The organism is Sphingobacterium sp. (assembly GCF_039596235.1).
GTDB lineage: Bacteria > Bacteroidota > Bacteroidia > Sphingobacteriales > Sphingobacteriaceae > Sphingobacterium.
On the sequence record NZ_JBCNKE010000006.1, the window covers coordinates 173,014 to 230,684 of the forward strand.

At 39.9% G+C, this 57,671-nt stretch carries 49 protein-coding genes and 1 other RNA gene (2 of these 50 only partly in view); 25 read left to right on the forward strand and 25 right to left on the reverse strand.

Features of this window, described 5'->3' with window-relative positions; all coding sequences use genetic code 11:
* Window positions 1-91 carry the start of a monofunctional biosynthetic peptidoglycan transglycosylase gene (gene mtgA, locus ABDW32_RS14095; protein ID WP_343563435.1) on the reverse strand. Its footprint begins 674 nt before the window's first position, so 91 of the gene's 765 nt are visible here — the first part of the coding sequence; it begins with the start codon at window positions 89-91; its stop codon lies beyond the left edge, outside the window.
* A 136-nt stretch (window positions 92-227) separates the two neighbouring features.
* Between mtgA and mutS the strand changes: the two genes are divergently transcribed.
* The 3 genes from mutS (at window position 228) to ABDW32_RS14110 (ending at window position 4,337) form a co-directional block, all read left to right on the forward strand.
* Window positions 228-2,834, forward strand: a complete 2,607-nt coding sequence (gene mutS / locus ABDW32_RS14100) for a DNA mismatch repair protein MutS (protein WP_343563437.1) — start codon at window positions 228-230, stop codon at window positions 2,832-2,834.
* A gap of 297 nt (window positions 2,835-3,131) precedes the next feature.
* Window positions 3,132-3,839, forward strand: a complete 708-nt coding sequence (locus tag ABDW32_RS14105) for a methyltransferase (protein WP_343563439.1) — start codon at window positions 3,132-3,134, stop codon at window positions 3,837-3,839.
* A 3-nt stretch (window positions 3,840-3,842) separates the two neighbouring features.
* Entirely contained in the window at window positions 3,843-4,337 is a 495-nt protein-coding gene (locus tag ABDW32_RS14110; protein ID WP_343563442.1) for a metallophosphoesterase family protein, read from the forward strand.
* Between the two features lie 42 nt (window positions 4,338-4,379).
* On the opposite strand, the gene ABDW32_RS14115 is transcribed toward ABDW32_RS14110, so the two are convergent.
* Window positions 4,380-4,739 (reverse strand): DUF488 family protein, encoded by a 360-nt coding sequence (locus ABDW32_RS14115; protein WP_343563444.1) that lies wholly within the window; start codon window positions 4,737-4,739, stop codon window positions 4,380-4,382.
* Between the two features lie 144 nt (window positions 4,740-4,883).
* Complete coding sequence (locus tag ABDW32_RS14120; RefSeq protein ID WP_077437903.1) at window positions 4,884-5,219, reverse strand: MerR family transcriptional regulator; 336 nt, start codon at window positions 5,217-5,219, stop codon at window positions 4,884-4,886.
* A gap of 292 nt (window positions 5,220-5,511) precedes the next feature.
* Between ABDW32_RS14120 and ABDW32_RS14125 the strand changes: the two genes are divergently transcribed.
* A complete protein-coding gene (locus ABDW32_RS14125) occupies window positions 5,512-5,847 on the forward strand; it encodes a hypothetical protein (protein ID WP_343563449.1) in 336 nt (111 codons plus the stop codon).
* A gap of 82 nt (window positions 5,848-5,929) precedes the next feature.
* Here ABDW32_RS14125 and accD read toward each other — a convergent pair whose 3' ends face one another.
* From accD to dprA, 5 genes are all read right to left on the reverse strand, one after another.
* Window positions 5,930-6,772 carry an acetyl-CoA carboxylase, carboxyltransferase subunit beta gene (accD, locus tag ABDW32_RS14130; RefSeq protein WP_120261504.1) on the reverse strand — a complete coding sequence of 281 codons (843 nt, stop codon included), beginning with the start codon at window positions 6,770-6,772 and terminating at the stop codon, window positions 5,930-5,932.
* 226 nt (window positions 6,773-6,998) lie between these two features.
* Window positions 6,999-7,096, reverse strand: an RNA gene (gene ffs, locus ABDW32_RS14135) — signal recognition particle sRNA small type.
* Between the two features lie 149 nt (window positions 7,097-7,245).
* Window positions 7,246-7,473, reverse strand: coding sequence for a DUF6814 family protein (locus ABDW32_RS14140; RefSeq protein ID WP_343563452.1), 228 nt, complete (start codon window positions 7,471-7,473; stop codon window positions 7,246-7,248).
* Window positions 7,466-8,968, reverse strand: a complete 1,503-nt coding sequence (locus ABDW32_RS14145) for an MFS transporter (protein ID WP_343563454.1) — start codon at window positions 8,966-8,968, stop codon at window positions 7,466-7,468. The genes ABDW32_RS14140 and ABDW32_RS14145 overlap by 8 nt, the downstream gene beginning before the upstream one ends.
* A 150-nt stretch (window positions 8,969-9,118) precedes the next feature.
* Window positions 9,119-10,240: a DNA-processing protein DprA gene (gene dprA, locus ABDW32_RS14150; RefSeq protein ID WP_343563456.1), complete on the reverse strand. Its 1,122-nt coding sequence runs from the start codon at window positions 10,238-10,240 to the stop codon at window positions 9,119-9,121.
* Between the two features lie 319 nt (window positions 10,241-10,559).
* Here dprA and ABDW32_RS14155 point away from each other — a divergent pair, with 319 nt between their 5' ends.
* On the forward strand, window positions 10,560-10,793 hold the full coding sequence (locus tag ABDW32_RS14155; protein ID WP_343563458.1) for a hypothetical protein: 234 nt from the start codon (window positions 10,560-10,562) through the stop codon (window positions 10,791-10,793).
* 265 nt (window positions 10,794-11,058) lie between these two features.
* Here the strand turns inward: ABDW32_RS14155 and rsmG are convergent, their stop codons facing one another.
* Both rsmG and ABDW32_RS14165 read right to left on the reverse strand, forming a co-directional pair.
* Window positions 11,059-11,694, reverse strand: coding sequence for a 16S rRNA (guanine(527)-N(7))-methyltransferase RsmG (gene rsmG / locus ABDW32_RS14160; protein WP_343563460.1), 636 nt, complete (start codon window positions 11,692-11,694; stop codon window positions 11,059-11,061).
* A gap of 22 nt (window positions 11,695-11,716) precedes the next feature.
* A complete protein-coding gene (locus ABDW32_RS14165) occupies window positions 11,717-12,880 on the reverse strand; it encodes a glycosyltransferase (RefSeq protein WP_343563462.1) in 1,164 nt (387 codons plus the stop codon).
* Between the two features lie 223 nt (window positions 12,881-13,103).
* On the opposite strand from ABDW32_RS14165, the gene tgt reads away from it, so the two are divergent.
* The 3 genes from tgt to ABDW32_RS14180 all read left to right on the forward strand — a co-directional run bounded on the left by tgt (window position 13,104) and on the right by ABDW32_RS14180 (window position 16,425).
* Window positions 13,104-14,234 carry a tRNA guanosine(34) transglycosylase Tgt gene (tgt, locus tag ABDW32_RS14170; RefSeq protein WP_343563464.1) on the forward strand — a complete coding sequence of 377 codons (1,131 nt, stop codon included), beginning with the start codon at window positions 13,104-13,106 and terminating at the stop codon, window positions 14,232-14,234.
* 90 nt (window positions 14,235-14,324) lie between these two features.
* Complete coding sequence (locus ABDW32_RS14175) at window positions 14,325-15,404, forward strand: LptF/LptG family permease (protein WP_343563466.1); 1,080 nt, start codon at window positions 14,325-14,327, stop codon at window positions 15,402-15,404.
* Window positions 15,405-15,513: 109 nt separating this feature from the next.
* On the forward strand, window positions 15,514-16,425 hold the full coding sequence (locus tag ABDW32_RS14180) for an EamA family transporter (protein ID WP_343563468.1): 912 nt from the start codon (window positions 15,514-15,516) through the stop codon (window positions 16,423-16,425).
* A gap of 140 nt (window positions 16,426-16,565) precedes the next feature.
* Here ABDW32_RS14180 and ABDW32_RS14185 read toward each other — a convergent pair whose 3' ends face one another.
* Complete coding sequence (locus ABDW32_RS14185) at window positions 16,566-19,613, reverse strand: VIT domain-containing protein (RefSeq protein WP_343563470.1); 3,048 nt, start codon at window positions 19,611-19,613, stop codon at window positions 16,566-16,568.
* A 214-nt stretch (window positions 19,614-19,827) separates the two neighbouring features.
* On the opposite strand from ABDW32_RS14185, the gene ABDW32_RS14190 reads away from it, so the two are divergent.
* Window positions 19,828-21,120, forward strand: coding sequence for an esterase-like activity of phytase family protein (locus tag ABDW32_RS14190; protein ID WP_343563472.1), 1,293 nt, complete (start codon window positions 19,828-19,830; stop codon window positions 21,118-21,120).
* A 134-nt stretch (window positions 21,121-21,254) separates the two neighbouring features.
* Here ABDW32_RS14190 and ABDW32_RS14195 read toward each other — a convergent pair whose 3' ends face one another.
* Window positions 21,255-22,715 (reverse strand): glutamate synthase subunit beta, encoded by a 1,461-nt coding sequence (locus ABDW32_RS14195; RefSeq protein WP_343563473.1) that lies wholly within the window; start codon window positions 22,713-22,715, stop codon window positions 21,255-21,257.
* Between the two features lie 17 nt (window positions 22,716-22,732).
* A complete protein-coding gene (gene gltB, locus ABDW32_RS14200) occupies window positions 22,733-27,247 on the reverse strand; it encodes a glutamate synthase large subunit (protein ID WP_343563475.1) in 4,515 nt (1,504 codons plus the stop codon).
* Between the two features lie 305 nt (window positions 27,248-27,552).
* On the opposite strand from gltB, the gene ABDW32_RS14205 reads away from it, so the two are divergent.
* The 4 genes from ABDW32_RS14205 (at window position 27,553) to ABDW32_RS14220 (ending at window position 31,307) form a co-directional block, all read left to right on the forward strand.
* The gene (locus tag ABDW32_RS14205; RefSeq protein ID WP_343563477.1) at window positions 27,553-28,650 is read left to right on the forward strand and encodes a dipeptide epimerase; all 1,098 of its coding nucleotides are present in this window, start codon (window positions 27,553-27,555) and stop codon (window positions 28,648-28,650) included.
* Between the two features lie 255 nt (window positions 28,651-28,905).
* On the forward strand, window positions 28,906-29,886 hold the full coding sequence (locus ABDW32_RS14210) for a deoxyhypusine synthase family protein (RefSeq protein WP_343563479.1): 981 nt from the start codon (window positions 28,906-28,908) through the stop codon (window positions 29,884-29,886).
* A gap of 128 nt (window positions 29,887-30,014) precedes the next feature.
* Window positions 30,015-30,647 carry a hypothetical protein gene (locus ABDW32_RS14215; protein ID WP_343563481.1) on the forward strand — a complete coding sequence of 211 codons (633 nt, stop codon included), beginning with the start codon at window positions 30,015-30,017 and terminating at the stop codon, window positions 30,645-30,647.
* An 84-nt stretch (window positions 30,648-30,731) separates the two neighbouring features.
* On the forward strand, window positions 30,732-31,307 hold the full coding sequence (locus ABDW32_RS14220) for a non-canonical purine NTP diphosphatase (protein WP_343563483.1): 576 nt from the start codon (window positions 30,732-30,734) through the stop codon (window positions 31,305-31,307).
* A 187-nt stretch (window positions 31,308-31,494) separates the two neighbouring features.
* On the opposite strand, the gene ABDW32_RS14225 is transcribed toward ABDW32_RS14220, so the two are convergent.
* The gene (locus ABDW32_RS14225; RefSeq protein WP_343563485.1) at window positions 31,495-33,981 is read right to left on the reverse strand and encodes an OstA-like protein; all 2,487 of its coding nucleotides are present in this window, start codon (window positions 33,979-33,981) and stop codon (window positions 31,495-31,497) included.
* 99 nt (window positions 33,982-34,080) lie between these two features.
* Here ABDW32_RS14225 and tilS point away from each other — a divergent pair, with 99 nt between their 5' ends.
* From tilS to ABDW32_RS14260, 7 genes are all read left to right on the forward strand, one after another.
* Window positions 34,081-35,412, forward strand: coding sequence for a tRNA lysidine(34) synthetase TilS (tilS, locus tag ABDW32_RS14230; protein WP_343563487.1), 1,332 nt, complete (start codon window positions 34,081-34,083; stop codon window positions 35,410-35,412).
* A gap of 34 nt (window positions 35,413-35,446) precedes the next feature.
* Window positions 35,447-35,941: a hypothetical protein gene (locus ABDW32_RS14235; RefSeq protein ID WP_343563489.1), complete on the forward strand. Its 495-nt coding sequence runs from the start codon at window positions 35,447-35,449 to the stop codon at window positions 35,939-35,941.
* 88 nt (window positions 35,942-36,029) lie between these two features.
* Window positions 36,030-36,350: a DUF4834 family protein gene (locus tag ABDW32_RS14240; protein WP_343563490.1), complete on the forward strand. Its 321-nt coding sequence runs from the start codon at window positions 36,030-36,032 to the stop codon at window positions 36,348-36,350.
* A 33-nt stretch (window positions 36,351-36,383) separates the two neighbouring features.
* Window positions 36,384-37,487, forward strand: coding sequence for a DNA replication and repair protein RecF (gene recF / locus ABDW32_RS14245; RefSeq protein ID WP_343563492.1), 1,104 nt, complete (start codon window positions 36,384-36,386; stop codon window positions 37,485-37,487).
* Complete coding sequence (locus ABDW32_RS14250) at window positions 37,480-37,809, forward strand: DUF721 domain-containing protein (protein ID WP_077437878.1); 330 nt, start codon at window positions 37,480-37,482, stop codon at window positions 37,807-37,809. The genes recF and ABDW32_RS14250 overlap by 8 nt, the downstream gene beginning before the upstream one ends.
* A 15-nt stretch (window positions 37,810-37,824) precedes the next feature.
* Window positions 37,825-38,388, forward strand: coding sequence for a Crp/Fnr family transcriptional regulator (locus ABDW32_RS14255; RefSeq protein ID WP_343563496.1), 564 nt, complete (start codon window positions 37,825-37,827; stop codon window positions 38,386-38,388).
* A 193-nt stretch (window positions 38,389-38,581) separates the two neighbouring features.
* On the forward strand, window positions 38,582-39,016 hold the full coding sequence (locus ABDW32_RS14260) for an SRPBCC domain-containing protein (RefSeq protein ID WP_343563498.1): 435 nt from the start codon (window positions 38,582-38,584) through the stop codon (window positions 39,014-39,016).
* Window positions 39,017-39,415: 399 nt separating this feature from the next.
* Here ABDW32_RS14260 and ABDW32_RS14265 read toward each other — a convergent pair whose 3' ends face one another.
* The 3 genes from ABDW32_RS14265 to sucC all read right to left on the reverse strand — a co-directional run bounded on the left by ABDW32_RS14265 (window position 39,416) and on the right by sucC (window position 43,091).
* Window positions 39,416-40,036 carry an L-threonylcarbamoyladenylate synthase gene (locus ABDW32_RS14265; RefSeq protein ID WP_343563500.1) on the reverse strand — a complete coding sequence of 207 codons (621 nt, stop codon included), beginning with the start codon at window positions 40,034-40,036 and terminating at the stop codon, window positions 39,416-39,418.
* A gap of 166 nt (window positions 40,037-40,202) precedes the next feature.
* The gene (gene asnS, locus ABDW32_RS14270) at window positions 40,203-41,648 is read right to left on the reverse strand and encodes an asparagine--tRNA ligase (RefSeq protein WP_343563502.1); all 1,446 of its coding nucleotides are present in this window, start codon (window positions 41,646-41,648) and stop codon (window positions 40,203-40,205) included.
* A gap of 249 nt (window positions 41,649-41,897) precedes the next feature.
* Window positions 41,898-43,091: an ADP-forming succinate--CoA ligase subunit beta gene (gene sucC, locus ABDW32_RS14275; RefSeq protein WP_077437873.1), complete on the reverse strand. Its 1,194-nt coding sequence runs from the start codon at window positions 43,089-43,091 to the stop codon at window positions 41,898-41,900.
* A gap of 172 nt (window positions 43,092-43,263) precedes the next feature.
* Here sucC and ABDW32_RS14280 point away from each other — a divergent pair, with 172 nt between their 5' ends.
* From ABDW32_RS14280 to ABDW32_RS14295, 4 genes are all read left to right on the forward strand, one after another.
* Window positions 43,264-43,914 (forward strand): ABC transporter ATP-binding protein, encoded by a 651-nt coding sequence (locus tag ABDW32_RS14280; RefSeq protein ID WP_343563712.1) that lies wholly within the window; start codon window positions 43,264-43,266, stop codon window positions 43,912-43,914.
* 87 nt (window positions 43,915-44,001) lie between these two features.
* Complete coding sequence (locus tag ABDW32_RS14285; RefSeq protein WP_343563505.1) at window positions 44,002-44,481, forward strand: hypothetical protein; 480 nt, start codon at window positions 44,002-44,004, stop codon at window positions 44,479-44,481.
* Window positions 44,482-44,551: 70 nt separating this feature from the next.
* Entirely contained in the window at window positions 44,552-45,082 is a 531-nt protein-coding gene (locus ABDW32_RS14290) for an HAD family hydrolase (protein WP_343563507.1), read from the forward strand.
* Window positions 45,083-45,206: 124 nt separating this feature from the next.
* Complete coding sequence (locus ABDW32_RS14295) at window positions 45,207-46,211, forward strand: LacI family DNA-binding transcriptional regulator (RefSeq protein WP_343563509.1); 1,005 nt, start codon at window positions 45,207-45,209, stop codon at window positions 46,209-46,211.
* A 72-nt stretch (window positions 46,212-46,283) separates the two neighbouring features.
* Here the strand turns inward: ABDW32_RS14295 and lpdA (ABDW32_RS14300) are convergent, their stop codons facing one another.
* Window positions 46,284-47,672, reverse strand: coding sequence for a dihydrolipoyl dehydrogenase (lpdA, locus tag ABDW32_RS14300; RefSeq protein ID WP_343563511.1), 1,389 nt, complete (start codon window positions 47,670-47,672; stop codon window positions 46,284-46,286).
* Between the two features lie 244 nt (window positions 47,673-47,916).
* Here lpdA (ABDW32_RS14300) and ABDW32_RS14305 point away from each other — a divergent pair, with 244 nt between their 5' ends.
* Window positions 47,917-48,216 carry a DUF3817 domain-containing protein gene (locus ABDW32_RS14305; protein ID WP_077437870.1) on the forward strand — a complete coding sequence of 100 codons (300 nt, stop codon included), beginning with the start codon at window positions 47,917-47,919 and terminating at the stop codon, window positions 48,214-48,216.
* 179 nt (window positions 48,217-48,395) lie between these two features.
* Here the strand turns inward: ABDW32_RS14305 and ABDW32_RS14310 are convergent, their stop codons facing one another.
* The 7 genes from ABDW32_RS14310 to ABDW32_RS14340 form a co-directional block, all read right to left on the reverse strand.
* Window positions 48,396-48,800: a hotdog domain-containing protein gene (locus ABDW32_RS14310; protein WP_343563513.1), complete on the reverse strand. Its 405-nt coding sequence runs from the start codon at window positions 48,798-48,800 to the stop codon at window positions 48,396-48,398.
* Between the two features lie 67 nt (window positions 48,801-48,867).
* Window positions 48,868-50,274, reverse strand: coding sequence for a dihydrolipoyl dehydrogenase (lpdA, locus tag ABDW32_RS14315; RefSeq protein ID WP_343563515.1), 1,407 nt, complete (start codon window positions 50,272-50,274; stop codon window positions 48,868-48,870).
* A 365-nt stretch (window positions 50,275-50,639) separates the two neighbouring features.
* Window positions 50,640-51,173 carry a plastocyanin/azurin family copper-binding protein gene (locus tag ABDW32_RS14320; RefSeq protein WP_343563517.1) on the reverse strand — a complete coding sequence of 178 codons (534 nt, stop codon included), beginning with the start codon at window positions 51,171-51,173 and terminating at the stop codon, window positions 50,640-50,642.
* 55 nt (window positions 51,174-51,228) lie between these two features.
* Window positions 51,229-52,830: a response regulator gene (locus ABDW32_RS14325; RefSeq protein WP_343563519.1), complete on the reverse strand. Its 1,602-nt coding sequence runs from the start codon at window positions 52,828-52,830 to the stop codon at window positions 51,229-51,231.
* Window positions 52,831-52,852: 22 nt separating this feature from the next.
* The gene (locus tag ABDW32_RS14330) at window positions 52,853-53,413 is read right to left on the reverse strand and encodes a chemotaxis protein CheB (RefSeq protein ID WP_077437865.1); all 561 of its coding nucleotides are present in this window, start codon (window positions 53,411-53,413) and stop codon (window positions 52,853-52,855) included.
* A 5-nt stretch (window positions 53,414-53,418) separates the two neighbouring features.
* Window positions 53,419-54,228 (reverse strand): protein-glutamate O-methyltransferase CheR, encoded by an 810-nt coding sequence (locus ABDW32_RS14335; RefSeq protein WP_343563521.1) that lies wholly within the window; start codon window positions 54,226-54,228, stop codon window positions 53,419-53,421.
* Window positions 54,229-54,245: 17 nt separating this feature from the next.
* Window positions 54,246-57,671, reverse strand: the 3' portion of a protein-coding gene (locus ABDW32_RS14340; protein WP_343563523.1) for a response regulator. The gene runs 6 nt beyond the window's last position; the window shows 3,426 of its 3,432 coding nt (coding positions 7-3,432); the start codon falls outside the window, past its right edge; it ends in the stop codon at window positions 54,246-54,248.

The following is a 57,671-nucleotide window of genomic DNA, read 5'->3' on the forward strand; positions in this document are numbered from 1 at the left end:
TGATAGACTTCAATGGATTGAAGGAAGCTTTTTTAAAGGTATTTTTTTGTTTACTGGCTGTATTTTGTTTACCAGATCTCTTGATGGCCATGACTAAATTTTTTCGGATACAAACTTAGCGTATATTCTTGTTTAATGGAAATGATTTTATCGAGAAGTTTAGGGGATTGTTTGTCAAAGCGACGATATTATCCTATTTTTACGCTTCACAAATTTGATTTTAGAAGTTGGCAAAAGAAAAGAAAGTAACACCGTTAATGCAGCAGTATAATGCGATCAAGATCAAGTATCCTGGAGCGTTATTGTTGTTTCGTGTTGGCGATTTTTACGAGACATTTGGTGAGGATGCAATCAAGGCGGCTCAGATTTTGGGTATTGTTTTGACAAAGCGCGGGAATGGCTCAGAATCAGAAACAGCTTTAGCGGGGTTCCCGCATCACTCTCTGGAGACTTATCTCCCTAAATTGGTGCGTGCAGGTCAACGGGTAGCAATCTGTGATCAGCTGGAGGATCCCAAAACAACCAAGACGATCGTCAAACGTGGCGTTACGGAGTTGGTTACACCGGGAGTTTCTTACAATGATAACATTGTTCAACAGAAATCGAATAACTATCTTGCTTCTATTTTTACCGACAAGGATAAGGTCGGTATTGCCTTTTTGGACATTTCGACAGGTGAATTTCTGGTCGCCCAGGGTACTACATCTTATATTGATAAATTGCTTCAGGGATTTAAGCCTACAGAGATTATTTTACCAAAGAAACAGAGCAAGGATTTTATCGAGCAATTCGGTGCACATTATTACACTTATTTTTTGGATGAGTGGCCTTATACGGGTGATTATGCGACCGAAGCTTTATTGAAGCATTTTGAAGTCGCTTCGCTGAAGGGCTTTGGTGTGGATCGCATGTCTGTGGGAATCGTTGCTGCAGGGGTTGCTTTACATTATCTCAATGAGACGGAACACCGAAACCTGCAGCATATCTCCACGCTTTCGCGGATCGAAGAGGACCGATTTATGTGGCTCGATCGATTTACAATCCGTAATCTGGAACTGATCGGTTCCATGAATGAAAATGCTGTTACTTTATCCGATGTCCTCGATCATACCGCTAGTCCAATGGGTGCGCGACTTTTGAAGCGATGGATTGTCATGCCTTTGAAAGATAAGAAGGGTATTCAGGAACGTTTAGACGTCGTGGATTTCTTTTTTAATAACCGCGAACTGCGGGATGAGTTGATTGCTCAAATTAAGCAAGTCGGTGACTTGGAACGATTGATTTCGAAGATCGGACTCCAAAAGGCAAACCCGCGAGAGATCGTTCAATTGAAACGCGCTTTGTATGCCATTGAAAAACTCAAGGAACTAACGAATCATAAGGATGCGCAATCCTTAAAAGTTATATCCGATCAGTTGGATGCTTGTGTGGCTATCAGAGAACGAATTGAACAACAGGTGCAAGCGGAACCGCCAGTCGCAATCAATAAAGGTAGCGTAATTGCTGAAGGCGTTGACGCCGAATTGGATCGTCTACGTAAGATTGCTTTTGGAGGGAAAGACTACCTATTGGAAATTCAAAAAAGAGAATCTGAACTGACAGGTATCCCCTCTTTAAAAATCGCTTTCAACAATGTATTTGGGTATTATCTTGAAGTAACAAATACGCATAAAGATAAAGTTCCAACCGAGTGGATCCGCAAGCAGACCTTGGTGAATGCGGAACGCTACATCACAGCGGAACTGAAAGAATATGAGGAGCAGATTCTTGGAGCGGAGGAAAAGATCCAGGCCTTGGAAAATCGACTGTATGCTGAGCTATTGGTTGCAATAGCAGCATATATCAAACCGATTCAGCTGGATGCTCAACTTATTGCCAAGTTGGATGTTTTACTCAACTTTGCCATCGTGGCAGAGAAAAACTACTATGTTAAACCTGAAATTAACGATAGTAAGATTTTGGATATCAAAGGGGGGCGTCACCCTGTTATCGAAAAGAATCTGCCCATAGGGGAGGACTATATTACCAACGATACGTATCTCGATCCTACAGCGCAACAGATTATTATTATCACGGGTCCAAATATGGCCGGTAAGTCTGCGCTGCTCCGCCAAACTGGCTTGATCGTATTGATGGCGCAGATCGGTTGTTTTGTGCCAGCCAAGGAAGCTAAAATAGGCCTAGTGGATAAGATATTTACCCGTGTAGGGGCCTCAGACAACCTTTCTTCGGGTGAATCTACCTTTATGGTCGAGATGAACGAAACGGCCAGTATCATGAACAATCTGTCCGATCGGAGTTTGATCCTTTTGGACGAAATTGGACGTGGAACAAGTACCTATGATGGAATTTCAATCGCTTGGGCCATAGCGGAATACTTGCATAATCATCCTGCTGCTAAAGCGAAGACTCTCTTTGCGACACACTACCATGAATTGAATGAACTGTCAACTTCGCTTGACCGTATCAAAAATTATAATGTAACCGTAAAGGAGGTCAATAATAAAGTGATCTTTTTGCGTAAACTGGTGCCAGGTGGATCCGAGCATAGTTTTGGTATCCATGTGGCCAAGCTGGCGGGGATGCCACCAAAGTTATTGAACCGTGCCAATCAGATTTTAAAACGATTGGAACAGGAGCGTACAGGTGGGGAGCAGATCAAAGATAGCATGCGTAAAATTCAGAAACAGGCTTACCAATTGCAGATGTTCTCCATTGATGATCCTGTTTTAAATAAAATTCGGGACATGTTGAATAACCTGGATGTTAACTCACTGACTCCTGTGGAAGCCTTGATGAAATTGGATGAGATCCAGCGTTTGTTAAAAAATTAACGAGCGATATAGCCGCTTGAGGAAATACCATTCATTTTGCATAAAACGATGTTGTTGCTAAATGAATGGTGTTTTTTTTCTGAATTGTCTGTTTTTTTATTGATCCATATTTTTCCTTAAGGTATGCAATGCACCATTATGCTCGGTTTATTGACAAGAAAGAACTTTCAGTCAATTTAGAATGCTGTTGGTCTCGTGACAGCACGAACGCTTTATCTTATTTATTCCTATTATTCCTTTTGGAATCAGAATACATTTTTCAGTGTACAAACATTCCAAAAGTTTTATCTTTGGCTCATGGCGTCAATATTTCGATTTAAACAGTTTGAAGTTGATCAATCCAATTGTGCGATGAAGATCAATACAGATGGTGTATTGTTGGCTTCATTGATCGAAGTGAGCGATGCAAAACGTGTTTTGGATGTCGGTACAGGTACGGGGGTGATTGCACTTATGTTGGCTCAACGGTTGTCAGATAGCGCCGTAGAGGCTGTGGAGATAGACCAATTGGCTGCGGAGATGGCCAGTAAAAATTTCAGCAATTCGATTTTTCGGCACCGTTTGGTATTGCATGCGAAAGCATTTCAACAATTGCAGATCGACAAGCCCTATGACCTGATCGTATCAAATCCTCCCTTTTATACGGATTCGTTGCATAATCCTGATGCGCGGAAGAAATTGGCCCGGCATACGGATCTGGATTTTTTTCAGGAACTACTGCAATTTGCATCTTCGCATTTAACTCCTGGGGGAAGACTGGTTTTGATTCTCCCTAACCAGCTCGCGGAAACCCTAATCGCATTGGCGATTGATCATGGCTTGCATTGTACTGCTGAAATTCAGATCATGTCATTCGAAGGGGAAGCTGTTATTCGGAAGATTGTGACCTTTGAACGTATACCGGCAACAATGCTTAAACAGCGTGAATTTGTGATTTATAAATCTAAAGGTATTTATTCAGATTCTTACAAGGATGCTTTAGCTCCTTATTTTTTAGCTTTTTAGATTATGACGAAAATTGGACTCCTTTCGGATACACACTCTTATTTAGATGAATCTGTATTCAAATACTTTGCGAATTGTGATGAAATTTGGCACGCGGGGGATTTTGGCGAGGCTGATGTAGCGGACCAATTGGAAGCTTTTAAACCTTTGCGTGGGGTGTACGGAAATATAGATGGAAGGGATCTACGCTTGCGTTTTCCCGAAGATCTGCGATTTACCTGTGAGGAAGTGGAGGTTTTTATGACCCACATAGGCGGTTATCCAGGGAAATATGTAGCAAGGATAAAGGCTGAGTTAATGGCAAACCCACCTAAATTATTTATCACAGGACATTCCCATATTCTCAAAGTTGTGTTTGATCCCAAAATCAATTGTCTTCATCTCAACCCCGGAGCTGCAGGAAAACATGGCTGGCACAAAGTAAGAACACTTATGCGCTTTGAGATCAATAAAGATAAGATTGAAAATCTCGAAGTTATCGAGCTCAATGAAAGGTAGCGCACTGCCGCTTGCCTAATGCAGGCCTCGGTAAGCATACGATTACAGCGTCAATTGAAGGTCTTGTAAATATTGCTGCAGGACTGTGGCATGTGTATGTATTTTGTTGCTCGCTGCATAGAGTAATGTAACGACGGATTCTTGCCTGTGTGCTTCGAGCCAACTTGTTCCGAAGTTCTGCTGCTCGAGTTCAGTTCTATATTTTTTTGCGAAATCATCCCATAGATCTGGGTTTTTGTGAAACCAGCTACGGAGCGCTGAGGAGGGGGATAGGTTTTTATTCCACTCGGATAAACTGGCTTTTTCTTTGGTCATTCCACGTGGCCAAAGCCTGTCGATAAGCATACGATAACCATCATCGGGTGAGGGTAGCTCATAAATTCTTTTTACAACGATCTTCATGGGTTTACTTTTTACAGATTATACTTACATTACTATAAATAGATAATTTAAGTGAAAAGCGGAAGTCGTTTTATATCGCGTTCTTTATTGATAGTAATCAATCTTGGGGATACAGTGGTCGCAGGACAGTGTATCTTTGATTGCTTATAGGGAATCGCGTACTTCAAGGAGAAAGCTTTTTAGGCGTTCTAAGGAATCTACCACACGTTGATTTTCTTTCGCTTCGGACTTATTGTCACGGAGGTAGTCTCTTGCTCCTTGTAAGGTATACCCTTTTTCTTTGACGAGATTGAAGATAATCTTGAGGTTCGCAATATCTTCCTGTGTAAAGAGACGGTTTCCTTTTTTATTTTTCTTGGGTTGAAGGATATCAAATTCACGCTCATAAAAACGTATCTGGGATGCATTAACATCGAACATTTCTGTCACTTCTCCCATTGTATAATACAATTTATTTATTTCACGCTCTTTGTACGGCATATCTTCGCAATTAATCTATAGCAAACTTAATAAAAATTCCAGTTCAAAAAGAAATTTTGCGATCTCTTATTTTAATTCGCGAGGAATTAGAGCAATGAAAATGAGTCGATAATAAGAAATGGTGTTTTTTATTCCGGGAGATTTTTAAAGGTGATGAACTGCTGATTTGTCCAAGTCGTGTTCTTAGACTTGAATCTATTAGGAGGTTACTGCTGTACCATTGGTAGCATTGCAAATAAGGTTGAAATTGGCTAAGTTTGGTTGGGTTTGAAACTTGATGTTGATCGATCGCATGATTATAGTTAGCAAATTTTGGACAAATTTATTCTCTTTTGGTAAGGCTAATGCGATTACTATCTTTCCTGTTATTTTTTTAAAATATGGTTATTTTAAAAATAACAAAGCATTAATCCGCCACGAACGCATTCATCTGCGTCAGGCATTGGAGTTGGGGATCGTATTTTTTTACCTTTGGTATCTGCTTGAATTTGTCATCCGTTTTGTTCCGCTACGGGATTTTGACAAGGCTTATCTCCGTATTTCTTTTGAGCGGGAAGCTTATCGCCATGAAGAAGATTCTGACTATTTGTCAAAAAGGAGGACCTGGGCATTTTGGTCCTATTTATAAGTATGGATCTGTAATTTAATGCTAAAAAAAGCTCTTAAAATATTTTAAGAGCTTTTTATGTTTCACTTCCCTTTTGTTCGTTTTATCCGACCAATTTAAGATAAGTAGCCACTTTGTCTTTTAATTGTCTACGGTCAACAATGAAGTCCAAAAATCCATGTTCAAGTACAAACTCGGATGTCTGGAATCCTTTAGGAAGATCTTTTTTGATTGTTTCTTTAATAACACGTGGGCCGGCAAATCCGATTAAGGCACCTGGTTCAGCAATATTAACATCACCCAGCATCGCATAGGAAGCAGTTACGCCACCTGTTGTTGGATCTGTCAATAGACAAACATAAGGGAGCCCTGCTTGTGCCAATAACGCTAATTTGGCCGAAGTTTTTGCCATTTGCATCAAAGAGAATGCAGCCTCCATCATACGCGCACCTCCTGATTTCGAAATTAACATAAATGGAATTTTATGTTCAATGCAATAATCAATCGAACGTGCGATTTTTTCTCCCACAACAGAACCCATCGATCCACCAATGAAACTAAAGTCCATACAGGCGATCACGATGTCTTTACCATTCATTTTTCCGTGACCTGAGCGTATTGCATCTTTCAGTCCTGTTTTTGCCTGACTTTCTTTTAAGCGTTCAGGATAGGGTTTTGAATCGAAAAATTCCAGCGGGTCACCTGAATTTAGATTGGGGAATAGTTCAGTAAATTCGTTATTGTCAAATAAAATTGAAAAATATTCTTTAGAGCCAATTCTTAAATGATGGTCACAATATTGACAAACGTAGTCGTTTTCTACTTGTTCAAGATGCAACAATGGCTTTTTACACGTGGGACACTTGTTCCACATGCCATCTGGTGCTTCTTTTTTATTAGCGGTAGCTGTGCTAATACCAGCTTTTTCTCTTTTAAACCAACTCATACGATAGTTCTTATTCGATTACAAACTTAGATAAAAATGCTTTTATATACAATTATAATTGTGTTGAATGTAAATAGCAGTAAGTCAATGGTTTTGCTTATAAAGCTCACTTGTTAATATGCTGATGTATGATAATAGACCAGATTAGGACGCAAATTGTTTTGTTAGAAAAGGGGCTGAAGTAAGGTTAAGCAGATGAATTAAATCAAAAAATTAGGGCACAAAAAAAGGGTAAGCTACTCCTATCGCACCGCTCAACCAAATACCCTTGCTTTGTTCCCAACCTGGGGGAGTCAATGGGAGCTGGTCGTAGAAGACTTACCCGCCACAAAAGTAGAAAAAAAAATAGTTTTAGGAAAGAAAAAATGCCTTTTTATTCTAGTGAGCTGATTTTCATGAGAATAAATTGTTTGGATGGCCATCTTATGAGGTAGAATAATCCATTAAGATGGCCAAGAGTTTTTTTTAACGCATTACATCTTCTTTCTGTCGTACTCGCCCAACAAAGAATAGTAGCCAAATAGCCCTAAACCGAGGGAAATGATTGGCGTTAAGATACAGAGTATAATGATACCAAAGACCAGATCTTCTTGGTGTCCTGTTGAAATTTTAGGTAACGCCAATTCAAAAATGGAAAAGTAAGCGGTATATATGGCTAAAATGATCCATACGATACCAAGAAGCTTTTTTAGATTATTCATGATTTGGAGGTGTTGAATTGTTGTTGATATATAGACTACCAATAATAAAGCAGACAGCGGCTATAATGATGGGGTATCCTAATCCCGCTAAATAAAATTGTGGGGTATTGGAAGCCTCTGCATTTGTGGTGAGGTAAGTCGAAACTGCAGGCAGGAGCCCCCCGAATATACCATTACCGACATGGTAGGGCAAAGACATGGACGTATATCTGATTTTTACGGGAAACAACTCGACCAAAAATGCCGCGATCGGTCCATATACCATCGTAATATAGATCACTTGAATAAAGATAAGAGCGACGAGCAGGATATAATTTTTACCGGCTAAATGAGTGCTTGTTTTAATCGTTTCTTTTCCCTTAAGCTCACCGGTCTGATGTTGTATCTTTGCGCTGGTCATTTCGGTTCCATCATCATATTCGCTTTTGGTAACAGTAACGATAGATGAGTTTTGCTCGGTGGTTGCTGTGGTTGTTTCGTGTAATTTTGTTTTCTGTTGTACATTCGATAGCTGGTACATGGATTCATAGATTGGACGGTAGGTCAGTACGGCAAGGAGCATGCCGCCCAACATGATCCATTTGCGGCCGACTTTATCACTAAGCCATCCAAAGACGACAAAGAAAGGGGTTCCCAACAGTAGTGCAATACCTAAAATGGTATCCGCCTGATCGGATTGGAGATGCATGACCGTTTTCATGAAGCTCATGGAATAGAATTGACCAGTGTACCAAACAACACCTTGTCCCATGGCTGCACCAAATAGGGCCAGTAACACAAACTTGAGGTTATAGCGATTCCCGAAGCTTTCTTTTAATGGATTTGTACTTGTCTTGCCCTCAGCTTTAGCTTTGCTAAACTCGGGTGATTCCTTCATCTTCTTGCGAATAAGGTAGGACACATAGACCATAACTAAGGAGAGTAAAAACGGGACGCGCCAGCCCCAATTGTCGAACTGGGTTTCACTCAGAAAGCTTTTGGTTAAAAGAATCACAACGAGGGATATAAATAGGCCAAATGTGGCGGTGGTCTGTATCCAAGAGGTCCAATAACCACGTTGTCCCATTGGGGCGTGTTCAGCGACATAGGTGGCAGCGCCACCGTATTCACCTCCCAAAGCAAGCCCCTGTAAGAGCCGTAGGATCAGAACAATTAATGGCGCCCAAAAACCGATACTTGCATAGCTAGGGATACAGCCGATCAAAAATGTTGCGCCACCCATGAGCATCAGTGTGACCATGAAAGTGTATTTGCGCCCTATGATATCGCCTAGTCGACCAAAAAACAATGCGCCGAAAGGCCGTACGACAAATCCAGCAGCAAAAGTGGCTAAAGTAGATAGAAAAGCTGCTGTTGGATTGCTGGCAGGAAAAAACTTGGTGGAAATTACGATAGAGAGACTTCCGAAAATAAAAAAATCATACCATTCAATAAGTGTCCCCATAGATGAGGCTCCGATGACTTTCCAGATGCTCTTTGTACTGTTGTCGTTCATTAATAATTGGTTTAGTGTTATGCTTACTTTACTTACTTACTTACTTACTTACTTACTTACTTACTTACTTACTTACTTACTTACTTACTTACTTACTGTAAAAATTTAACTGTCTTATTTAATATCTTGTTATGATAATGCGTTGATAATTTATTTGGCTGCTACCGGTGCTTGCCCAATCGATTTATAGACCTTTCCAGGTAATGAATGGATCAATGCCTGCATCTCCAACTCCAATAAGACCAGCGCCAGTTTACTTTGAGGCCATTGGAGCTGCTCAATCATTTGATTCAGTTCCAATTGTCCCGTTGAATGAATGAGGTTAAAAACACGTTCCTGATCTTCGTCCAACGTAAGGGGGAGAGTAAGCTGTTGGTTCGCTTTGTCTTTTTTACTGATTTCCCAATTCATCAAATACTCAAGATCCTGTACATGCCTGATCATATGTGCCCGATTTGTTTTGATCAGATAGTTGGTCCCCTCGCTACTCTTTTCGTAAATGGATCCAGGAAATGCGCATACGTCTCTATTATAGCTGTTTGCTATTTCGGCCGTAATTAGTGCTCCGCCTTTGATTGCAGCTTCCACCACAATTGTGACATCGGCCATTCCTGCAATAATGCGATTGCGCATTGGGAAATTAACCCGTTCGGGTATGGTTTCAGATGTAAATTCGGTTAATAGCCCCCCTTGTTCGAGCATCTTTGATGCTAGTTCACGGTGCGAGGCAGGGTATATCCGATCTAATCCATGTCCGAGTACCGCAACCGTTGGTATATTATTTTTTAGGGCATTGCGATGTGCCAATGCATCAATACCATATGCAAGCCCACTGACAATCAGCAGATCTTGATATTCATTTAAGCCTTGTATAAAGTCTTCGCATAGCTGCTGGCCATAATGTGTTGCATGTCTCGTCCCAACGATACTGATCACTTTTGTTGAGTTGAGTGGGGCTTGTCCCTTGTAATATAACATAAGCGGAGCATCATCACATTGTTTGAGTCGATCGGGGTAGTCCTTGTCTTCGATCCATAAGGCTTTGATCCGATGTTTATCAATAAAAGCGAGTTCCTTTTCACAGGCTTCCAGGTATGTTTTGTTGTGTATTGCATCTGCAATTGATTCCCGTACTCCGGGGATTTGCATCAGGTCTTTTTTTGAATAGGCAAAGAAATCCGCTAAGCTATCACTATGGGCCATGATACTACGGGCTGTTCTAGGGCCAATGCCCTTGATCTTTGTCAAAGCTATGGGATAGATCAGTTTCATAATTGGTGTTTTAAATATAATGAAAATTATAACTTCTTGTATGACTTTTCCTTAGAATGAAAATCATTTTGAAGGTTATTCTTAATTAACATTTCCTCGATAGGAAGAAAACGCTGCGGAGGTAGGGATACGATGACAGATTCTTTGGGTTTTGTAAGAGGGATGAGCTGTTAGGTCGTGTAAGATATATTTGGAACGGGAATATTTATTTGGGTTAGTGCTGTAATTGCAAACTGTTTTTTAGGGGAAGAAATTGAGGCGGTGTTTGGGAGGAATGTGTTGGATTTGGTAGCTTTGCCTGATCAATAATATTTTTAACATGGAAATGAAAGAACCTTTTGATATAGAATTGGGTGATGTGATTTATTCGGTTTTTCCGGAAGAGAAAGATGCTTATGTTATCTTTAAAGATGGAATGGAATATGTGAAAATTATTCAGGATACGGATAGCACTTGGTTGAAGTTAAATCCTGAAACTGAGTTGCCAATGTTCGGAATGGACGAAGAAGTTAACCTAATCGGTGAGGAGATCAAAAAAGAGCTGGGGCAATAAGTCGTATTAGTTAAAGATCGTTAAAGTATACCAACAGGATCTGATCCGGGAGGAATGGGATCCGCTGACGAAGGAATACAGTAAGTTGTCCGGAGATTCGTTACGCAAATTTAGGATATATTATGAACCTACTATAAAGTGGTTCCGTGAGCTTGATCGATATGGGAAGATCGCTTATATACATAAGTGCTTAACATATTATCTAGATTCTGTAGGCATTATCCATAGGCGACTTCAGTTTCCTATGGGTAATGCACAACTTTAACTACATCGGCACGTATACCAAGTATTTCGTATCGAAAAAATCTTCCTTAAAGTAACTCGAAAGCGGGTGCAATTCGGCTTTTAATTTGGATTCTTTGATTTCTTCACTGAGATCGCCACCTTTCAGATAAAGAATTCCATTCGGGATTCCGTTTTTATCTTTCTTTGCAAATTTGTTCCGGATCCAAGGGGTGAATTCTCCAAGTCTCGTTACTGCCCGAGAGATGACAAAATCATATTTATCATCCAATTGTTCTGCGCGAATATGGTCCGCCTCCACATTCTTAAGGCCAAGTGCTGCAGCAACTTCACGAACGACCTTGATTTTTTTTCCGATAGAATCCACTAAATGAAACTTAACTTCTGGAAACAGGATCGCCATGGGAATACCGGGAAAACCGCCGCCGGTTCCGACATCCAAAATCTGTGTTCCTGGCGCTAACTCCTGCACGAATTTAGCGATGCCCAATGAATGTAAAACATGATGGAGGTAAAGACTATCGATGTCCTTACGTGAAATTACATTGATCTGGCTATTCCATAAAGTATAGAGGTCTGCAAGTTTTGCAAACTGTTCTTTCTGTGTATCCGTTAATTTCGGAAAATAGCTGTATATGATATCGACTGTAGGATTCAAAATGTGATGTTTTAAGGGTGAATTATTTCCAGCTTATTTTTTTCTTCTTTCGGCTGAACAAACCATTGATGCAAATATAGAAATAGTAGATGAAGTCTACCAAAGGAAGCCACCAAATCAGTTCTTTCACTTCAAGTTTCTTGTAAATGCCGGAAAAAACGGCCCATTGGGCGAATAGTCTCAATAGGTAAGCCGTAAGGGGAACATACCAAAAGGAAGGGAAGGCAATAGCCACCGCGATTAGGGTTATGTAAAACAAGACAGCAGATACCAGTTGTGTGCCCAGCATGCACTGGTGACGTCTTTTATAAATGGTAGAGGCTCCGGAATGCCTTGCTTTTTGTTTATAGTAGCTTTTCCAGGTTGTTTTGGGCGCGGAGTAAACAATAGCAGCTGGTGCCAGTGCGATATTGACATTTATCGCTGTAGCATTTTGATTGACAAACAGATCATCATCACCTGATTTGATATGCATGTGAGCTGCAAATCCTTTGTTGCGGAAGAAGAGCCCTTTTTTATAGGCCATGTTGCGACCCACGCCCATATAGGCATCTCCTTTAAGCGCATAGGATAAATAGCTCATCGCAGTATGGCTCGTTTCGAATCGAATCAGCAAATTGAGTAAGCTTCTTTTCTTAAAATAAGGGGAATAGCCCAATACAATTTCGGTCTCAGGCTTAAAGGCGGATGCCATCTCTTTCAGCCACTGATCGGATTGTGGAGCACAATCTGCATCGGTAAATACCAAAGTCTCGTGTTTTGAAGCCTTGATCCCCATACTTACTGCGAATTTTTTACCATGTTTCAATCGGATATGTTCCTTGATATCAACAATTTTTAAATGAGCGTATTGTTTATCAAACTCCTGAAGTACCCACGGGGTTTCATCTGTCGAAAAATCATTGACGACAATAACTTCGAAATTGGGATAATCTTGATTTAGGATAGTGGGGAGGAACTCCCGAAGATTATCCTGTTCATTGTGCGCACAGATAATGACAGATAGGGGTGAAAGATCGGTTTCCGTTTGGTTAGATTCAATTTGGTACCTGCTCAATTTGCTGTAAACAAATAAGATGTAATATAATTGTGCCAATAGGAAAAGACCTAATATTCCAAATACAATATATGGAAGATTGGCCAAAAATACATGTAGGTCAAGCATAGCCCACAAAGATAAGCGCATTCATAATCTTTTTATAAAGGAAAATGATAATTTATTCCCGAAACATCCTGTTTGCAAATCTTTTTATAGTATTTTTGCAACATATTTTAGGAAAAGACGGATGTCAATATACACGCTAGCGGAACCATATTTCCGTCGTTGAAAACAGTCTTGCGGTGTTAACGGGAAAATATACACGGAAGTCAGTCTACTAAAATGAACTTAGTCTCAGAGGAAAATATTAATGAAATTTACGCTACAAGCACAAGATACACTATCAAAAGCACGTGCGGGTGTTGTTGAAACTGCACACGGTCCCATTCAAACTCCTATATTTATGCCTGTTGGTACTGCCGGTACGGTGAAGGCCATTCATCAGCATGAGTTGAAAAACGATATTGAAGCACAGATTATTCTAGGGAATACCTATCATCTTTATCTGCGTCCGGGATTGAATGTATTGAATAAAGCTGGCGGGTTGCATAAGTTTAATGGTTGGGATCGACCGATTTTGACAGATTCGGGTGGTTATCAAGTCTATTCCTTGACAGAAGTGCGTAAGATTAAAGAAGAGGGTGTTACTTTCCGTTCACATATTGATGGTTCAAAACATCTTTTTACGCCTGAAAATGTAATGGATACACAGCGTATTATCGGTGCGGATATCATTATGGCATTTGATGAATGTACGCCTTACCCATGTGATTATGGTTATGCACGTCGTTCTTTGGATATGACCCATCGTTGGTTGAAACGCTGTGTCGATCGTTTTGATAGTACGGATCCGCTATATGGATATGATCAAACGTTATTTCCTATTGTACAGGGATCAGTTTACAAAGATTTAAGAATAAAATCCGCGGAAACAATCGCATCCTTTAATCGGGATGGAAATGCAATAGGTGGATTATCCGTGGGAGAACCAGCAGAGGAAATGTATGCAATGACCGAAGTGGTCTGTGATATTTTACCTCAAGAAAAACCACGTTATTTAATGGGGGTAGGCACTCCAGTAAATATCTTAGAAAATATCGCTTTGGGAGTTGATATGTTTGACTGTGTGATGCCAACGCGTAATGCGAGAAATGGTATGCTCTTTACACAAAACGGGATCATCAATATCAAGAATGAAAAATGGAAGGATGATTTCTCGCCTATTGAAGCGGAAAGTGATTTACATGCCGATCAATTCTATTCAAAGGCTTATTTACGGCATCTGATAAAATCGCAGGAAATTTTAGGGGCACAAATCGCTTCATTACACAATTTACATTTTTATCTTTGGTTAGTCAATCAAGCCCGGGAGAAAATCATCGCCGGTACATTCTATGACTGGAAAAATAAAATGGTGAAAATTTTGGATCAGCGTTTGTAAAACGGATATAAAGGGTCGCAGTTGATAAGCGTAAAGCTGGTATACCTTAAGCTCTTATATCTCACTACTAAATACTCAATACTAATAAAAATGCTTTCGTTAATCGATCGTTACATCATCAAAAAGTATCTGACCACCTTTGTGTTCACGATGGCCATATTCACTGTGGTTATGGTTGTCTTTGATGTATCCGAAAGATTGGATGACTTTCTGAAATACAAAGCACCTTTGAATAAGATCATTTTTGAGTATTATGCGGGATTTATTCCATTCTATCTTAATTTTCTGTGTCCGTTAATTAACTTCATTGCAGTTATCTTTTTCACTTCGAAAATGGCGGATCAGACGGAGATTGTCCCGATATTAAGTGCGGGCTACAGTTTCAACCGTTTGCTGCGACCATATATGATTGCCGCAACAATAATCTTTGCTGTTTCTTTCGTATTCAATATATTCATTATTCCACATACGAATAAAATGAAAGTGGATTTTGAGAATATTTATGTGAAACCCTTAAAGGATAATTCCCGGGTATCCACACATATGCAGCTGGATAAAAACAGCTACGTTTATATTGATAATTTCGATAATACGACCAAGACTGGCTATGGTTTTGTGCTGGAGATTTTCAAAGGTGATACCTTAAAAGAGAAGATGATGGCGGACCGTATCACATGGGATTCCGTTGCGACGAAGTGGAAAATAGAGGGTTACACAAACCGCATTATCAATGGGCTACATGAACGAATGGACAAAGGGACAGTCAAAGATACAACCCTGGATATGAAACCTTCGGATTTTGAATTAAGGGACAATATGTTTACTGCAATGGATACAAGAGAACTCAATATCCGTATCCGTAAAGAAGAAATAAGAGGGACAGGTGTGATGAATGATCTGCTACTGGAGAAGTATAAGCGTTATGTTTATCCATTTTCGGCTTTTGTTTTGACCTTAATGGGTGTGGCTCTTTCTTCCAAAAAAGTCAGAGGGGGAATTGGTTTAAGTTTGGGTATCGGAATCGGCTTAAGTTTTACATATATTGTTTTTATCCAGTTTGCCACTATGTTTTCACTGAAAGGAGGATTGCCGCCATTGATTGCGGTATTGATTCCAAATGTGACTTTTTTATTGGTCGCAGTTTATCTAGCGATAAAAGCACCAAAATAACTCCTATCATATCACAATGGCTTAAGCAGTTAATATAACAAAGGGAAAAATAGGTGCTGCTCCTAATCGTTTTCATCGCTATTACAAAATAAATTATATTCTATTGAATATGTCTAAAATTCAACTAAATCGGAATATTTTAATTCTGCATTTAACAATTCTTATTTGGGGGTTTACAGGGATTTTGGGTAGTCTCATTTCTGTTTCTGCCATTCATCTGGTTTGGTATCGTGTGGCGATAGCATCTGTTTCACTGCTGGTCTATTTCCTGTTGACCAAACAATCGATACTGGTTTCTAAAAAACAGTTTTTGCAGTTTTTTATGGTAGGGGCTATCGTCGGTTTGCACTGGGTTTTGTTTTTCTATTCCATCAAGGTATCTACGGTTTCGGTCACTTTGGTAACTTTATCCTCTGTGACATTGTTTACGGCCATATTGGAACCTATTGTCAACAAAAGACGAATCGCGTTATTGGATATTGTCGTTGGTCTGGTAATCATTTTGGGGATTTACACCATATTTTCATTTGAGACACATTATTTAGTCGGTTTATTGGCTGGCCTCGGTTGCGCTTTCTGTGCAAGTATATTTTCTATTGCGAATGCTAGGATGGTCAAGAAATCCAGCCCAACACTAATAACATTTTATGAAATGCTGGGCGCCTGTTTTTGGATCAGTATATTGATGCTGTTTACTGGGGATTTTAATACTGAGATGCAATTAGGTCAACAGGATCTGATCTATCTACTATTGTTGGGCGTAGTCTGTACGGCAGTAGCCTATGTGATGGGGGTAGCAGTGATGAAGGAACTATCGGCTTTTACTGTTGCATTGACCACTAACCTCGAGCCTGTCTATGGTATACTTCTGGCCATGTTGATTTTTGGACAGAAGGAAACCATGAGCGGTGGGTTTTATCTTGGTGCATGTATCGTTCTCGGAGCTGTATTTACCTATCCTTATGTGAAAACGAAGCTGGAGAAAAGACAGAAAGATCTTATCATCCGCAAATTACACTAAAGATTACTGAGGTGTCCGGGTTTGCCGGACACCTTTTTTCTTTCCCGCTGCTCGTACGCGCTTGCCGTTTTATTTCAGGTATTCAAATATAGCGCGGTTGCTCTTTTCGAATCTCTCCGTAATCCTATCTTTCGTCTGAACTAAAACACAAATTCTCCCACTAACATATTTCTTTCTTTGTCGCGATCAAGGTAGATAGTTGTGAGTTTGCGCTCTTGTCTTCCTGTGCTATATGAGGTGAAGATTTCCGCTAGAACAGCGGCGGGGCCTGCTAAGGTTAAAGAACTATTGTCATAGAAATCGACTTCTATTTTATATTTTCCTTTCAATGTTTTTTTTAATAGGAACTGTTCTGGGCCATAGCCTCCTGTAAAATCATTACTTAGCCGACCTCCAATGGCTGTTGCAGGGTTGCTGTAAAAACATTTTTCTCCATTGGGGTCTGTGACCCAGAGATCGATATCCGTGTTTTGGGAATTCCAGTTGATGACGACCCGCATGTCAACTGGTAGGTCAGCGACAAGTTTTTTTTCCACGGAAACTTTAGCCGTCGCGTTTTTCTGGAGTTTGATAAGGTTGTTTATCTCCATCACGAGAATTTCTTCAATGCCATCATCACGATTGGCAGCCTCTGGTGAATAACTTTCTGTCAAAATGCCATAAAGTTGTTCCAGCGCTTCTTTGTACTGACCCTTATCCTGTAATACCAGGGCATAATCACGATGACTTTGCGGATCCATTGGGCGCCATTTCAGTACTTTACCAGTTATATATAATGCATTGTCAACATCTCCCCATTCCCTAAGCTTGTAGGAAATGGTCTTGTAAAGATCTGCATTTTCGATTTGTAGGTCAGCCAACGAACTTAGGATGAGTAAAGCCATTTGCCTATCTCCCTTTTTGAAAAAGAAGTTGGCAACATCGAAATAGAAGGTCGGTGTTCCCATATACTGATCCCGTAGCTGAAGATAGCTCTTGTAAGGATCTTGTGATTGATTGAGCTCCTTTAGGTAAGCATTGTCTTCCTTAATTTCGGGAATACTGATTTTGCCGGTTGCGCGGCCGAGACTATTGGTCGCTCGTACGCCAGCTACGGGTACATCTAAAGCTTGATCAGCGACTATCGTGACGGATTCTTTGAGTGCCTCGTTGGATGAGATATCCTCTAGTATCTCGGTGGCTGCTTCGGTCGTAGCTCTTGAATTGGCGACTGCAGACATGCTCTTGCCGTCACTAGTCCCCACTGATGATCTGGATTCCACGACCGGCGGTGTGGCCAAGGGGCTTGCGGAATGAGGGGTAGGGATATGTGGTATGCCAATGCTGGCAGTTGGAGCCTCTTGGGCAATAGTTGTATCAGTAGACCGGCCTGACCGACCCCGTTGTGGATATTTCGTTTTTTGCTGGAAGTCGGTATTCCACCAGGATTGGAGTTGCTCGGTGATATTTTGAGCCTGTATCAGTAAATCTGCTACGCGTTCTTCCTTTTCTATCTGTTCTTCTTTTAGGAGTCGGTTGTATTCGGGAAGCAGCTCCGCTGGCGGTGTGATAGCATAGCGTATATAATCTTCTACATTTTCCAAAACAATTAAACTGGTATTTCGTGTCACTATGCCAAACTGTTTTCCGATAGCCTCGATCTCTTCACGATGATCTTCGTATTGTACGTCCAAGGCCTCTATTTTCTTCTGTGCCCAGATCTGTTGCAGATCGATATCGCCATCGTCTGGCTTTAACGGAACGATGATTTCTTTCATTAGCCCTGTTCCATTACCGACTAAAACGGTGATTTCTTTTGCTCCACTGTCCTTGTCGAGTCCCGAAACAGAAAAATAGGATTGAACAGGTGAGCCTTTTTCAGGATAGATTTCTGTAAAAGCATCTTGTTCTTTTACTCCCAAAAAGAGCAGGTCGAGCGAATTTAACGTATTATAGGCTTGAGTTACGGTCGTATTTGTCAAATTAATCATTTTCCCATAATGGGCCTGCGCAATTTGTTTTAGATTGGCATAATCTGAACTGCTTGAGGAGGTGATACAGTAAGTAGGCTGATCAAGTTCAATCTTACCCTTGCCAAATGTAGAAAGTCCGTCGCTGAAAAACAGATAATTTGCGCCATGCAGTACCCCACTCTTGACTTGGCTATAGTCGGTTCCACCATCATAAACGGTATGTTTTAGATAATTTCTCAACTCTTCCCAGTTTCCGCGACTGACCTGAAATGTCCGTGCTTTGCTGAAACGAATATCTAAATAGCCAAGATCAACTGACATATTCTGATTTTCACTGAAAAACTGATCTAGGAGGCCGAACTCTTTCTCGAGATCTCTACTTTTTGAACTTAATGAACGGTCCCAAATAATGGCAATGCTGTTACCCCATTTTTTTTGCATCTGTTTAGGTATTTCTAATTTTGCATTGGCTAGAAAGTAAAAACTGCCATCCTGGTTGTATTGTTTTAATCCTGAGATGGAGTTTTCGTTTAAAGGGAGTTTAATCGCGAGATTTTTTGAGTATTTAAACTGTTGCTTGTGTAATGTAGCAGCGTAGTTATGGTTTTGTTCAGAAAAAGCCAAGGAACCATCAGGCTGCTCAGTAAAGCTTGGCTTTTTATTGCCTTGGTAAACGTTGATGTTCAGCTCGACGTTTTCAATAATGGAGTTATAGTTCAAAGGCAGATAATAATATAATGCCTGATCGGATTCTGGTGTTAGATTCTCGGAATAACTGATCAGGATCGTACGTCGTCCTTTTGAAGGTAGGGGATAGATTCGGCTTCGGAAATTGTTTCCTTCTACTTTTTCAAGCAATCCGGGGTCTACCCGTCGTGTTTCTATACTTTCAAAAACTTCGGTGCCTTTGTTTTTGTCCACTGGTACCGCCTGACGTAGTTTTCCATTGATATCCAGTGCATAACCGCTAACAGAAACACCTTCAGGCATCGGGAAAGTAAGTTCCCCTTCAAGATCCCGATCTGTCGTGTTTTCGAAAGTCATGGTCATTGATGTTTTTGCAATATTTCCAAAAATACTGACAGCTACTTTTAGGTCGACGAGCTTTGCTGCATCGATACCTTGCTCGTTTTTTATTTTTAAGCTGGGTAGCTCTCGTGCAGGTCTTACTTGAGACTTTGTATCCACATTGGAAAATACCAATAGGGCGAGGAGGGCTAATATTGTCTTTTTCATCCGTATAAATTTGTTGGTTTGCGTTTATCGGAGTCGGAACGCGCTCAAACTCCTTTGCCTATTTTTCCTTGGATGCAATGAAAAGTCAAATTCCATAAAGGCAAGCTATTTTTATTTGTCATTATGAGTTGCTCGGTGGATATAAGTTATTTAAACATTTGTTAATGATTGCCTAATATGCGAGGTTTATGTTTGCAGGATAATAGAACAAATTATGAGAAAACTATACAGCGTATTGGGGATTGCTCTTTTGTGTGCTTCCTGTAGTAAGGACGATGTGTCAAAGATTATTGATCCAATTGTTAATTTGACTTATCCGGATAAGGCAGTAGCCACAGATCCAAAAGTATTGGGTACGGTTGGTGAAGTCAAGGTATACAATGGTGGGTATGGATCTTCTATGGTTCAGGATCCGAATGACAAAACTGTATTTTATCTATTAACGGACCGCGGGCCAAATATTGATGGTACAGAAAAAAATAGCAAAGTCTTTGCTAACCCAATGTTTACACCTCAGATTGGTAAATTTCGATTAAAAGATAATGTGCTTGTTTTTGAATCAGCAATTGAATTAAAGAATAAAAACGGCGTAAAATTGAACGGCTTACCGAACCCTGAGGGTAAAGGCGGTTCGGGAGAGTTAGCATTGGATACGAATGGAAAGGATTTGGGAAAAAGCGAAGACGGTATCGATTCGGAAGGCTTGGCGAGAGCTGCTGATGGCTCTTGGTGGGTAAGTGATGAGTATGGACCGCATATCGTTCACTTTGATGCTTCTGGAAAGGAGATTGAGCGGATCAATCCTTGGACAACAGGTAAGAAATTACCCTTGGTATTTGCAAAGCGTCGTCCAAATCGTGGAATGGAGGGTTTGACCATTACACCGGACGGAAAAACATTGGTTGGTATCATGCAATTCCCCCTTTATAATCCTTCTAAGGATGCCGTGAAGAATTCTCTGGTTATCCGAATCGTCACTATGGATATTGCAACAGGAAATACAAAACAGTATGTGTATCTAATGGAACGGCCAGACCTACAGGCTGTCAGTGAAATCGCTGCGGTGTCCAATTCAACTTTTATTGTGCTGGAACGTGATGATAAATATGCAACAGAGGCAACACGTGGTGAAGTGTTCAAAAAAATCTATCAGATAGACCTTTCGGGAGCGACGGATATTTCTGATGATAAAAATGGGGAGAAGGGAAAACTGTTTAATGAAAAGAGTGTCGAGGAGCTAAAAGATGCAGCTACCCTGGCTGCAAATAATATAATACCTGTAAAAAAAACGTTGGTGGCTGATTTAATGACAGACATCAAAGAATTATATCCGCACGATAAAGCGGAAGGGCTAGCTGTTATTAATTCTTCATTAATTGCAATATGTAATGATGATGATTTCGGTGTTACAGGAGAGGGTATATATAAATCGAAGATATTACCTGAGATAAATGCCGTTGATAAGAATAGCATCTACTTCATCAAATTAAAGACTCCGTTAAAGTAGATATTTGATAACAAAAACGCCTGCTGATAGCAAATATCAGCAGGCGTTTTTGTTATCAAATACTCTAAAGCATAGAACATGAGCCTAATGGCCGACTTTCTTTTTATGCTGAAAGGTATATGGATCAGCAATCACTAGGCATTTTGTGCAGCGAGGAAATCCTTGCTTTCGAGCTCCGAATATCCCATAAGATACTCGTCAACTTTTCTCGCACACTCCCGACCCTCGGAAATAGCCCAGACCACCAACGATTGTCCCTTACGGCAATCGCCTGCCGTGAAGATATTCTCTACGGAGGTTTGGTAATCTTTATCGTTAGCCAGAATATTTCCTTTTTCGTCCACGCGCACACCGAGTTGCTCCAATAATCTTTGCTCTGTATGTTTGTATCCAATAGCCAGTAAAACAAGATCGGCCGGGATTTCCCGAACTTCGGATTCGCCCAATCTTGTACGGCGTCCAAATTCGTCAACTTCGTACTGAACCTCTTTAACTTTTACGGCTTTGACGTGGCCATTTTCGTCGTGAATGAACTCTTGCGTTTCCGTTGCCCAAAGGCGTTCACAGCCTTCTTCTTGCGAAGAGGAAGTTCCAAAAGTTACTTTGTCCATCGGCCAAGGATTATTTTTTAAACGCTCTTTCGATGGAATTGGTTTACGGGCGATTTGGGTGATGCTCTTGGCCCGATGACGGTTGGAGGTTCCGATACAGTCCGAACCTGTATCGCCGTCACCAATAACCACAACATGTTTATCTGTCGCTAAAATACGTTCCTCGTCAATACTGATACCACTTACTTCTTTGTTCTGCTGCTTCAAAAAGTCCATAGCGAAGTGTATCCCTTTGGCTTCGTGCCCCGGTAATTGCATATGCCAAGGCACCGTCGAACCCGTCGCCAAAACGACAGCATCATAGGCCTTTAATTCGTAAAAACTAATGTCTTTACCTACTTCTGTATCCACCCTGAACTCAATCCCCGAATCTTTCATTAAATTGATCCGACGGTCTATAACAGATTTCTCCAGTTTGAAATCTGGAATACCGTAACGGAGCAAGCCCCCGACCTGATCGTCACGTTCGAAAACTGTGACATCGTGACCGGCTTTATTCAATTGCGCTGCAGCGGCAAGTCCGGCTGGGCCAGAACCTACTATAGCAACACGTTTGCCTGTTTTTAAATAGCTTTTATGGGCTTTAACATAGCCTTTTTTGAATGCAATCTCAATGATATGCTTTTCAATTTCTTCGATTGTGATCGGTGTGCTATGGATGCCTAGCACGCAAGCAGATTCGCAGGGTGCCGGACATATTCTTCCTGTAAATTCTGGAAAGTTATTGGTGGAGGTCAGGATTTGGTAGGCCTCTTCCCATTTTCCGTCGTATACCGCATCATTGAATTCAGGAATAACATTGCCCAATGGACAGCCTGAATGACAAAACGGAATACCACAATCCATACAACGCGCAGCCTGTTTATTCAGTTCACTCTCAGAATATCCTTTATTAAATTCTTTGAAGTGCTGTACACGGCCTTCAACAGCTTCTTTTGTTGGAAGCACGCGCTCAAATTCTTTAAAACCTGTAATTTTTCCCATGATCTGTGCTTCCTATTTTATGCTTCAACTAATTTTTGACGAATAACATTTTTGTATTCTCTAGGGAATACCTTTATGAATTTATTTTTTTCCCGGGCCCAATTCTGTAAGATGAAATCTGCTCTACGGCTATTGGTCAATAGTACATGGCGTTTCAACAATGCGATAATTGCAGTTTCATCTTCACTTTCTAATGGATCCAAATCGACCATCTCCAGATTGCAGTTTTCGCGGAAATCTGCGTTTATATCGTAGATCCAAGCGATACCACCGCTCATCCCGGCTGCAAAGTTGCGTCCTGTAGCTCCAAGAATAAGCGCACGGCCACCAGTCATATACTCACAACCATGATCACCTACACCCTCGACGACAGCAGTAGCACCTGAATTACGAACGGCAAAGCGTTCCCCCGCCTGTCCATTGACGAATAGGTGTCCTGAAGTTGCCCCGAATAAAGCCACATTACCTATAATAATATTGTCTTCCGGTACTAGGACACTCTCTGGGACTGGATAGATTGCCAGTTGTGCCCCTGATAGGCCCTTACCAACATAGTCATTGGCTTCACCTTGTAGTTCAAAGGAAAGACCTTTGGTTGAAAATGCACCGAAACTCTGTCCTGCAGAACCCTCAAATTTGAAATTAATGGTGTTATCAGGTAATCCTTCAGATCCGTATAATTTAGAGATCTCATTGGACAACATTGTGCCTATGGTACGATCGGTATTTTTTACCTTGAAAGTTCCGAATACCGGAGTTTTGCTTTCCAAAGCTAATTTCGATTGTTTTAACAATCCCCAGTCCAAAATCATGGCCATGCCGTGATCTTGTTCCTCAGTATTGTATAATGATTGTCCCGGTTCATTGCGTTCCACATGGAGGATGTCCGTAAAGTCGATTTTCTTTGCTTTCCAATGGTCGATATTCTCCCGTTTTTTGAGGAATTGTGCTCGGCCTACCATTTCGTTGATGGTGCGGAATCCTAGGTAAGCCATTGTTTCGCGCACTTCTTCTGCTAAGAAAGTAAATAAGTTGACGATATCTTCGGGTTTTCCGGAGAATAGCTTACGCAATTCAGGATCTTGTGTAGCTACCCCGACAGGACAAGTATTCAAATGACATTTGCGCATCATAATACAGCCTCCGGCAACCAATGCCGCTGTGGATACACCCCATTCTTCAGCACCTAATAGTGTAGCAATGACAATGTCCCGACCTGTTTTTACCTGTCCATCAGCTTGCAGGACAACACGGCTACGTAGTTTATTTTTTACAAGGGTCTGATGTGCTTCTGCAAGCCCTAATTCCCAGGGTAGTCCCGCGTGTTTGATTGAACTGATTGGTGAAGCTCCTGTTCCGCCGTCGAAACCAGCGATCAGGATGACGTCGGCATGTGCTTTGGCTACACCAGCGGCTATTGTTCCTACACCGGCTTTAGATACGAGCTTCACGTTAATCCTTGCTTGGCGGTTCGCATTCTTTAGGTCAAAGATCAATTGTGCCAAATCTTCGATGGAATAAATATCGTGGTGTGGTGGCGGAGAAATCAGCCCCACGCCAGGTGTAGAGTGTCTGGTTTTTGCAATCCAGGCATCTACTTTAGGACCCGGTAATTGACCACCTTCGCCCGGTTTAGCTCCTTGTGCCATTTTGATCTGTAACTCGTCTGCTTGTGTTAAGTAATTGGAAGTTACACCAAAACGTGCGGAAGCGACTTGTTTGATAGCCGAACGCATGGAATCACCATTCGGCAACGGTTGATAGCGCAATTCATCTTCCCCCCCTTCACCGGTATTCGATTTTGCACCGATGCGGTTCATCGCAATCGCAAGGGTACTATGTGCTTCGTGAGAGATAGAGCCAAAAGACATCGCGCCAGTTGCAAAACGTTTTAAGATTTCACTTGCAGGCTCAACTTGCTCCAATGGGATCGAATTGCGGTGCTTAGCAAAATCCAACAGCCCACGAAGGGTAAACATATGCTCTTTCTGTTCGTTTATCTTGCTCGCATACTTTTTATATGTAGCATAATCTCCGGTACGGCATGCTTGCTGCAATAAGTGAATGGTATCAGGATTCCACAAGTGACCTTCGCCACGGCGTTTCCATTGATAGATACCACCTTCTGGCAATAGGTTCTGTGGTGTACGGCTTTTTTCAAATCCACGCCAGTGTTTAGATAAAGCTTCTTTTGCCAAATCATCCAATGTCATACCACCGATACGGGATACTGCACCGCAGAAGAATTTGTCAACAACAGATTTATCGATACCCAGTACCTCAAAGATCTGTGCGCCATGATAGGACTGCAATGTCGAAATCCCCATTTTGGAGAATATTTTCAACAAACCGTTGTTGACCGCTTTCACGTAGTTTTTAGAAAGCTCAGGCCAGGTTAGTTCAGTATCCAAGGTGTTTTGTTCCTTCATGGTCCGAATACTTGCCAGTGCCATATATGGGTTGATCGCAGTAGCGCCAAAAGCCAATAGGCAGGCAAAGTGGTGTACTTCCCAGGCATCACCAGCTTCGACGACTAAACCTACAGCGCCACGGTTGCCGGTTTTGATCAAGTGGTGATGGACTGCTGATACCGCAAGTAGCGAAGGGATAGCCGCGTGTTTGGAATCTATAGCACGGTCAGAAAGGATCAATACCTGGAAACCATCACGTACTGCATCATCGGCATATCGGCATAGACGCTCTAAACCTGCTTCCAGTGAGCCAGGTTTCCCGTCGGAACGGAAATATGACTGAATGGTTTTTGCCTGGAATAATCCGGTATCAATAGAACGCAATTTTTCGAGTTCTTTGGAGGTAAGAATCGGATGTGGCAAAGTCACACAGTGACAGAACTTTTTGTCTTCAATTAGGATATTTCCGGCATTACCGATAAAAGTTGCCAGACTCATCACCAAACGTTCACGGATTGGATCGATCGGTGGGTTGGTTACCTGCGCAAAGAATTGTTTAAAGTAACTTGAGATATGCTGTGGTTGATCGGAGAGAATAGCCAAAGGAACATCCGAGCCCATTGAACCAGTTGGTTCATATCCGGTCAATGCCATCGGAGTCAGAATTGTTTCAAGGTCTTCTCTTGAGAAACCAAATGTTTTTTGATATTTGAAAACGGATTCTTTGGAAAGATAGGTATAGGTAACACGGGGTTCTTCCAGTTCTTCCAACTTGATTTTATAATTGTCCAACCACTCGCTATAGGGTTGCTGATTGATCAATTGGTCTTTTACCTCCTCGTCGGTCAGGATACGGCCTTGTTCCATATCGACAAGAAATATCTTACCTGCCTGTTGGCGGCCTTTTTTAATAATGGTTGATTCCTCGATCGGGAGCGCGCCAGCTTCTGAAGCAACCACAACACGATCATCCGAGGTTACAGCATAACGTAAAGGACGTAAACCGTTACGGTCTAATGTTGCTCCGATATGTTTACCATCTGTAAAACATAAGGCTGCAGGACCATCCCAGGGTTCCATCAACGTGGCATGATATTCATAGAACGCGCGTTTCAGCGGATCCATTTGTGCATTGTCGTCCCAAGCTTCCGGCACCAACATCAACATAACGTGCGTCAGGCTACGACCACTGTGTAAAAGCAGCTCGGCAACATTGTCTAGACAGGCGGAGTCTGACTGACCCCGATCAACAACAGGAAGCAGGATTTCCATTTCATCCTCGGTGAAATATGGAGATGAAAGGGAGCGCATGCCTGCATAAAACCAATTGAGGTTACCCGTCAAGGTGTTGATCTCACCGTTGTGTGCCAGCATACGGAATGGTTGCGCTAACGACCAAGAAGGAAAAGTATTGGTCGAGAAGCGAGAGTGTACCAATCCAAATGCAGATACCACACGTGGATCGCGTAAATCCAGGTAATAGGTGCCGACCTGGTATGTTGTTAATTGACCTTTGTAAATGATAGTTTTGCAAGAAAGCGATGCAAAGTAAAGCGGGAGAGGGTATTCTTGTTGTTGTTTAACTTTTTGAATGATCAGGCGACGTAGAACAAAAAGTTTGCGTTCAAATTCTTCAGTGTTTGAAACTCCGTCCGGTCTGCTAACAAAAAACTGAACGATTTCAGGTTCGGCACTGAGGGCTGTTGGTCCAATACCTTCACGATTGACTGGTACTGGACGATAGCCAAGGAATTTCATACCCCTTTCTGCTGTCGCTTCTTCAATCAAGTCCCGACATATTTTGTTCATGGTTTCTTCTTTAGGTAGAAAAACCATTCCTGTTCCATAATATCCTGGTTCCTCTAACTGTATCCCTAAGCTGATACATTCTTCCCATAAAAATTCGTGTGGCAGCTGAATCATGATACCGGCTCCGTCACCGCTTTCAGGGTCACAGCCACAGGCGCCACGATGCTCCATGTTTTCCAACATGGTCAGCGCGTCTTTTACTTGTGCGTGAGATTTATTCCCTTTGATATGGGCGACAAAGCCTACTCCACAGGCGTCATGCTCAAAATTAGGGTCGTAAAGGCCCTCCGTTTTCGGTCTTTGTTGAATCATCTTTCCTTTTCAAATATTATACATTGCTAATATAGGAATAAAAATGGATAATATTATAAATATTCTAATAAAAATGTATTTGTTTTGATTTTATTGTTTCATTTTATTGTTTTTATTATGGATATTGTATTTAATGTTTTTGTGGGTTAATCGAATTTTTCTTTCCCTAATAATGCATCATTTGGCGATAATTTTTACTGGAAATGGAAAAAGTAGCGTGTGATTGCAAGAATATGTATAAATTAGGCAAAGTATTGCACATTGCTTGTGCCGTATCAATAGGCCTTATTTTATAGACAGAAAATATGAAAATAACTGAAATAGAGATCTACAGATTAAGTATTCCGATGGAGCCATTTGTTATCGCGACCGGAACCATGGATTATGCGCAAAACACATTTATCCGCATACACACGGATATGGGGCTTTACGGAGTAGGTGAATGTTCTGCATTCCCCATGATCGTGGGTGAAACACAGGACACCTGTCTAGTTTTGGCACGTGATTTTGCCAAAATCTGGAAAGGAAAAGATCCATTGGTTATTTCCGAACGTTTGGCCGAACTAGATTTGTACATCGCCGGTAATAGAACCATTAAATCCGCTTTTGATATCGCATTACATGATTTAGCAGCTAAACATGCCGGTATGCCACTCTATCAGTTTTTAAATGGAACAAAAAGAGAGATAACAACCGATATGACACTTGGGATAGCCTCTCCTGAAGAGATGGCCTTGAAAGCTAAAGCTCTACAGGATGGGGGAGCAGTGGTGTTAAAGGTAAAATTGGGCAAAGATCCAAAATCAGATGTGGCCCGCATCCGTGAAATACGTAAAGCTGTTGGATTTGAGATGCCGATCCGTATCGATGCCAACCAAGGTTGGTCCTATGAAGAGGCCATACTTGCTCTGCAGGGCCTAGAACCCTTTAAAATTCAGTTTTGTGAACAACCCATGCGTACATGGAACGACGAGTTATTACCTCAGCTGCGAACCGAAACGATTGTTCCCATTATGGCGGATGAGTCGGTGTATTCTCACCATGATGCTGAGCGGCTCTGCAAGGCGGATGCCTGCGACTATATCAATATCAAATTTTCGAAGTCAGGAGGGATTCAGGAAGCCTTGAAAATCAGTCAGGTCGCCGCGGAGTATGGGATCAACTGTATGATAGGAGGGATGCTTGAATCACGCTTGTCCCTGGCCGCCAAAGTGCATTTTGCCTATGCAGCTCCCAATGTCAAATTTTTTGATTTAGATACCTGTATGGTTGGCCACCTAGAGGATCCGGTTATCGGAGGGATCCAATATGAGGGATACAAAATCCATCTATCAGACGCGCCTGGTATCGGGGGTGATATCGATCAAGCATTTTTGGATCGCTGCGAGAAATGGGTAATTTAACTATAGACCGTGTATGAATAGCATGAACTGGGGAATAGGTGGCCAAGAGATTGCCGTCCTTATTGTTATTGTCGTTTTCTTAGTGGCTGCATATTTCTTCTTTTCAACACTGCTCAAGAAGTAGAAATTGTCTATTTTTTTACATTTGTTAAAAAAAAAGGCGTTAATAGCTGTTTTGACAGGACATAGAAATTAAAATAGATAATATTCAGTACCTTTGCGGAACTTATTTTTTTATAAAAGTTAGAAAATATCATGAGTACTCAAAAAGGACCTATTTCTCAATTTATTGAGCATAATTACCGTCACTTTAACGCTGCAGCATTAGTAGATGCTGCAAAAGGTTACGAGGAGCATCTTTTGGATGGTGGAAAAATGTTGATCTCCCTTGGAGGTGCAATGTCTACTGCTGAATTGGGTGTTTCTTTGGCAGAAATGATCCGTCAAGATAAAGTGCACTTCATTTCTTGTACTGGGGCTAATTTGGAAGAGGATGTGATGAACCTCGTTGCGCACTCACATTACAAAAGAATTCCGAACTATAGAGATTTGACAGCGGAACAGGAAAGAGAATTATTGGATAACCACTACAACCGTGTAACAGATACTTGTATCCCGGAAGAAGAAGCTTTCCGCCGGCTGCAGAAACATCTTGAAGATGTATGGCATGCCGCAGAAGCGAAAGGTGAGCGTTACTTACCACACGAATTCTTGTATCAAGTTGTTAATTCCGGTGTGTTGGAGCAATACTATGAAATTGATCCAAAAGATTCATGGATTGTAGCTGCTGCTGAGAAAAACTTACCTATCGTTTGCCCAGGGTGGGAAGATTCAACTACAGGTAATATCTTCGCGTCAAATGTGATCAAAGGTAAATTGAAGGCGAGTACCGTTAAATCAGGTATTGAGTATATGATTTATCTGACTGAATGGTACCGTAACAATTCTGCTGGTAAGGGTGTCGGTTTCTTCCAGATTGCTGGTGGTATTTCCGGTGATTTTCCGATCTGTGTAGTTCCGATGATGTATCAGGATTTAGAATGGGAAGAAGTACCTTTCTGGGCTTATTTCTGTCAAATTTCTGATTCGACGACTTCTTATGGTTCTTATTCTGGAGCAGTTCCAAATGAAAAAATCACTTGGGGTAAATTGGATGTCGATACGCCTAAATTTATCGTAGAATCTGATGCCACAATCGTAGCACCTTTGATTTTCTCTTATATCTTAGGACATTAATCTTTTCGATAGATAAAAAAGGGGTAGGGAACAAAGAATTTTGCTTGGGCAAGTTCTTTATTCTTTACTCCTTTTTCTTTTACTCTTTTCTTGTTTATCTTTACCTTCTATTATTTTCTTTTCAAACGATGAGCAATTTAACAACAGATAATCCGGTGGCGCTCCAAACCCTGATGAATGAAACCATTTTTGCCAATGGCTTTGATTTTCAGTTAACCCAGGAAGCTGTATCTAAAGCAAAGGATACAGAATATATCGCTGTTGGAATCCCTTCTGCCGATCATCTTACTCAATCGGTTGCAGATGGAACCATAAGATCAGGTTATAGTGGTCGTGAAGAAAATAATAATGAGATGGAAGTATTGGGTGGAGAATTTATCTATCAGGGCAGTAAAGATCAGGGTATACTCTTTATCTTGCGCTATGAAGAATATCCTTATTTTTCTCCCGCCGCGCTTGACGCATTTGAAAAAACAATTGGAGCCTTAAAATTGAAGAAGGAAACTGTTGCTGTGGTTAATTTAGCAAATGCGCATAATCCAAACGATTTTAAGCGGATTATGCAGTTTTTCCAACCAACAAAGATTATTTTATTAGGCGTGGAGCCAGCATCGCTGAATCTTCCGCCAATCGAACATAATTCTTATATGAAGGGGCGTATAGCAACCGTGTTTAACACTTTCAGCTTTGAAGAAATGTTTGCCGATATCAATAAAAAGAAGCTGTTCTGGAACGAATTTAAAACGTTTATTGTTTCCTAAATTCTTAGGACCCCCTGTTTACATTTGGGATTTAAGAGACTACTCTAATAGCTAATAAAAAACAACACATAAAATTTTAAGAAGATGCTAGAACTTGTATTCGCAACGAATAATGCCCATAAATTGGAAGAAGTCCAGGCAATAGTGGGGGATGCTTTTGTTATTAAAAGTTTGAACGATATCGATTGTCAGGATGATATACCAGAAACAGGGGTGACCTTTGAAGAAAATGCAAAGCAAAAAACGGACTATTTGGTAAACAAATATGGACTTTATTGTTTTGGTGATGATTCGGGGCTGGAAATAGATGCGCTAAATGGCGAACCAGGAGTTTATTCGGCGCGTTACTCAGGTTCGAGGGATATGGAAAAAAATATTGATCTTGTTTTGGAAAGAATGGGAGACAATTCTAACCGAACCGCGCGATTTAAAACAGTCATTTCGTTATACCTAAACGAACAGCAACATTTTTTTGAGGGAAGTATTGAAGGGCAGATCATTAAAGAACGTAGGGGGATAGATGGATTTGGTTACGATCCTATCTTTATTCCCGATGGTCATGACAAAACTTTCGCGGAGATGAGTGCAGATGAAAAAAATGCAATCAGCCATCGGGCGATTGCCGTTGGCAAACTGGCTGATTATTTAAAAACAAGATAATATTGAGATGTATTTTAATCAATAAACTTTTTGTTGGCAATAGAAACAAGCGGGGCAAAAATCCATTTTGCCCCGCTTGTTTTTCTGAAAATGTCTGTTTTCTAATGGTCGGAAAGAGCCTTCACGTGATTTTCATGGCTGTTGGTGCTTATAAGCACATGAAGGTTTTATCCTGTTTGTAGCTATTTTATTTCTTTTTGGACGTTTGGGTACTATCTTTTGACGATGGCGTCGAGATTTTTATAGTCGTTGAATCCTGTTTAATAGTTTTTTTGTCAGCAGATGGCGTGATGTGATCTTTTGTAAGACCTTTGGCTGTTGTAGCTTCGGATTTCGTTGTTCCTTCTGTTTTATTCGAAACGGCTTTCACTTCGTTTTTTGTGACTTCTGCTTTCTTTTCCTGCGCCTGTTTTTCATTTTTAGGTTTGGATTTCATTTTTCCATTTTCTTCGGTCTCCTTCTCAGCCGGAGCGGTGAAAGATGACTTTGAAAGGTCACGTTTTCTATTTAATAAGTCCGCTTTTGATTTAGGACGGTCTTCAGGGCGCCATATAAAGTTGGGCAAAAATTCTTTGTCTGCCGTAACTTCTGCAATAGGATAGACCTTTCCATCGACTTTTCTAATGGAAACGTATTCTTTGAGCTTATTGTCTTCCATCAGAATTTTAAAACGGCTACTCCGGTCATGAACGAGTTCCGTCGCTATATTTGTTTTCTCATCTATATTATAGAAAATATTTTCAGCATTTCCATCCACAAAGAGGCGTTCCATGCGGTTATTGGTAAAGAAACTGGTGATTTTTCGTCCCTTAATCTGATTGAACTTTAATGAGTCGCTTGTGGCATTAACCATAAATGCATTTCCAACCAACAAGGAGTTATCAAGTTTCTGGTTTTTCACTTGTAAGAATATGGTATCGCCTGATATCTGCGAATTCTCTGCCCACATCATCGGTTTTCCCATCAACCTAAACATCGAATCCTGCATGCCGTAATACATTGAATCGGCAACAGCCTGTAAATCGGATTTAAATAATCGTGCATTATAGTAGGCTTTTAGAATCCTGGTTTTAGCCGTATCCTGAGGCTGGGATTCTCGCTGCCCTTCTTGTGCATTTTTCAATGCAGTCCCCATAATCTTATCCGACTCCCCACCTTTCGGGATAATCGCTTTTTTACGTAATACGCTATCCGCTTTCAGGTTTTTCTCGATTTCCATGCGATTTTGATCGCCAACGATTATCGGTTGTTTTTTCGGAGTATTTTGCCTATTGATCGTAACTGAATCGGTTATTTTTTTTGCCTCTTTGCCAACGATCGGTTTCTTGATTTCATTTTTATGCAGACTATCTATGCCTTTTTGAAGACTATCTACGGCTTGTTGTAGGGTATCGGTTGAATCAACTTCTGAAGAAATGGAGTCTTTATCGCCATAATCAACCTCATTGTCTTCTTCGATGGCTCCTCCTTCACGGTTTAATTTAAAATCTCGTGCAATATAGTCACGTCGGAAGATCATCTGTGAGAATAAGGTGTCAGCAGTCATAAACACAGAATCCGTTTCGGAATTTTCCTTCAATTTTTCATCCTTGCTGAGGATATTTTTATTTTCCGCTATGTTTTTTTTCTGTTTATTATCAGTAGCAACCTCTGTTTTGCTGTTTTTTTCGCTGTCTTTCTGTTCCTCTTTCTCCGCTTTCTTTAATTCTTTTGCTTCTTTTTTTAGTTCCTTTTCAGATTTTTTCTGCACAGGTGAGAATGAGGAGGCAGTATCTTTTTTTGTGGAATCTTTCTTCACGACAGAGACCACCAGAGGTTTGTCTGTCATGGTGATGGATTCATTTCTTGCATTATAAAGCCCATATCCACCATAAGCATAGAATTTATCAAGCGTGTCTACAAAGACAACATTTTTCACTGCTTTACCGATGCCAACTTGTCTATCATAAAAAAGACTGTCCCCTTTGAGGAATTTAGTACCTTCCGTATATAGATTCTTTTTTGAAAAGTAGGCTTGACCAGTCGCCATATGATAACGGCCTTTCTCGGTATATAGGTTTTCACCCTTGTTTCCCTTCATATTTGTAGGACCGTAGAAGTCTGTTATACGGGTGTTGGCATTGTATTTCATGGAGTCGGTGTAGACCTTTACGTTGGTTGAGCGGACAACTACTTTTTGGTTAAAATAAGATTCGCCGGTATTTTCGAAATAGGTAGCCCGTTGGCTGGTAATCGTGTCACTTCCAGAGAGAATACGTCCGCCACTGTAGTAATTTCCAATTTTACTGCGCATGTTATACACCAGGTGATCGGTGGTCAATATTGATCCACTAGTACTGACCATGCGAACTGCTCCAGTCAATGTGGCCAACTGCATCGCTGCTTCATAATGTAGTTTGTTGGAAAATATCTGTGTACCATCGGGTTGGGTGATGATCACATTTCCATAGGCTTCGAAGAATTGTCTGCCCAATTTATCATTATGTAAATACCCACTGTCAGACGATAGTGTCGAACCAACATGCTCATAAACTGGACGGTAAAAAACCACGTTACCATTCTTTCCGGTAATAATATGCGACGAAGAAAGTAACTTTAATTCGTCCTGTTTCTGCGCTTGGACCGTCAAGCCAGTTAAAATTAATACAATCAGGGTAAAAATGTATTGTCTCACAAAGGCAAAAATATGGATTTTAATTGCTACTTTATTGGATTTCACAAATTTTAAGATGCGAATTTATCATTCAGCCAAAATATACCGTAACTTTGTTATATGAATGTGCTGGAAAGATTAAAGGGATATATTGAAAAGGAGCATTTAATGATGCCTCATGATAAAATATTGCTTACTGTAAGTGGTGGGAAAGATTCGATGTTGATGGCACATTTATTTGCGAAAGCGGGGTTTCAGATCGCTATTGCACACTGTAATTTCCAACTGCGTGGCGAGGATTCTGAACTGGATGAGGCTTTGGTACGAAAGTTTGCGACAGATAATGGTATTCCAATATTTGTCAATCAGTTTGATACGCTGACTTATGCCAAGGAAAATCAAATTTCCATTCAGATGGCAGCACGTGAACTCCGTTATACTTGGTTTGAGCAGCTCCGGGCGGAACTTCAATTTGACCGAATTGCTGTGGCCCAGCACCTCAATGATCATATCGAAACGGTCTTGCTTAATCTTTCACGTGGAACTGGTTTGCAGGGGCTTCAGGGTATCCTGCCTATACGCGATCGTATTATTCGGCCGCTTTTATTTCTCAAAGCCAGTGAAATTGAATATTACGTCCGGGAATATGCGATTGCCTATCGGGATGACCAATCTAACTTTTCAACAAAGTATGCACGCAATAGGATCAGAATAGATATTATACCTCATTTCAAAAAGCTACAACCTGATTTTGAACAAATTTTTGAACAGAATATTACACACTTTAAGGAATCTTATCACTTGCTACAACAGTTTGTTGATCCAATCCGGAACAAGCTTTTTCAGACTACCGGAGATGGTTGGGTTGTACGTAAGGAAGATCTGGAGGAATATCTGAATAATTTACCCTTGCTATACGAATTATTCTCCGGTTTTAATTTTTCAAAAGCAGTGTTAAGTGATCTACAGCAGGCTTGGAACAGGGAATCTGGTCGCATTTTTCAATCGGATTGTTATCATATGCTTTTGGATAGAAATGAACTTTTTATCAAAGAAAAGGAATTTATATCTGCCGATGAAGCGATTATCACTTCAGAAACATCAACTGTGGAATGGAAGCAGTATTGTTTCCATGTAGGAGCATCTACTGAGCTTGTTATCACAAACAACAAAGAGATCGCAAGGCTCGATTACGATCTTCTTGTTTTTCCATTAACGATTCGCTCTTGGAAGATCGGGGACAGCTTTTATCCATTAGGTATGGAAGGTAGAAAAAAGTTAAGTGATTTTTTCATCAATAAAAAGATCAGTTTATTCGAAAAGGAAAATATTCCCATTGTGGTCAATGGAAATGGCGATATATTGTGGTTAGCCAATTATCGTATGGATAATCGGTATAAGATTACCGCCAATACAAAAAAAGTCCTTACTTTAGTCTGTAAAAGCGATTAAGGCGCAAGTCTACTATCTCAATACTAAAAAAGAAATGAAAGAAGGTGTACTCTATTCGGAAAATCAATATTTAGGACGTGACCGCGTTTGGATAAGTGTGCGTTTGGTACTTGTTCTATTTTGCTTTACTGCATTTTATCTAAACCTTGATCACTTGATCTCAAGTCAATTGTTTTTTATCGTCGGAGTTGGGATTATTATTACATCTATTATCATGATGTATATGGTTCTGTTTCGTATTGAGGTATTTCAGGATCACGTTCTGATCAGCGGTCTTTGGTCTACACGTGTTGTGAAAATAGATTTAGGTTCCATTTCCAAGGTTGAAAAGGCTCCTTATAGTACATTCTTTTTTAACAATCCTGTTTATAACCTACATACAAAAGGAAAGATTAAGTTTTTTGCAGGCGGAAAAAACGCGGTATATCTAACGGATAAAGATGGATTAACTTATGTGCTGGGCACTCAAAGACAAGAAGAGTTGTACCGCGCGATCATGGAGACAAAAGGGAAATTGGGAAAGTCTTAAAATTTGTTAATATTTCTTATCTGACAATTTAAAGACAACAGTTTATCGAGTTATTGGTTAAATTTGAGGAAATAGCAACGAATTAACTATGGCATTTTTAAAATTTATACTTATTACATTCGCTGTTTACTTTGTAGTAAGATTCTTATTCAAATTATTTTTACCGTTCGCAATGCGTAAAGCAGCTGAAAAGCTAATGAAAAAAGCGCAGGAACAGGGCGGAGCATATAGTAGCCAAGGACAGGGAGGTACTTTTTATTACGAATTTACCGGTCAAGGGCAGCAAGAACGTAAAAGATCACAACCTGAAGGTAAAATCAAGGTTGACTATATTCCACCAAAGGAAACTCCCGAGCGTAAGGGAACAGAAACTGCGGGTGAGTTTGTCGATTTTGAGGAAATAAAATAATTTTTAGCCGTCCAAATAGCGTATCTTTGTGCTATGTGGCTGAAGCAACTTTCTGTTCTAAATTTTAAGAATTACTCGGAATCTTTTTTGGAATTCCTACCTGAAGTAAACGCTTTTACAGGAAATAATGGTGTAGGGAAAACCAATTTATTGGATGCGATCCACTACTTGTCGCTTTGTAAAAGCTATTTTAACCCCATTGATTCACAACATATCAAGTCTGGTCATGATTGGTTTATGGTGCAGGGAGAATTTGATAAAGACTCCAATAGTGATGTTATTTCCTGCAGTTTAAAAAAGAACCAAAAAAAGCAGTTTAAAAAGAATAAAAAAGATTATCCTCGATTGGCTGACCATATTGGCCTTTTCCCTTTGGTGATGATATCGCCAAATGATAGTGTTATCGTTACAGATGGTAGCGAAGAACGCCGGAAATTTGTGGATAATGTGATTTCGCAAACGGACAATAAATACCTTGATACCTTAATTGTCTATAACAAGTTTCTGACTCAACGAAATACCCTGTTGAAGCAGGCCCGCCAGACCAATGTCTTAGATTTGGGTGTAATTGAAATTCTTAACTTTCAACTGGAGGAAGTTGGCAATATTATCTTTGAGAAGAGGAGATCATTTATGGCGGAGTTCCAGCCCGAATTTGATCGACATTATCAATTTCTGACCGAGGATGCCGAATCTGTACAGCTACACTATGAATCACCACTAATGTTAGATTCTTTCTTGAATATTCTAGAAAAGAACCTTGAGCGTGATCGTATGCTGGAACGCACTAGCCAGGGAATTCATAAGGATGATTTAATATTTACCATTCATGGTGGAATGCCACTGAAAAAGTTTGGTTCTCAAGGCCAACAAAAATCATTTCTCATTGCTTTGAAACTTGCCCAATATTCCTATTTACAACAGAAAAAAGGATTTAAACCCTTACTTCTCCTAGATGATATTTTTGACAAACTGGACGATCGTCGCACGCATAAATTAATGCAGATGGTTTCTGATGATGATTTTGGGCAAATCTTTCTAACGGATACGGACTCAAAAAGAATTCAACGAATCTTTGACGAAATCAATCGCCCTGTTCGTATATTTGGTATCGAAGGAGGACAAGTGAATGTATAAGAAGCAACCAACGAAAAAGAGCCTAGAATTTATTCGGTCGAGCGATGATATGACCATTAAGCAGGGGGTAGAGCGTCTGCTCGAAGCTTACAAGCTGCGTCGAAAATTTGACGAGACCTCCATCGCTTCGGTATGGCCTCAATTGATTGGAAAAGCAATTGCCAATCGTACCCAGCAACTTTATGTACGTGACAAAAAGTTATTTGTGCGTGTAGAGTCAGCTGTCATTAAAAACGAACTGGCATTAATGCGTCGACAAATCCTTGGAAGGGTAAATGAGTATGTCGGGCATGTCATTATCGAAGAAGTCGTGATTTTATAATCTGCTCATGTAGATATGTTTAATCAATTGTTTGAAAACCTATTTCCTCTTCCTGAAGCTGCACGTGCAAAGTTGTTTGCACATTTTGAACGAGTGGAATTCAAGCGGGGTGACTATCTCATTAAAGAAGGAGACTACTCTTCCAATTTATTTGTTATTGAATCCGGACTAATCCGTCAATATGGCTGGAGTAAAAAAGGTGAATTTACGCAGTGGATTGGTACCGCTAATCATTTCGTTACCGATCTCGCATCTTTTATTTTTGATGTTCCTTCCAAATGGAATTTTCAATGTATCAGTGACTGTCGTATGTATCGTTTGTCAAAATCAGATTACCAAAAAATGGAATCTGAGGTTAATGAATGGAATAAATTTGAGAAAGCATTTTTGGCAAAATGTTTCGGAGCAATGGAACAGCGAATTTCAGATTTTATTTGTTTGACGGCAGAAGAACGTTATCAACAGTATTTTGAACAATATAAGCCTCTGTTTTACCAAATACCGCTTCAATATATTGCCTCCGTCTTGGGCATGAGTCCTGAAACACTTAGTCGTATCCGCAGTAAAATGAGTTCTTGATAAAAGTCAAGAGCTGTATCCCTTTCTTATCCTAGTTTTGTCTTATCTCCATGAGCGGTTATACGCTTTCGGTTTATAAATGGAGTCGAAACAACATCAATTCAATGAAACCATCATGGAATATAGCGACCAACATGGTTGTCTAAAATCCGTATATGAAGCTTCATGATACATGAATAAAACGATGATAATAATGAAAAAGATTGAGACAAGTATTACGATTAAGGCAAGCGTCGAAGAAGTATGGCAAGTATTGACGGATTTTAAGGCTTATCCATTATGGAGTCCGACCATTAAGTATTTTGAAGGGCAACCGGTCGAAGGAAAGCGTTGTGCGGTTCTATTGGAGCCGCCTGATGGCTTTAAAATAAAGATGAATCCCCGCTTTTTGAGTATTAATCCCAATTGCGAGCTACGCTGGAAAGGAGAACTGTTTATTCCGGGAATCTTTGATGGCGAACATTATTTTATATTAGAGCAAGCGGGCGAGGGGGAAGTTCGATTTATTCAAGGGGAGTTGTTTTCAGGTTTATTGATCCCATTTTGCAAAAAGTTGCTGTTAACAACCAGTCATGGTTTTGACCTCTTCAATAAGGCGATAAAGCAATATGTGGAACAAAAGGATTAACTTTCAACAGTCGGATGTGGATATGGTGTAATTTTGCACAACGAACTTGCATGTGTAAGCATATTCTAGGTTGTTATAAACATTTTTGTGTGGATAACCGGGTAGTTATACACATTTTAGGTTGCTTTGACGATTTTATTTCTTATGTTATTCACATTTATATGTTAGTAAGTGTAGGTTTATTCACATTTTCGGTTCGTGCAATGACTAATGTATTCCACTTATTAACATTTTGTATGTTAATAAGTGGTTGTTTTTGTTGATAAGTTGAAATTGAGATAGAATAAAGAGATCTTATACACAAAATACTAACAGCCCAATTTGCGCTGATTTCTATTGGTTGCAAAGCTGCTTGTTGGGATATTAAGGAGTGGGAGGATATTTTGGGAAAACGACATACTATAGGAATTGTTCCAGATCCCCCTTTCCCTCACGAACAATATCAAAGGTTCCCTCTGTTAGGTCTACTACCGTCGAAGCGACATTGTCTCCGTAACCTCCATCAATCACGGCATCCACAAGGTCTTGATACTTTTCGTAGATCAATTCCGGATCAGTGGAATATTCAATAATCTCATCTTCATCGTGAATGGAAGTCGTTACAATCGGATTCCCCAATTGCTTGACGATTTCCCGAACAATATTATTGTCAGGCACACGTATTCCTACGGTTTTCTTCTTTGAACTTAATAGCTTGGGTACTTTGGTTGTTGCGTTAAAGATAAATGTAAAAGGTCCTGGTAATGCCTTTTTGAGAACACGAAAGACTGCAGTATCAAAAGATTTGGTGTATTGTGAAATATCGGTCAGGTCATAGCAGATAAAGGAAAGGTTCGCTTTATCCGGTTTTAATCCCCTGATCTCACATACGCGTTCAATAGCCTTTTGTTGGGTAATATCACAGCCGATACCATATACGGTATCTGTAGGATAAATGATTACACCGCCACGTTTGAGAATATCTACAGCCTGTGCTATGGCTTTTGGATTGGGATTGTCGTTGTATATTTTAATGAGCATATCTACTATCGTCTTATTTATCAAGTAATATGGAAATCGTATTTTTATTCAGGAATCCGTCGAACAAGACAGATATCATACCTGATTTTTCGAACAATTATCCAAATGCGTATCTATCTAAAAGAACAACAGCCAAAATATTTTGTTTTGGCTGTTGTTCTTTATCTTAAAATTCTGCGTTTTTTGGAGTGCGGGGGAACGGTATCACGTCCCGGATGTTTGTCATGCCAGTTGTGAATAATACCAGTCGTTCAAAACCCACACCAAATCCTGAATGTGGTACTGAACCAAAGCGGCGTGTATCCAAGAACCATTCCATCTCTTCTGCTGGTATGCCTACTTCTGCCATACGCGCCAATAGGCGGTCAAGGTTTTCCTCACGTTGCGAACCACCGACCATTTCGCCAATGCCTGGGAAAAGAATATCCATGGCGCGGACAGTATTGCGTCCCTGAGCATCAGGCTCGTTTTGTTTCATGTAAAACGATTTGATCTCCCTTGGGTAATCAGTCAAGATAACAGGTTTCTTAAAGTGTTTCTCAACCAAGTAACGTTCGTGTTCAGATTGTAAATCTGCTCCCCAATCGTCAATTAAATATTTGAATTGTTTCTTTTGATTTGGCTTGCTACGTTTTAATATTTCAATAGCATCGGTATATGTTACACGTTCGAAATCGTTCGTTAATACAAAGTTTAACTTCTCTACCAAATTTAATTCAGAACGTTCCGCTGCAGGTTTGGATTTCTCTTCTTCCAACAAACGGTTTTTTAAAAACTCAATTTCCTCAGGACAGTTTTCCAAAGCGTATTTGATCACGTATTTTAATAAAGCTTCGGCCAAATCCATGTTGTCTTCCAACTCGTAGAAAGCCATTTCTGGTTCGATCATCCAGAATTCAGCCAAGTGACGAGTCGTATTTGAGTTTTCTGCCCTAAAGGTCGGGCCAAAAGTATAGATGTTTCCAAAGGCCATTGCTCCAAGCTCGCCTTCTAATTGGCCGGAGACCGTAAGATTGGTAGATTTTCCAAAGAAATCCTCTTTGAAATCAATTTCTCCATTTTCTTTACGTGGAGGGTTGTTTAGATCCAATGTCGTTACCTGAAACATTTCACCCGCACCTTCGGCATCAGAACCTGTGATAATCGGTGTGTGCATGTACACAAAATCATTTTCCTGGAAAAATTTATGCACGGCGAATGCTAGCGCGTTACGTACTTTAAACACCGCATTGAATGTACCTGTACGGAAACGTAAGTGCGCAATTTCACGTAGAAATTCCAAACTGTGCTTCTTCGGCTGTAAAGGATATTTTTCAGGATCTGAATCACCTATAATACTTACCTCTGTTGCTTTAACTTCTACTTTTTGTCCCTTACCTAGCGATTCTATCAATTGACCTTTTACACGAACTGCAGCTCCAGTAGTAATACGCTTTAGGATATCTTCAGGTGTATTTTCAAAATCGACTACCGCTTGAATATTATTGATTGACGAACCGTCATTAATTGCTATAAATTGATTGTTACGGAAAGTTCTTACCCAACCTTTAACAACGACCTCTTTGCCGAATTCTGTGGCATTCAATAGTTCCTTTATTCTTGTGTGTTCCATCTTAATTTTTGGAGAATGACTTGTAAAAGATGCTTTGTTAAAAAAGCAATACAAAAATAAGCTATTCTGTTGGTTTATTGGGTATAAATGTTGATTTAATTCGCTGAATGAAGGATCAATAACCCATTTGACTTATTTTTTGCGTACCGAAATTTGAATTAAAGCCAACAAAGGGCAGGCGTTTTTCAGGCAAAAAAAAGCGGATCAACTGAGTCGATCCGCTTTTAAGCTTTATGATGATTGAAGGAATTATCCTTTCAATACTTTCGTTACTAATTCAGCCGCTTCTTTCAATAAGATTGCAGAATAAACTTGTAAGCCTGACTCATCAATTAATTTTTTAGCTTCTTCGGCATTTGTACCTTGAAGACGGACGATGATAGGCACAGGAATATTGCCAATTTCACTGTAAGCATCGATTACACCTTGTGCTACACGGTCACAACGAACGATACCACCGAAGATGTTGATCAAAATTGCTTTTACATTAGGGTCTTTCAAAATGATATTGAAACCTGCTTTTACTGTTTCAGCATTTGCAGTACCGCCAACATCTAAGAAGTTTGCAGGTTCTCCACCAGCCAATTTGATGATGTCCATGGTTGCCATTGCAAGACCAGCACCGTTCACCATACAACCTACGTTACCATCTAGTTTAACATAGTTCAAGTTTGATTCACCAGCTTCAACTTCCGTTGGATCTTCTTCTGTTACGTCGCGCATAGCTGCGTAATCAGGATGACGGTATAATGCGTTCTCGTCAAGATTTACTTTAGCGTCGACCGCTAAGATCTTGTCATCAGAAGTTTTTAATACCGGATTGATCTCGAACATCGAAGAGTCAGTAGAATCGTATGCTTTGTAAAGCGCAGCAACAAATTTTACCATTTCTTTGTGAGCAGCACCAGAAAGACCTAGATTGAAGGCGATTTTGCGTGCTTGGAATCCTTGTAAGCCTACTTTTGGATCGATTTCTTCTTTGAAGATCAAGTGCGGTGTTTTCTCTGCAACTTCTTCAATGTCCATACCACCTTCTGTAGAGTACATAACGATGTTACGACCTTTAGCGCGGTCCAATAGGACAGACATATAGAATTCTTTTGTTTCGCTTTCGCCTGGATAGTAAACGTCTTGAGCGATCAAAACTTTGTTTACTTTTTTACCTTCAGGTCCAGTTTGAGGCGTTACTAATTGCATACCAATGATGTCAGTAGCTCTTTGTTTGACTTCATCTAAGTTCTTAGCTAACTTGACACCACCACCTTTACCACGGCCACCAGCGTGAATTTGAGCTTTGACAACAACCCAGTCAGAATTGTAGTCTTCTTTCATTTTTTTAGCCGCTTCCACAGCTTGCTCTGGAGTATCTGCTACGATACCTTCCTGTACGCGCACACCAAAGCTCTTTAGTATTTGTTTTCCTTGATATTCGTGAATGTTCATTTGCAAAAATATTTGGCGTAAAAATATGTTTTTTTGAGGGATAAGACAAGGAATAAATTGCTCTTTTATCTATTTTTTGACATTTGTGAAAAATAAAATGGCTGAAATTGAGAAATAACAGCATATTTATTCAAAGGTGTGTTATCGTAAATTTATTTATCTTTGCCCTATGATGTTACAAGCCAAAGGAATTCACAAAGCTTATGGGGCATTGCCCATCTTAAAAGGCGTTGACATAACTGTAGAAAAGGGTGAAATTGTGAGTATTGTCGGGGCCTCAGGAGCAGGTAAAAGTACACTTTTACATATTATCGGCACATTGGATAAGCCAGATCAGGGTTCGGTATTTATCAATGGTGTTGATATCCATAAGCTGAATGCTAAAAAGCTGAGTGCATTTCGTAATGAACATATTGGTTTCGTTTTTCAATTCCATCACTTGTTGCCCGAATTTACGGCTTTGGAAAATGTGTGTATTCCAGCATTTATCCATGGACAGGGGCGTGCTGAAGCTGAGAAGAAAGCAAAAGAACTATTGGAGCTACTTGGGGTTTCGCATCGCATTGGCCATAAACCTGCCGAGATGTCGGGGGGAGAACAGCAACGGGTGTCTGTTGCACGGGCATTAATGAATGATCCTGCTGTTATTTTGGCGGACGAACCTTCAGGAAATTTGGACTCTGAAAATGCGGCAGCGCTACATCAGCTGTTTTTTGATCTCAGAAACAAATTTCAACAAACATTTATCATCGTAACCCATAATGAAGAACTAGCTCGTATATCAGACCGAACAATTCATATGCGTGACGGGTTGGTTGTTTAGATCAGGGATAGAACCCAAGAGACTAGCGCTAAATTGATTGAACAGAGCTTTGATAGCTTCATTGCCGATGAAAAACAAATTATTTTGATGAAGAAAATATTAATAACTTTCGGAACCAGACCGCTGGCAATGCGTATTGCTAGAAAACTTTCAGGTAGTTTTGAAGTTTTGTATGCGAGTTCGGAAGAGATTCCTGAGTTGCTTTTAAAATCCGGGAATTACGCAGTCATTCCAAAGGGCCTGCTACCAACTTTTGCACATGAGGTACTAAAATTGAGTTTAGACCGAGAGGTTGACTATGTGTTACCCTTAGGCGGTTTCGAACTGGAACCATTGGCCAAAGCCAAAGTTTTGTTTGATGAATATCAGATTTCAGTTCTTGTGCCCGATATGGATATTCTTGAAACTTTTTCTATCATTGAAAACCCACCGGCTGATTTTCCTTATGTCTTGCTTTCAAAGGGCAATAATTTGTTAGGAGAGGAGCTATACGAAAATATGTTAGATGGACTTTTTGTCACTTCGGATTCCGCTGAGGAGTTTGCATTAGTCTGTGTGTCGAAGTAATATAATCTATATGCTGCTCATTGTTTGTTCGGTTTTATACTCAACGTTTTTAATTTAAAGTCTATTTGTGATGATGTTCCCAGAAGAAAAGAAAGTGTATGTCTTTGAATTAGACGATGTTCTTTTTCCAAAAAAAGACTATTTACTCCAAGTTTATTACCTCTTTGCAAATTTTATCGAATTTACGGAGACTTTCCCACCACAGGCTGATTTGGTCAATTTTATGAAAAACCATTTGGAAAATCAAGGCGAAGAATCGTTATTCGAACATGCGCAAAGTACATTTGGATTTGACATGAAGTACAAGGAGAATTTTGAAAGATTACATGTAAATGCGGTATTACCGCTTAAGCTGAATCTTTTTGAGCATATTGCTACACTCTTTTCGCAATTGAAGGCGGAAGGCAAGAAAATATGTGTTTTGACGAAAGGAAACCCATTGGAGCAATTGAATAAGGTGAAATTTGTGGATTGGGGGGAGTTTAGCAATCAGGTGAAAATTTATTTTCAGGATGAGCTTGCCTTCCGACAAATAAACCCTACTCAATTTTTAGCAGAGGAATTTGCTGTGGATACCACTGCGATTCAATTTGTGGACTAAGGTTGCATTGATTATCTTTGTATTGTCTACCAACGATGTCTTGACTATAAAAAGTAAACATTGTTGAAAAAAGATTATGATTAGGGACATAAAACCCCTATTTTTATATAAAGCCCTTGGATTTATGAATAAAGTGAACAAGCCTGCCACGATTAAGGAAATTGCCAAGAAGCTGAAAATCAGTCCTTCCACGGTTTCAAGAGCGTTGAATGATCATCCAAGTATTGGATTGGTAACAACAATGCGTGTAAAAAAAATGGCCGAAGAATTGAACTACGAACCCAATCAGACTGCCATATTTTTTAAACAGCGCAAAACATTTACCATTGCAGTGATTTTGCCGAGTCTATCGGAACCATTTTTTTCTTTTGCGATCAGTGAAATAGAAAATGTTGCTTCGGCACAACGGTATACTGTTTTAATGGGACAGTCATTGGATGATCCAGATCGGGAAGAACAGATTCTAAAGACATTTAAAAATCATCGCGTAGATGGCATCCTGATGTCTATAGGCAAGAAGACAACGAATTTGGAGTTTATTGAAAAACTGGAGTCTTCAGGAATTCCGGTTGTCTTTTTTGATTGTGTTCCTAGCCTGCCGAATATCAATAAAGTTCAAAGTGACCTATCCACTGGCATGAATGAGGCTGTTGATGCTTTTGTTGCCCGTGGTCATAAAGTGATTGCTTTGGTCAATGGCCCCAGCACACTACCGGCGAGCGAAGATAGAAAAGTTGCTTACTTATCCGCCATGAAACGTAATGGAATGGATATCCTTGAAAAAAATATTATTGAGACTGATCTAAGTACAGAAGGAAATGAAAAAGCGATGGATAGCATATTTGCGATGTCCGAAAGACCTTCGGCGATTATTTCTTTTAATGACTTCGTTACATTGGATCTGATGAAGGCGGCACGTCATAAGGGATTGGTCTTAAACCAGGATATTTTCTTCATCAGTTATGCGAATTACCCACTTTGGCAATATATGGAAAACCCACCAATGGGGCGTATCGAACAGTTTCCGGGCATGCAGGCACGTAAGGCTGCCGAGATTTTATTTGAGCGGATCGAGAATTCAGATATAGCAGATCAACAAATTGTATTTAAGTCTAGATTGGTGATGTAGTTCTCTACTAAATGACAAAAAAGAAGGGAAAATCGTTCGATTTTCCCTTCTTTTTTGTCTATATGTGATTGACTATAAATGAATCACTTCACCGTATGCATCAGCACATGCTTCCATGATCGCTTCACTCATGGTTGGGTGCGGATGGATTGTTTTGATCATCTCATGTCCTGTTGTTTCCAATTTACGGGCAACAACAACTTCAGCGATCATTTCGGTAACATTCGCTCCGATTAAGTGGGCACCTAAAAATTCACCGTATTTTGCGTCAAAGATAACCTTAACAAAACCGTCTTTTGCTCCAGCTGCAGAAGCTTTTCCAGAAGCAGAGAATGGGAACTTACCAACTTTAACTTCATATCCAGCTTCTTTTGCTGCTTTTTCGGTATAACCGACAGAAGCAATCTCTGGAGAACAGTAAGTACAGCCAGGGATATTGTTATAATCAATAGGTTCTACATGAAGACCTTTGATTTTTTCAACGCAAGTAATGCCTTCGGCAGAGGCAACGTGAGCTAAGGCTTGACCTTTTACGATGTCACCAATAGCGTACACACCTTCAATATTTGTTTTGTAGAAATCATCTACGACAACGCGGCCACGGTCAGTTTTAACGCCAACCTCTTCCAAACCGATGTTTTCAATGTTCGGAGCAATCCCCACAGCAGATAATACTACCTCCGCTTCGATTACCTCAATACCTTTTTCAGTTTTGATGGAAACTTTGCTCAATTCGCCAGATGTGTCAACGGATTGGACTTCAGATTTAGTAAGGATATTAATGCCTTGTTTCTTTAAGCTTTTCTCTAGTTGTTTTGAGATTTCTTCATCTTCAACAGGAACAATCCTATCCATAAACTCTACGATGGTCACTTTTGTTCCAATTGCATTATAGAAATAAGCAAATTCAACACCGATCGCACCCGAGCCAACAACAACTAGAGATTTTGGTTGCTTAGGTAATGTCATTGCCTGACGGTATCCAATGATTTTTTTACCGTCCTGAGGCAAGTTAGGCAATTCACGTGAACGTGCACCTGTAGCTAGGATAGTGTGTTTTGCCGCATATTCTTTGGTAGAACCGTCTGCACCTTTCACATCGATTTTACCACCTTTTTTAATTTTTGCAGTTCCATTGATGACATCAATTTTATTCTTTTTCATCAAGAACTGAATACCTTTACTCATTCCTTCAGCTACGCCGCGGCTTCTTTTGACGATAGCTTCGAAATCAGCCTCACCACCTTGAACATTGATGCCGTAATCTGCGGCATGGTTTAAATATTCAAATACTTGAGCACTTTTCAATAATGCTTTTGTAGGGATACAGCCCCAGTTTAGACAGATTCCGCCTAATGATTCGCGTTCAATAATCGCTGTTTTGAACCCTAACTGAGCGGCTCTAATGGCAGCAACATACCCGCCTGGACCACTACCGATTACAATGATGTCGTAATTCATATAAATAAATATTCTGTAGTTGAGTGTTATAGCTTCAAATACCAAAGTATTGAACCATATATTCATTCAAAAGTACGTATTTTTTCTGATGAATATGAACTATTTATTGTAAAATTGGCGGTTTTTGATAAAACAATGTCAACGTCTGCGCGACAATGTCACGACTTGGTAAAAGGACAAAAAATAATGGGCTAACCGTATTTAGAGTCTTATTTTTGGAGTTCACAATACACAGTTTATCATTATGTTAAGAATATTTAGACAGATTGCTTTGTGGGAGGCTATTTCCACGATTTGCTTGTTTTTTATTGCCATGCCGCTGAAATATTTTGCTGGAATACCAGAGGCTGTTAAGATCGCAGGATCCATCCATGGCTTTTTTGTCGTTATATTCGTTGTGATGCTTATTATGTCTACTGTTGAATATAAATGGCCTATTTTAAAAGCTGTAAAGTACTTTTTAGCTTCTTTGGTTCCAATTTTGGGTTTTTGGGTCGAATTGGATTTAAAGAAAGAAATCGAAGGCAAAAGACAGAAATATTAACAGTAAGATTTATGCTAACCCTATCGCGATCCTAGTTGGATAAGCCAGGAGTTTAATAGGTTTAGCAGGTACGATTGCACTTAAAATAATTTATGGCCGTGCAATTACACGTAAAATTTTATAAAGATTATGCGTCTATGTTATGATGCATCAATAAACTGAGAAAACAGGAGAGATGTTTACTCATCTCGTCCTGTTTTCTCGATGCCCATATAGGCATAAGTGATGCTATTTTTCCCATGTGGCACAGGATTTCCATCTTCATCTAAATTTACAAACACAAGTTTATCAATGGATAGGATTGTTTTCTTTGAGATTTTGTTTCTGACCTCACAACGCATCGTCAATGATGTCGTTCCAAAGTTGGTAGCTTCAATACCTAGCTCTAAAATATCCCCTTGTTTTGCAGAATTCACAAAATTGATTTCAGAAATAAACTTTGTCACTACTTTTGGATTTCCCAATTGCACAATAGCGTAAATGACAGCTTCTTCATCGATCCAACGCAATAATGTTCCACCGAACAATGTTCCGTTGGGATTAAGATCTTCGGGTTTGACCCATTTTCTTGTATAAAAATTCATCTGATATAGGTATTTATAAGAAAGGGGAAAAGTTTCCTTTTCCCCTTAAATTTATGCTATTTAACGCTTAAGCGTGTATTGCTCTATTCGCTGTTGCCGCTAATGCAGCCTCTTTAAGTGCTTCTGTATAGGTTGGGTGAGCATGGCAAATACGTGCAATGTCTTCTGCAGAAGCGCGGTATTCCATGGCTACCGTAGCCTCACCGATCATGTCCGCTGCGCGTGGCCCGATCATATGTACGCCTAACACCTCGTCAGTTGTTGCATCGGCTAATACTTTGACAAAACCATCCGTATCGCCAGAAGCTTTTGCACGACCAGAAGCTTTGAAAGAGAAAGATCCAGCTTTATATTTCACGCCAGCTTCCTTCAATTGTTCTTCTGTTTTTCCAACTGATGCCACTTCCGGCCACGTATACACAACGCCAGGGATTAGGTTGTAGTCGATGTGTGGTTTTTGTCCAGCAATATATTCCGCAACATATACACCCTCATCCTCTGCTTTGTGCGCCAACATCGCTCCAGTGATCACATCACCGATAGCAAATACGCCTTGTACAGCGGTTTCTAAGTGAGCATTTACCGGAATTTTCTTTCCTCTTTCTTCGACAGTGATGCCGATATTTTCTAAGCCTAAGCCTTCAGAGTATGCTGTACGTCCAACAGCTACGATACAATAATCACCTTCTAGGGTTACTTCTTGTCCTTTTGGGTCCTCTGCGGTTACTTTTACAACTTTACCTTTTGCCGAAGCTCCAGTCACTTTGTGACCTAAATAGAACTCCATGCCCAAAGATTTTTTCAAAACCCGTTGTAGTTCTTTTCCTAAGCCACCATCCATTGTACCGATGATCGATTTTGCAAATTCAACAACTGAAACTTTTGAACCTAAACGAGCATATACTGAACCTAATTCCAAACCAATGACACCACCACCGATAACGATAAGATGTTTTGGAACTTCTTTTAGATTCAGGGCTTCCGTAGAAGTGATGATTCTTTTTTTGTCAACAGGTAAAAATGGTAAAGAAGTTGGTTTTGAACCCGTAGCAATAATGACATTTTTAGCAGTGATCTGCTCCGTAGAACCATCTGCTTTTGTTATTTTGATGGTGTTTTTGTCCACAAATGAACCTACACCCTGGAAACTGTCAATTTTGTTTTTCTTAAATAAGAAAGTGATACCAGCAGTATTTTGAGCAATAACATCGTCCTTACGGGCAATCATCTTTGCCATATCTACTTTTAGGTCTTTTAAACTGATGCCAAATGCATCAAAATTATGGGCAGCATTGTGGTAATGCTCCGATGAATCTAAAAGCGCTTTTGAAGGAATACATCCAACGTTAAGACAAGTACCACCAAATGTGCTATATTTTTCAATAACAGCTGTTTTTAATCCTAATTGGGCACAACGGATAGCTCCTACATATCCGCCTGGACCACTTCCGATTACAATTACGTCGTATTGCATTGATTACGTTTTAATTTTTAGTAGTACAAATTTAATGATTATTAATGGGATAGGAAATCAAAACTTGCGATTTGTAACCGAATAGGCTTACTTTACATTTTTTTGATAAAAGGTCGACTGCTTACCATGAGTAAAATAATCTAATTTCAATCCTTAGTGGGAGCAAAATATAAGTCAGGATATAAAGTCAAAAGCGAATGGCTATTGTTTAATTCACTATCGAATGTATGCGGATTTAATGCACAGGAACACCCCTCCTCAATGGATATCAAAAGAGCACTTGGGTTTGCTTTTCTGTGCTACGGCAAAATAGAATTTAATTAAAAAGGATACCCATATCTGAATATCCTTTTTACGTCATGTTCTTATTCTGCGACGATTTTTCCTTGCATTACTCCGTAATGACCAGGGAAACTACAGATGAAAGGATAAACTCCTTTTTCAAGCGTAAATGTAATTTTATCTGTTTCACCGGGACCTAACAATTTCGTATGGGACACGATGGAAGACAATGCTGACTTTGGAATATACTCGTCAGCCGCTGCTGCCGCTGCTTCTGCTCCGAAAGTTGGAAGATCAACACCCGGTTTAAGGATAACAACGTTATGTCCCATAGACTCTTTTGGCATGGTACCTGCATTTTTGAACGATAATTCAACAGGCTCACCAGCTTTGACACGGAATAAATCCTTGTCAAATTTCATCTGATCGTTACCTTCCAAAGATAAGCTGTTGGAAATAGCTACGTTTTCAATGCCAGGGACTGTTTCTGTCGCTTGGTTTTCTGTTGAAGTTGTCGATTCTGTGCTAGTTGATTTGCCCGACTTCTCACTGTTTCCGCCACAAGATGCAATTGATAAAGCAACTGCAACTGCTGGTATCATAAAAAGTTTTTTCATTATTATGTTTTGTTAATTCTTTAAAATTAATGATTTCATTTATAAATCGAAACAATCATTTCAATTTTGACAATAAAGTATCAATTGTTTTATATAATTTGATAGGATCAAACGGTTTTCCAACAACTTCATTTGCGCCAGCATCCATCGCTTCCTGTTGTTCCGCTTTTAATACTGAAGCAGAGATGGAAATGATCGGCATATTGGCAATTATTGGATTCGCATGGCGGCGTATTTCTTTAATTGCTTCGAAACCACTCATTAGTGGCATATGCGCATCCATAAATACCAGATCAATCTTTTTTCTATTGATTTCTTCCAATGCAAGCTGCCCATTTGTTGCCAGCGCAATTTCACAATTCCAACTCTTAAGGATATTGGCTAACATAAAGCTATTTAATTCGTTGTCTTCGGCGATAAGAATAACTGGCGAATTAAATTTCGGTAATTCCGTATAAAGCACCTGTGCTTCTTTTACTTGAGGTTTATCTTCTATTTTGTCAAAAGTACATTCAAAAGAAAATACGCTTCCTTTACCATATTCGCTAGACGCGGATACTTTTCCATTGAGAAGGGCAGCGATGCGTTTTACAATTGCCAATCCTAGGCCTGTACCACCAAATTTTTTGGTGATGCTATCTTCTCCCTGCTCAAAAGCAATGAATATTTTTTCCAATGCTTCTTCGGCTATACCGATACCTGTATCGATGACTTGAAACTGTAGACAAATCTGATGATCATTTTCCGTGAGAAGCCGAATCTTTAATATTACTGATCCCAGCGCCGTAAATTTGAAACTATTGGAGATAAAATTAGTCAGAATTTGTTTTAAACGAAGCGGATCAGTCAAAAAATAACTGTTTATTCGGTCGTCCACATCTATATTAAAATCTAAACCCTTATAGTTTGCCTTATCGATGAACAGATTATTCAGGTCATCCGTTATATCATGTACAGAAGTTGACTCCATATTAAGTTTCATCATGCCGGAGTCCACCTTGGATAAGTCTAATATGTCATTGATAATGTTTAATAGGTTCTGAGACGCCGAATCCAGTTTATTGATCCAATTTTCCTGCTCGAGGGTAAGCTGTGAATTTTTTAGCATTTGGGTAATGCCCATTATACCATTGATCGGTGTACGGATTTCATGACTCATGTTGGCCAGGAAAGTTTCCTTGGATTTCCGTGCTAATTCAGCTTCCTCTTTTGCTTTGAGAATTGCTTGTTTGGATTCTTCCAAAGCAATATTTTTCTCTTTAATTTCCTGTTGTATCAACAGTTGCTGGACAAAAGATTTGACTTTCGCTATCGTAGCTTCCGGATTAAGAGGTTTATACAGGTAGTCCACAGCCCCACTGTTAAGTCCTTGAATAAGGTATTTATCCTCTTTCGAGATCGCCGTTACCATGATTGGAATAATGTGATTCGTTTTTGGATTTTTCTTTAAAAAAGTAACAAATTCAAACCCATTGATTTCGGGCATCTGTACATCGACTAGGGCAAGGTCTATATCTTCTTTCCAGCAGATTTTTAAGGCTTCGTTTGGATCCGTACTACTAATTATATTTACATATTCGATATCCTCCAGCAACGCTGTGAGGCTGATAATATTTTCAATTTTATCATCGACGATCAATATATTAATCTTCTTCATTATATCAAATCTAAATACAACCTTAGGTCAATTGCATGATGTAATCTTTTATTTCGCTTATTGTTAAAATCCTATCTTGTGCATTTAATTCTATTGCTGCCTGAGGCATTATTGGAACTTCTGCATCAAGGGGATCCTGCACATAGGTTTTTCCGCCGTATTTTTTTATCATTAACAATCCTTGCGCCCCATCTTGGTTGGCTCCGGAAAACAAGATGGCAGTACAGTTTTGTTTGTAGACTTCGGCTGCAGATTCGAAGGTCACATCAATAGAAGGTCTCGAATATTGAACCGGTTCGGAGATGTCTAAGGAAAAGCTATAATCAGGCTCGATGAGTAAATGATATCCCGCGGGAGCAAAATAGATCGTTCCATCCATAATGGTTTCCTTATCATCTGCGGTTTTTATCTTCTGCAATAATGCTTTCGATAATGTATCTTCAATACTCGATGCATATTTGGGATTTCTGTGCACAATAACGATGACCGGGATTTGAATCGGGCGTTCCAATGCCTTTAGTATATTGAGAATAACACTAAATCCTCCAGCAGAGCCCGCTAATAATAGAATTTTCCGTTCCATCTGATCTAACCTATTTTTTGATAAATATTGTGCTTTTTGTTTATAATCTTAAATTTTGAAGCATTTTTGTAGTTGATCAAAGATTCTTTTGAGCCTAAACATAAAAAACCAAGGTCGCAGAGTGAATTGTAAAACAGATCCAATACTTTTTCCTGAAGGTTTGTATCAAAATAAATCAATACATTACGGCAAGTGATCAATTGAAATTCATTAAACGCCCGATCGGAAACCAAGCTATGCTGGGAAAAAAGAACATTCTTCTTAAGACTATTATTTATTGTGGCAGCATTGTACATTGCGGTATAATATTCAGATAACGAACTTTTGGGTTCCGTTTTTATGAAATTCTCGGAATACTCTTTCACTTTTGCCAGGGAATAAATGCCCCTTTTGGCTTTATCCAATACTTTTGTGTTGATATCTGTTCCGTAGATAAACGAACGCTGATAAAGGCTAGCCTCTTTTAGTAAGATGGCCAGGGAATATACTTCCTCCCCTGTAGAACAGCCAGCACTCCACAATTTAATATGAGGATAGGTGGCCAGGTAAGGAAATACCTCATTTTTTAACGCTTTGTAAAATTCCGGATCTCTAAACATTTCAGTCACATTGACTGTAATTTCCTGTAGAAGATAGGTACTGAAGCCGGGCTGATTAATTAATTTGGCTTTTAATTCGACCAGATCGAGCTTATTGAGTTCCATAATTCTGGTGACACGCCGCTTTAAGGAAGACCTCGTATATCCGGACACATCATAGCCGTGGAGGTTTTTGACAAGGTCAATAATTTCCTCCAACTCTTCAAAAGTGATCATTGTTGTTATTTTATTGCCTAACTCAACCATACGCGCATTAAGGATATTAATTTATCCACATCTACTGGTTTGCTAATATAATCGTTTGCTCCCACAGCGATTGTCTTTTCGCGGTCACCTTTCATCGCTTTCGCTGTAACAGCGATGATGGGGAGGTTCGAAAACCTTTTGTTTGCCCTTATTTTTTCGATCGCTTCATATCCGTCCATAACAGGCATCATAATATCCATTAAAACCAGATCAATATGCTCATTACGCGCCAATATATCCAGGGCTTCCTGACCATTATTAGCAATCTCAATTTTCATGTCGTAGCTCTCAAACGCCGTACTTAAAGCAAATATATTCCGCATATCATCATCTGCCAGCAATACCGTCTTCGCTGCCAGATTGTTTTCTGTAATTACAGATGAACTATTGTTAAATGACTGATATTCTGTTTTGCTGGTTCGGATTTTATTTAAGAATAAATTGACCTCATCAATTAGCCTGTTGTTGGATTTAGCTGATTTTAATACCATGGCCTGACTATGGTGTAAAATTTCGGATGTTTGTTCAGGACTTAACTCCATCGCAGTATTAATAATAATCGGCAAATCTTTAAATTCACTGTTGGCCTTGATCTCATTAAGCAGCTCGATGCCCGATTTATCGGGAAGGTTTAGGTCCATAATAATACAGTCAAAGATTTTTTCCTGCAGCAATAGATCGAGTGCCTGTCGTGCGTCGAATGCCTGAAATATTTGAATATTTTGTTCTTCAAGAGATTGCTTGATAAAGTCACTTTGAATTTCTTGATCCTCTACCAAAAGAATTTTCTTAATAGGACGGCTTGTAGAAGCTTTGATCTTCAGGAACGTTTCGGCTAAAGACTCTTCAGAGACAGGTTTAGACATAAACCCGATAGCCCCCGCCGATATAGGTTCATCATGGAGAAATGTTCCTGCGGACATCATATGTACGGGGATATCCTTCGTTAGGTTCGCTTTTTTGAGCTTTCGTAATACTTCCCATCCATCCATTTTAGGTAACATAATATCTAATATAATGGCCGCAGGTTTTAAGTTTCGCGCCTTGTTGAGCCCATCCTGTCCATCATAACTGATGGAGACATCGTAACCATTTTGGATTGCATAATCTTTTAGGATGTCTGCAAAGATGAAATCGTCTTCGATAATTAAGAGCTTATTGTTGCCACTGCTATTGTCAACTGGCTGCTCCTTTCCAATTTTTAGATCTTCTACCGGAAGATATGAACTTGCTGCATTTTTTTCATTGACAGGTAATTCAGTGATTTTATCCTCCTGAGATTCCGCTTCCAATGGTAAACTGAAAATAAATGTACTTCCTTCGCTAACTTTGCTATTTAGTGTGATTTTTCCCTTTAATAGGTTAGCAATCTCACGGCATATAGATAGACCGAGTCCTGTGCCACCATATTTGCGGCTTGTTGAACCGTCTTCCTGTTTAAATGCATCAAAGATAAGTTCTTGTTTCTCTGGAGCAATTCCAATTCCATTATCCTGAACCCTAAAATTGATTTGCCCTCCCTCGACATTGATCTTGAGCGATACGGTACCGTGTTCGTTTGTAAATTTAAACGCATTCGACAATAAATTTTTTAGCACCTGCTGGATACGATGCTCATCACCGATAAATTCCTGTGGCGTATCGCTGTCAATCTCCACATTGAATTGGATAGCCTTTGATTCAGCGGTGTCATGGAAAAAATCTTTGATATAATTGGCTAGATAATTCGTATTGATATGCTCTTTCTGAACTTCGACTTTTCCGGATTCTATTTTCGCCAAATCTAACAACTCGTTGATCAGGTGAAGGAGATCCGAACCTGCACTATGGATGACGGAGGCATATTTTATCTGGTCCTCATTCAGATTTTTCTTTTTATTGTCCTGCAACAATTTAGCGAGTATAAGAATGCTGTTCAGTGGCGTTCTTAATTCGTGGCTCATATTGGCCATGAACTCAGACTTGTACTTGCTTGATAATTCAACTTCTTCTATTTTCTGAGCGATGGCCTGTCTTGCTTTCTCCAGATCTTCATTTTGAGCAAAGAGCAATTTTGCCTTTTCATCCAACTCATTGTTTGTCTGGATAAGTTCTTCCTGTTGTACGCGTAGCTCTTCTTCCGAAGCTTCCAGTAAATGGGTTTTATGGATTAATTCTTCGTTAGTCGTCCTTAATTCTTCCTGTTGTGCCTCTAATTCTTCGGTTTGCTGTTGAAGTTCTTCATAGAGATCGGCAAGTTTGCCATGGGTTTGTGCGACCTTAAGAATGACAGCGATATTGCCTCTAACCTTATCCAGAAAATTGATCCGCAGCTGTTCCTCCCTTTCATTTACCAGTGGACAGCAGATTTCCATCAATGCAACACAATGATTTTCATATGTAAAGGGGATAATGTAGATGTCAGTTTCGATCCTTTTGGATAATGAAGTTTCTAAGACGAGATGAGCGTGGTCAATATCTTTGATTTTTATGACCGCATTTTTGTCTGCTACATCACCTAGGATACCCTCATTTTCCTTAAAGCTCTTTTTTAGCTGTTGCGCAGCAGGAATGCCTATTTTATGACATAATTGATATTCCTGATAAGTATCATCAAATACATACATTGTACCACCCAACGCTTTTGTCATATCGGTAATGGCATTTAGGCTGATTTCTGCTATTTTTTTATCACTGTAATCGCCTCGCAGCTGTTCGTCGATATGATTGATGGCATTTAAAATCCAGTTATCATTATTGGTCTGATCTTGTAGGCGTTGAAGTTGACTGTTTGATTCTTGTTGACTTTTAACAGTTGACCTTAATACTTTCGAAATGGAGAAAATTTTGGCTAGAATATAGAAAAAGCCACTTAAACCGATCGCAATGAAGAGGTAAGTAATATTTTGCGCGAGCTGTAAATCGTTTCTGGACTTCTCCAGTCGATCCGCTCTTTGATCAAGCAAGTCTCTGGACAATAAATCAATTTGGTTTAAAATAGCTGTTTTCTGCTCCTGGATATACGGAGCTAAAGTGGCATTGTTAGTCTTTGCATAGGCAATATCTTTATCAAAATCATAGAAAAGTGCAATCTCCTTGCGGAGAGTTTCAATCGCATGTGGTGAAACTACATAGAATTCATCCGATTTATTAAGAGCTCTCAAGAACTCATCTGTTTGTTTTCGTTCGAGTCGATAGGGAATAAATAACGCAGGATCTTTTTTTGTGAAATAGTGAAGTTTAACATCATTGACTTCATCAATATTGGCTCTAACTTCGTTGATTATATTAAACCTGTTTTCGGCTATTCGCACAATATTACGTTCGTTATCCAAGATATGATGCAAAGAGATAAAAAAGTAGAGGGCGGAAATAAAAATGAGCAAAAAAGAAATTATCACTCCTATGGTAATTTGCAGTCTATAGTTCTTTTG

Bases quoted from the DNA above. Each gene is read 5' to 3' on its own strand.
- ABDW32_RS14105 (WP_343563439.1), top strand. From the start codon at position 3,132: ATGGCGTCAATATTTCGATTTAAACAGTTTGAAGTTGATCAATCCAAT.
- ABDW32_RS14110 (WP_343563442.1), top strand. From the start codon at position 3,843: ATGACGAAAATTGGACTCCTTTCGGATACACACTCTTATTTAGATGAA.
- ABDW32_RS14115 (WP_343563444.1), bottom strand. From the start codon at position 4,739: ATGAAGATCGTTGTAAAAAGAATTTATGAGCTACCCTCACCCGATGAT.
- ABDW32_RS14120 (WP_077437903.1), bottom strand. From the start codon at position 5,219: ATGCCGTACAAAGAGCGTGAAATAAATAAATTGTATTATACAATGGGA.
- ABDW32_RS14125 (WP_343563449.1), top strand. From the start codon at position 5,512: ATGATTATAGTTAGCAAATTTTGGACAAATTTATTCTCTTTTGGTAAG.
- accD (WP_120261504.1), bottom strand. From the start codon at position 6,772: ATGAGTTGGTTTAAAAGAGAAAAAGCTGGTATTAGCACAGCTACCGCT.
- ABDW32_RS14140 (WP_343563452.1), bottom strand. From the start codon at position 7,473: ATGAATAATCTAAAAAAGCTTCTTGGTATCGTATGGATCATTTTAGCC.
- ABDW32_RS14145 (WP_343563454.1), bottom strand. From the start codon at position 8,968: ATGAACGACAACAGTACAAAGAGCATCTGGAAAGTCATCGGAGCCTCA.
- dprA (WP_343563456.1), bottom strand. From the start codon at position 10,240: ATGAAACTGATCTATCCCATAGCTTTGACAAAGATCAAGGGCATTGGC.
- ABDW32_RS14155 (WP_343563458.1), top strand. From the start codon at position 10,560: ATGGAAATGAAAGAACCTTTTGATATAGAATTGGGTGATGTGATTTAT.
- ABDW32_RS14165 (WP_343563462.1), bottom strand. From the start codon at position 12,880: ATGCGCTTATCTTTGTGGGCTATGCTTGACCTACATGTATTTTTGGCC.
- tgt (WP_343563464.1), top strand. From the start codon at position 13,104: ATGAAATTTACGCTACAAGCACAAGATACACTATCAAAAGCACGTGCG.
- ABDW32_RS14175 (WP_343563466.1), top strand. From the start codon at position 14,325: ATGCTTTCGTTAATCGATCGTTACATCATCAAAAAGTATCTGACCACC.
- ABDW32_RS14180 (WP_343563468.1), top strand. From the start codon at position 15,514: ATGTCTAAAATTCAACTAAATCGGAATATTTTAATTCTGCATTTAACA.
- ABDW32_RS14185 (WP_343563470.1), bottom strand. From the start codon at position 19,613: ATGAAAAAGACAATATTAGCCCTCCTCGCCCTATTGGTATTTTCCAAT.
- ABDW32_RS14190 (WP_343563472.1), top strand. From the start codon at position 19,828: ATGAGAAAACTATACAGCGTATTGGGGATTGCTCTTTTGTGTGCTTCC.
- ABDW32_RS14195 (WP_343563473.1), bottom strand. From the start codon at position 22,715: ATGGGAAAAATTACAGGTTTTAAAGAATTTGAGCGCGTGCTTCCAACA.
- gltB (WP_343563475.1), bottom strand. From the start codon at position 27,247: ATGATTCAACAAAGACCGAAAACGGAGGGCCTTTACGACCCTAATTTT.
- ABDW32_RS14205 (WP_343563477.1), top strand. From the start codon at position 27,553: ATGAAAATAACTGAAATAGAGATCTACAGATTAAGTATTCCGATGGAG.
- ABDW32_RS14210 (WP_343563479.1), top strand. From the start codon at position 28,906: ATGAGTACTCAAAAAGGACCTATTTCTCAATTTATTGAGCATAATTAC.
- ABDW32_RS14215 (WP_343563481.1), top strand. From the start codon at position 30,015: ATGAGCAATTTAACAACAGATAATCCGGTGGCGCTCCAAACCCTGATG.
- ABDW32_RS14220 (WP_343563483.1), top strand. From the start codon at position 30,732: ATGCTAGAACTTGTATTCGCAACGAATAATGCCCATAAATTGGAAGAA.
- tilS (WP_343563487.1), top strand. From the start codon at position 34,081: ATGAATGTGCTGGAAAGATTAAAGGGATATATTGAAAAGGAGCATTTA.
- ABDW32_RS14235 (WP_343563489.1), top strand. From the start codon at position 35,447: ATGAAAGAAGGTGTACTCTATTCGGAAAATCAATATTTAGGACGTGAC.
- ABDW32_RS14240 (WP_343563490.1), top strand. From the start codon at position 36,030: ATGGCATTTTTAAAATTTATACTTATTACATTCGCTGTTTACTTTGTA.
- recF (WP_343563492.1), top strand. From the start codon at position 36,384: ATGTGGCTGAAGCAACTTTCTGTTCTAAATTTTAAGAATTACTCGGAA.
- ABDW32_RS14250 (WP_077437878.1), top strand. From the start codon at position 37,480: ATGTATAAGAAGCAACCAACGAAAAAGAGCCTAGAATTTATTCGGTCG.
- ABDW32_RS14255 (WP_343563496.1), top strand. From the start codon at position 37,825: ATGTTTAATCAATTGTTTGAAAACCTATTTCCTCTTCCTGAAGCTGCA.
- ABDW32_RS14260 (WP_343563498.1), top strand. From the start codon at position 38,582: ATGAAAAAGATTGAGACAAGTATTACGATTAAGGCAAGCGTCGAAGAA.
- ABDW32_RS14265 (WP_343563500.1), bottom strand. From the start codon at position 40,036: ATGCTCATTAAAATATACAACGACAATCCCAATCCAAAAGCCATAGCA.
- asnS (WP_343563502.1), bottom strand. From the start codon at position 41,648: ATGGAACACACAAGAATAAAGGAACTATTGAATGCCACAGAATTCGGC.
- sucC (WP_077437873.1), bottom strand. From the start codon at position 43,091: ATGAACATTCACGAATATCAAGGAAAACAAATACTAAAGAGCTTTGGT.
- ABDW32_RS14280 (WP_343563712.1), top strand. From the start codon at position 43,264: ATGTTACAAGCCAAAGGAATTCACAAAGCTTATGGGGCATTGCCCATC.
- ABDW32_RS14285 (WP_343563505.1), top strand. From the start codon at position 44,002: ATGAAGAAAATATTAATAACTTTCGGAACCAGACCGCTGGCAATGCGT.
- ABDW32_RS14290 (WP_343563507.1), top strand. From the start codon at position 44,552: ATGATGTTCCCAGAAGAAAAGAAAGTGTATGTCTTTGAATTAGACGAT.
- ABDW32_RS14295 (WP_343563509.1), top strand. From the start codon at position 45,207: ATGAATAAAGTGAACAAGCCTGCCACGATTAAGGAAATTGCCAAGAAG.
- lpdA (WP_343563511.1), bottom strand. From the start codon at position 47,672: ATGAATTACGACATCATTGTAATCGGTAGTGGTCCAGGCGGGTATGTT.
- ABDW32_RS14305 (WP_077437870.1), top strand. From the start codon at position 47,917: ATGTTAAGAATATTTAGACAGATTGCTTTGTGGGAGGCTATTTCCACG.
- ABDW32_RS14310 (WP_343563513.1), bottom strand. From the start codon at position 48,800: ATGAATTTTTATACAAGAAAATGGGTCAAACCCGAAGATCTTAATCCC.
- lpdA (WP_343563515.1), bottom strand. From the start codon at position 50,274: ATGCAATACGACGTAATTGTAATCGGAAGTGGTCCAGGCGGATATGTA.
- ABDW32_RS14320 (WP_343563517.1), bottom strand. From the start codon at position 51,173: ATGAAAAAACTTTTTATGATACCAGCAGTTGCAGTTGCTTTATCAATT.
- ABDW32_RS14325 (WP_343563519.1), bottom strand. From the start codon at position 52,830: ATGAAGAAGATTAATATATTGATCGTCGATGATAAAATTGAAAATATT.
- ABDW32_RS14330 (WP_077437865.1), bottom strand. From the start codon at position 53,413: ATGGAACGGAAAATTCTATTATTAGCGGGCTCTGCTGGAGGATTTAGT.
- ABDW32_RS14335 (WP_343563521.1), bottom strand. From the start codon at position 54,228: ATGATCACTTTTGAAGAGTTGGAGGAAATTATTGACCTTGTCAAAAAC.